The 53,842-nt window shown below is 65.1% G+C and carries 62 protein-coding genes, 1 tRNA gene and 2 pseudogenes (1 of these 65 cut by a window edge); 34 read left to right on the top strand and 31 right to left on the bottom strand.

Annotated features, from left to right (window positions below):
• Positions 1–206 (bottom strand): annotated as a pseudogene (locus C7K55_RS10260) (photosystem II D2 protein (photosystem q(a) protein)); the annotation flags it as partial.
• Positions 207–384: 178 nt separating this feature from the next.
• Between C7K55_RS10260 and C7K55_RS10265 the strand changes: the two are divergent.
• The 4 genes from C7K55_RS10265 to C7K55_RS10280 all read left to right on the top strand — a co-directional run bounded on the left by C7K55_RS10265 (position 385) and on the right by C7K55_RS10280 (position 2,463).
• Positions 385–648 (top strand): UPF0367 protein family, encoded by a 264-nt coding sequence (locus C7K55_RS10265; protein WP_106632639.1) that lies wholly within the window; start codon positions 385–387, stop codon positions 646–648.
• Between the two features lie 33 nt (positions 649–681).
• Positions 682–1,365, top strand: a complete 684-nt coding sequence (locus tag C7K55_RS10270; protein ID WP_106632640.1) for an ABC transporter ATP-binding protein — start codon at positions 682–684, stop codon at positions 1,363–1,365.
• Between the two features lie 29 nt (positions 1,366–1,394).
• A tRNA-Asn gene (locus C7K55_RS10275) sits at positions 1,395–1,466 on the top strand.
• Positions 1,467–1,737: 271 nt separating this feature from the next.
• Positions 1,738–2,463, top strand: coding sequence for a response regulator transcription factor (locus C7K55_RS10280; RefSeq protein ID WP_106632641.1), 726 nt, complete (start codon positions 1,738–1,740; stop codon positions 2,461–2,463).
• Here the strand turns inward: C7K55_RS10280 and C7K55_RS10285 are convergent, their stop codons facing one another.
• The 3 genes from C7K55_RS10285 to C7K55_RS10295 are packed head-to-tail and all read right to left on the bottom strand — an operon-like array spanning position 2,464 to position 6,435.
• Entirely contained in the window at positions 2,464–3,414 is a 951-nt protein-coding gene (locus tag C7K55_RS10285) for a DNA polymerase III subunit delta' (protein ID WP_106632642.1), read from the bottom strand. It abuts the gene before it with no gap.
• Positions 3,411–4,091, bottom strand: coding sequence for a dTMP kinase (tmk, locus tag C7K55_RS10290; RefSeq protein WP_106632643.1), 681 nt, complete (start codon positions 4,089–4,091; stop codon positions 3,411–3,413). Before tmk ends, C7K55_RS10285 begins: the two co-directional genes overlap by 4 nt.
• Entirely contained in the window at positions 4,081–6,435 is a 2,355-nt protein-coding gene (locus C7K55_RS10295; RefSeq protein WP_106632644.1) for a heavy metal translocating P-type ATPase, read from the bottom strand. Before C7K55_RS10295 ends, tmk begins: the two co-directional genes overlap by 11 nt.
• 38 nt (positions 6,436–6,473) lie before the next feature.
• Here C7K55_RS10295 and C7K55_RS10300 point away from each other — a divergent pair, with 38 nt between their 5' ends.
• The gene (locus tag C7K55_RS10300; protein WP_106632645.1) at positions 6,474–6,995 is read left to right on the top strand and encodes a photosystem I assembly protein Ycf3; all 522 of its coding nucleotides are present in this window, start codon (positions 6,474–6,476) and stop codon (positions 6,993–6,995) included.
• Between the two features lie 6 nt (positions 6,996–7,001).
• On the opposite strand, the gene radA is transcribed toward C7K55_RS10300, so the two are convergent.
• Positions 7,002–8,471 (bottom strand): DNA repair protein RadA, encoded by a 1,470-nt coding sequence (radA, locus tag C7K55_RS10305; protein ID WP_106632646.1) that lies wholly within the window; start codon positions 8,469–8,471, stop codon positions 7,002–7,004.
• Between the two features lie 112 nt (positions 8,472–8,583).
• Here radA and rpaB point away from each other — a divergent pair, with 112 nt between their 5' ends.
• The 5 genes from rpaB (at position 8,584) to C7K55_RS10330 (ending at position 13,380) form a co-directional block, all read left to right on the top strand.
• Complete coding sequence (rpaB, locus tag C7K55_RS10310; protein WP_106632647.1) at positions 8,584–9,354, top strand: response regulator transcription factor RpaB; 771 nt, start codon at positions 8,584–8,586, stop codon at positions 9,352–9,354.
• A complete protein-coding gene (gene plsX / locus C7K55_RS10315) occupies positions 9,335–10,666 on the top strand; it encodes a phosphate acyltransferase PlsX (protein ID WP_193486284.1) in 1,332 nt (443 codons plus the stop codon). Before rpaB ends, plsX begins: the two co-directional genes overlap by 20 nt.
• 79 nt (positions 10,667–10,745) lie before the next feature.
• Positions 10,746–11,738 carry a beta-ketoacyl-ACP synthase III gene (locus tag C7K55_RS10320; RefSeq protein ID WP_106632649.1) on the top strand — a complete coding sequence of 331 codons (993 nt, stop codon included), beginning with the start codon at positions 10,746–10,748 and terminating at the stop codon, positions 11,736–11,738.
• Positions 11,739–11,776: 38 nt separating this feature from the next.
• Positions 11,777–12,670, top strand: coding sequence for an ACP S-malonyltransferase (gene fabD, locus C7K55_RS10325; RefSeq protein ID WP_106632650.1), 894 nt, complete (start codon positions 11,777–11,779; stop codon positions 12,668–12,670).
• Entirely contained in the window at positions 12,667–13,380 is a 714-nt protein-coding gene (locus C7K55_RS10330) for a lysophospholipid acyltransferase family protein (RefSeq protein WP_106632651.1), read from the top strand. The genes fabD and C7K55_RS10330 overlap by 4 nt, the downstream gene beginning before the upstream one ends.
• Here C7K55_RS10330 and C7K55_RS10335 read toward each other — a convergent pair.
• The 3 genes from C7K55_RS10335 to C7K55_RS10345 are packed head-to-tail and all read right to left on the bottom strand — an operon-like array spanning position 13,322 to position 14,863.
• Positions 13,322–13,987 carry a YdcF family protein gene (locus tag C7K55_RS10335; RefSeq protein ID WP_106632652.1) on the bottom strand — a complete coding sequence of 222 codons (666 nt, stop codon included), beginning with the start codon at positions 13,985–13,987 and terminating at the stop codon, positions 13,322–13,324. The genes C7K55_RS10330 and C7K55_RS10335 overlap by 59 nt on opposite strands.
• Positions 13,987–14,601 (bottom strand): tRNA (adenosine(37)-N6)-threonylcarbamoyltransferase complex dimerization subunit type 1 TsaB, encoded by a 615-nt coding sequence (tsaB, locus tag C7K55_RS10340; protein ID WP_106632718.1) that lies wholly within the window; start codon positions 14,599–14,601, stop codon positions 13,987–13,989. Before tsaB ends, C7K55_RS10335 begins: the two co-directional genes overlap by 1 nt.
• 10 nt (positions 14,602–14,611) lie before the next feature.
• Positions 14,612–14,863: a Ycf34 family protein gene (locus C7K55_RS10345; protein ID WP_106632653.1), complete on the bottom strand. Its 252-nt coding sequence runs from the start codon at positions 14,861–14,863 to the stop codon at positions 14,612–14,614.
• Between the two features lie 28 nt (positions 14,864–14,891).
• On the opposite strand from C7K55_RS10345, the gene C7K55_RS10350 reads away from it, so the two are divergent.
• From C7K55_RS10350 to C7K55_RS10360, 3 genes are all read left to right on the top strand, one after another.
• Complete coding sequence (locus C7K55_RS10350; RefSeq protein WP_241518308.1) at positions 14,892–16,193, top strand: tRNA nucleotidyltransferase/poly(A) polymerase-related protein; 1,302 nt, start codon at positions 14,892–14,894, stop codon at positions 16,191–16,193.
• Between the two features lie 68 nt (positions 16,194–16,261).
• Positions 16,262–16,690: an RNA recognition motif domain-containing protein gene (locus C7K55_RS10355; RefSeq protein WP_106632655.1), complete on the top strand. Its 429-nt coding sequence runs from the start codon at positions 16,262–16,264 to the stop codon at positions 16,688–16,690.
• Between the two features lie 104 nt (positions 16,691–16,794).
• A complete protein-coding gene (locus tag C7K55_RS10360) occupies positions 16,795–17,676 on the top strand; it encodes an alpha/beta fold hydrolase (protein ID WP_106632656.1) in 882 nt (293 codons plus the stop codon).
• Here the strand turns inward: C7K55_RS10360 and C7K55_RS10365 are convergent.
• Complete coding sequence (locus C7K55_RS10365) at positions 17,664–18,572, bottom strand: phytoene synthase (RefSeq protein ID WP_106632719.1); 909 nt, start codon at positions 18,570–18,572, stop codon at positions 17,664–17,666. The two genes, C7K55_RS10360 and C7K55_RS10365, sit on opposite strands and share 13 nt — an antisense overlap.
• 5 nt (positions 18,573–18,577) lie before the next feature.
• Complete coding sequence (pds, locus tag C7K55_RS10370) at positions 18,578–19,951, bottom strand: 15-cis-phytoene desaturase (RefSeq protein WP_106632657.1); 1,374 nt, start codon at positions 19,949–19,951, stop codon at positions 18,578–18,580.
• A 107-nt stretch (positions 19,952–20,058) separates the two neighbouring features.
• On the opposite strand from pds, the gene C7K55_RS10375 reads away from it, so the two are divergent.
• Together C7K55_RS10375 and C7K55_RS10380 are read left to right on the top strand one after the other, a co-directional pair.
• Positions 20,059–20,451: an NAD(P)H-quinone oxidoreductase subunit M gene (locus tag C7K55_RS10375; RefSeq protein ID WP_106632658.1), complete on the top strand. Its 393-nt coding sequence runs from the start codon at positions 20,059–20,061 to the stop codon at positions 20,449–20,451.
• Entirely contained in the window at positions 20,448–21,134 is a 687-nt protein-coding gene (locus tag C7K55_RS10380) for a DUF3172 domain-containing protein (protein WP_241518310.1), read from the top strand. The genes C7K55_RS10375 and C7K55_RS10380 overlap by 4 nt, the downstream gene beginning before the upstream one ends.
• Here the strand turns inward: C7K55_RS10380 and C7K55_RS10385 are convergent.
• Positions 21,125–22,105: a LysR family transcriptional regulator gene (locus C7K55_RS10385; protein ID WP_106632659.1), complete on the bottom strand. Its 981-nt coding sequence runs from the start codon at positions 22,103–22,105 to the stop codon at positions 21,125–21,127. The genes C7K55_RS10380 and C7K55_RS10385 overlap by 10 nt on opposite strands.
• 140 nt (positions 22,106–22,245) lie before the next feature.
• Here C7K55_RS10385 and C7K55_RS10390 point away from each other — a divergent pair, with 140 nt between their 5' ends.
• The 6 genes from C7K55_RS10390 (at position 22,246) to C7K55_RS10415 (ending at position 29,608) form a co-directional block, all read left to right on the top strand.
• Positions 22,246–22,947, top strand: coding sequence for an NnrU family protein (locus C7K55_RS10390; protein ID WP_106632721.1), 702 nt, complete (start codon positions 22,246–22,248; stop codon positions 22,945–22,947).
• Positions 22,948–23,048: 101 nt separating this feature from the next.
• Entirely contained in the window at positions 23,049–25,067 is a 2,019-nt protein-coding gene (locus tag C7K55_RS10395) for an NAD(P)H-quinone oxidoreductase subunit 5 (RefSeq protein ID WP_106632660.1), read from the top strand.
• Positions 25,068–25,369: 302 nt separating this feature from the next.
• Positions 25,370–26,950, top strand: coding sequence for an NAD(P)H-quinone oxidoreductase subunit 4 (locus C7K55_RS10400; protein ID WP_106632661.1), 1,581 nt, complete (start codon positions 25,370–25,372; stop codon positions 26,948–26,950).
• Positions 26,951–27,029: 79 nt separating this feature from the next.
• Complete coding sequence (locus tag C7K55_RS10405; protein WP_106632662.1) at positions 27,030–27,419, top strand: lipopolysaccharide assembly protein LapA domain-containing protein; 390 nt, start codon at positions 27,030–27,032, stop codon at positions 27,417–27,419.
• A 93-nt stretch (positions 27,420–27,512) separates the two neighbouring features.
• A complete protein-coding gene (locus tag C7K55_RS10410; RefSeq protein WP_106632663.1) occupies positions 27,513–28,403 on the top strand; it encodes a segregation/condensation protein A in 891 nt (296 codons plus the stop codon).
• 23 nt (positions 28,404–28,426) lie between these two features.
• The gene (locus C7K55_RS10415) at positions 28,427–29,608 is read left to right on the top strand and encodes a nucleotidyltransferase family protein (RefSeq protein ID WP_106632664.1); all 1,182 of its coding nucleotides are present in this window, start codon (positions 28,427–28,429) and stop codon (positions 29,606–29,608) included.
• Here the strand turns inward: C7K55_RS10415 and C7K55_RS10420 are convergent.
• Positions 29,605–30,519 carry a methylenetetrahydrofolate reductase gene (locus tag C7K55_RS10420; protein WP_106632722.1) on the bottom strand — a complete coding sequence of 305 codons (915 nt, stop codon included), beginning with the start codon at positions 30,517–30,519 and terminating at the stop codon, positions 29,605–29,607. The two genes, C7K55_RS10415 and C7K55_RS10420, sit on opposite strands and share 4 nt — an antisense overlap.
• A gap of 50 nt (positions 30,520–30,569) precedes the next feature.
• On the opposite strand from C7K55_RS10420, the gene pedR reads away from it, so the two are divergent.
• A complete protein-coding gene (pedR, locus tag C7K55_RS10425) occupies positions 30,570–30,851 on the top strand; it encodes a photosynthetic electron transport-dependent transcriptional regulator PedR (RefSeq protein ID WP_106632665.1) in 282 nt (93 codons plus the stop codon).
• On the opposite strand, the gene C7K55_RS10430 is transcribed toward pedR, so the two are convergent.
• The 9 genes and pseudogenes from C7K55_RS10430 to C7K55_RS10470 all read right to left on the bottom strand — a co-directional run bounded on the left by C7K55_RS10430 (position 30,848) and on the right by C7K55_RS10470 (position 38,554).
• A complete protein-coding gene (locus tag C7K55_RS10430) occupies positions 30,848–31,414 on the bottom strand; it encodes a CYTH domain-containing protein (RefSeq protein WP_106632666.1) in 567 nt (188 codons plus the stop codon). The two genes, pedR and C7K55_RS10430, sit on opposite strands and share 4 nt — an antisense overlap.
• A 32-nt stretch (positions 31,415–31,446) precedes the next feature.
• The gene (locus C7K55_RS10435) at positions 31,447–32,382 is read right to left on the bottom strand and encodes an NAD(+) kinase (protein WP_106632667.1); all 936 of its coding nucleotides are present in this window, start codon (positions 32,380–32,382) and stop codon (positions 31,447–31,449) included.
• 14 nt (positions 32,383–32,396) lie between these two features.
• A complete protein-coding gene (nuoK, locus tag C7K55_RS10440) occupies positions 32,397–32,726 on the bottom strand; it encodes an NADH-quinone oxidoreductase subunit NuoK (RefSeq protein WP_106632668.1) in 330 nt (109 codons plus the stop codon).
• 54 nt (positions 32,727–32,780) lie between these two features.
• Positions 32,781–33,383, bottom strand: coding sequence for an NADH-quinone oxidoreductase subunit J (locus tag C7K55_RS10445; protein ID WP_106632669.1), 603 nt, complete (start codon positions 33,381–33,383; stop codon positions 32,781–32,783).
• On the bottom strand, positions 33,380–33,976 hold the full coding sequence (gene ndhI / locus C7K55_RS10450) for an NAD(P)H-quinone oxidoreductase subunit I (protein ID WP_106632670.1): 597 nt from the start codon (positions 33,974–33,976) through the stop codon (positions 33,380–33,382). The genes C7K55_RS10445 and ndhI overlap by 4 nt, the downstream gene beginning before the upstream one ends.
• 80 nt (positions 33,977–34,056) lie before the next feature.
• A complete protein-coding gene (gene nuoH / locus C7K55_RS10455) occupies positions 34,057–35,187 on the bottom strand; it encodes an NADH-quinone oxidoreductase subunit NuoH (protein ID WP_106632671.1) in 1,131 nt (376 codons plus the stop codon).
• 24 nt (positions 35,188–35,211) lie between these two features.
• Complete coding sequence (locus C7K55_RS10460; RefSeq protein WP_241518311.1) at positions 35,212–36,366, bottom strand: citrate synthase; 1,155 nt, start codon at positions 36,364–36,366, stop codon at positions 35,212–35,214.
• Positions 36,367–36,650: 284 nt separating this feature from the next.
• Positions 36,651–36,923: pseudogene (locus tag C7K55_RS14240) on the bottom strand (SixA phosphatase family protein); the annotation flags it as partial.
• Positions 36,923–38,554 (bottom strand): DUF3352 domain-containing protein, encoded by a 1,632-nt coding sequence (locus C7K55_RS10470; RefSeq protein ID WP_241518312.1) that lies wholly within the window; start codon positions 38,552–38,554, stop codon positions 36,923–36,925. The pseudogene C7K55_RS14240 and the gene C7K55_RS10470, both read right to left, overlap by 1 nt.
• A gap of 30 nt (positions 38,555–38,584) precedes the next feature.
• Between C7K55_RS10470 and C7K55_RS10475 the strand changes: the two genes are divergently transcribed.
• The 3 genes from C7K55_RS10475 (at position 38,585) to C7K55_RS10485 (ending at position 40,517) form a co-directional block, all read left to right on the top strand.
• Positions 38,585–38,941, top strand: coding sequence for a rhodanese-like domain-containing protein (locus C7K55_RS10475; protein WP_106632675.1), 357 nt, complete (start codon positions 38,585–38,587; stop codon positions 38,939–38,941).
• Between the two features lie 126 nt (positions 38,942–39,067).
• A complete protein-coding gene (locus C7K55_RS10480; protein ID WP_106632723.1) occupies positions 39,068–39,976 on the top strand; it encodes an HrcA family transcriptional regulator in 909 nt (302 codons plus the stop codon).
• Between the two features lie 307 nt (positions 39,977–40,283).
• Positions 40,284–40,517, top strand: coding sequence for a hypothetical protein (locus C7K55_RS10485; protein ID WP_106632676.1), 234 nt, complete (start codon positions 40,284–40,286; stop codon positions 40,515–40,517).
• A gap of 18 nt (positions 40,518–40,535) precedes the next feature.
• On the opposite strand, the gene trpB is transcribed toward C7K55_RS10485, so the two are convergent.
• Positions 40,536–41,807, bottom strand: coding sequence for a tryptophan synthase subunit beta (gene trpB, locus C7K55_RS10490; protein WP_106632724.1), 1,272 nt, complete (start codon positions 41,805–41,807; stop codon positions 40,536–40,538).
• Positions 41,808–41,952: 145 nt separating this feature from the next.
• Between trpB and C7K55_RS13890 the strand changes: the two genes are divergently transcribed.
• From C7K55_RS13890 to C7K55_RS10505, 3 genes are all read left to right on the top strand, one after another.
• On the top strand, positions 41,953–42,117 hold the full coding sequence (locus C7K55_RS13890; protein ID WP_206603503.1) for a FitA-like ribbon-helix-helix domain-containing protein: 165 nt from the start codon (positions 41,953–41,955) through the stop codon (positions 42,115–42,117).
• A 95-nt stretch (positions 42,118–42,212) separates the two neighbouring features.
• On the top strand, positions 42,213–42,602 hold the full coding sequence (locus C7K55_RS10500) for a type II toxin-antitoxin system VapC family toxin (protein ID WP_106632677.1): 390 nt from the start codon (positions 42,213–42,215) through the stop codon (positions 42,600–42,602).
• 76 nt (positions 42,603–42,678) lie between these two features.
• Positions 42,679–43,023: a translation initiation factor gene (locus C7K55_RS10505; RefSeq protein WP_106632678.1), complete on the top strand. Its 345-nt coding sequence runs from the start codon at positions 42,679–42,681 to the stop codon at positions 43,021–43,023.
• A 19-nt stretch (positions 43,024–43,042) separates the two neighbouring features.
• Here the strand turns inward: C7K55_RS10505 and C7K55_RS10510 are convergent, their stop codons facing one another.
• Positions 43,043–43,414, bottom strand: coding sequence for a type II toxin-antitoxin system VapC family toxin (locus C7K55_RS10510; protein ID WP_106632679.1), 372 nt, complete (start codon positions 43,412–43,414; stop codon positions 43,043–43,045).
• Positions 43,411–43,653, bottom strand: coding sequence for a type II toxin-antitoxin system VapB family antitoxin (locus C7K55_RS10515; protein WP_161956159.1), 243 nt, complete (start codon positions 43,651–43,653; stop codon positions 43,411–43,413). Before C7K55_RS10515 ends, C7K55_RS10510 begins: the two co-directional genes overlap by 4 nt.
• 132 nt (positions 43,654–43,785) lie before the next feature.
• On the opposite strand from C7K55_RS10515, the gene cysC reads away from it, so the two are divergent.
• A complete protein-coding gene (cysC, locus tag C7K55_RS10520; RefSeq protein WP_106632681.1) occupies positions 43,786–44,442 on the top strand; it encodes an adenylyl-sulfate kinase in 657 nt (218 codons plus the stop codon).
• Here cysC and C7K55_RS10525 read toward each other — a convergent pair.
• Positions 44,399–45,511, bottom strand: a complete 1,113-nt coding sequence (locus C7K55_RS10525; protein WP_106632682.1) for an AI-2E family transporter — start codon at positions 45,509–45,511, stop codon at positions 44,399–44,401. The two genes, cysC and C7K55_RS10525, sit on opposite strands and share 44 nt — an antisense overlap.
• On the bottom strand, positions 45,511–46,092 hold the full coding sequence (purE, locus tag C7K55_RS10530; protein WP_106632683.1) for a 5-(carboxyamino)imidazole ribonucleotide mutase: 582 nt from the start codon (positions 46,090–46,092) through the stop codon (positions 45,511–45,513). The genes C7K55_RS10525 and purE overlap by 1 nt, the downstream gene beginning before the upstream one ends.
• Positions 46,093–46,118: 26 nt before the next feature.
• Here purE and C7K55_RS10535 point away from each other — a divergent pair, with 26 nt between their 5' ends.
• The 3 genes from C7K55_RS10535 to bchM all read left to right on the top strand — a co-directional run bounded on the left by C7K55_RS10535 (position 46,119) and on the right by bchM (position 49,132).
• Positions 46,119–47,276: an N-acetylglucosamine-6-phosphate deacetylase gene (locus C7K55_RS10535; RefSeq protein ID WP_106632725.1), complete on the top strand. Its 1,158-nt coding sequence runs from the start codon at positions 46,119–46,121 to the stop codon at positions 47,274–47,276.
• 42 nt (positions 47,277–47,318) lie between these two features.
• Positions 47,319–48,290 carry a hypothetical protein gene (locus C7K55_RS10540; RefSeq protein ID WP_106632684.1) on the top strand — a complete coding sequence of 324 codons (972 nt, stop codon included), beginning with the start codon at positions 47,319–47,321 and terminating at the stop codon, positions 48,288–48,290.
• 137 nt (positions 48,291–48,427) lie between these two features.
• Complete coding sequence (gene bchM, locus C7K55_RS10545; protein WP_106632685.1) at positions 48,428–49,132, top strand: magnesium protoporphyrin IX methyltransferase; 705 nt, start codon at positions 48,428–48,430, stop codon at positions 49,130–49,132.
• Positions 49,133–49,138: 6 nt separating this feature from the next.
• On the opposite strand, the gene C7K55_RS10550 is transcribed toward bchM, so the two are convergent.
• Genes C7K55_RS10550 through C7K55_RS10565 form a run of 4 tightly spaced genes read right to left on the bottom strand, consistent with a single transcriptional unit; the run spans position 49,139 to position 52,051 of the window.
• Complete coding sequence (locus C7K55_RS10550; protein WP_106632686.1) at positions 49,139–49,783, bottom strand: alpha-ketoglutarate-dependent dioxygenase AlkB family protein; 645 nt, start codon at positions 49,781–49,783, stop codon at positions 49,139–49,141.
• Complete coding sequence (locus tag C7K55_RS10555) at positions 49,776–50,747, bottom strand: RluA family pseudouridine synthase (protein ID WP_241518313.1); 972 nt, start codon at positions 50,745–50,747, stop codon at positions 49,776–49,778. Before C7K55_RS10555 ends, C7K55_RS10550 begins: the two co-directional genes overlap by 8 nt.
• A 25-nt stretch (positions 50,748–50,772) precedes the next feature.
• Positions 50,773–51,501 (bottom strand): response regulator transcription factor, encoded by a 729-nt coding sequence (locus tag C7K55_RS10560; RefSeq protein ID WP_106632687.1) that lies wholly within the window; start codon positions 51,499–51,501, stop codon positions 50,773–50,775.
• A gap of 49 nt (positions 51,502–51,550) precedes the next feature.
• A complete protein-coding gene (locus tag C7K55_RS10565) occupies positions 51,551–52,051 on the bottom strand; it encodes a hypothetical protein (RefSeq protein ID WP_106632688.1) in 501 nt (166 codons plus the stop codon).
• A 19-nt stretch (positions 52,052–52,070) separates the two neighbouring features.
• Here C7K55_RS10565 and C7K55_RS10570 point away from each other — a divergent pair, with 19 nt between their 5' ends.
• Complete coding sequence (locus tag C7K55_RS10570; RefSeq protein WP_106632727.1) at positions 52,071–53,216, top strand: cysteine desulfurase family protein; 1,146 nt, start codon at positions 52,071–52,073, stop codon at positions 53,214–53,216.
• A gap of 23 nt (positions 53,217–53,239) precedes the next feature.
• Here the strand turns inward: C7K55_RS10570 and C7K55_RS10575 are convergent, their stop codons facing one another.
• Positions 53,240–53,752: a DUF456 family protein gene (locus tag C7K55_RS10575; protein ID WP_193486281.1), complete on the bottom strand. Its 513-nt coding sequence runs from the start codon at positions 53,750–53,752 to the stop codon at positions 53,240–53,242.
• Positions 53,753–53,817: 65 nt separating this feature from the next.
• On the opposite strand from C7K55_RS10575, the gene C7K55_RS10580 reads away from it, so the two are divergent.
• On the top strand, positions 53,818–53,842 hold the 5' portion of the coding sequence (locus C7K55_RS10580; protein ID WP_106632729.1) for a hypothetical protein. The gene runs 743 nt beyond the window's last position; 25 of the gene's 768 nt are visible here — the first part of the coding sequence; it begins with the start codon at positions 53,818–53,820; the stop codon falls past the right edge of the window.

The following is a 53,842-nucleotide window of genomic DNA, read 5'->3' on the forward strand; positions in this document are numbered from 1 at the left end:
CCCTCCAGGTAGGAGCTGGCAATTCCGTGGGTGTACCAGGAAGTGACAAAGGTGGTGCCGGTGAGCCAGCCACCCAGGGCCAGATAGGCCGTGGGGAACAGGAGCAGACCAGACCACCCCACAAATACGAAGCGGTCGCGCTTGAGCCAGTCATCGAGGATGTCGAACCATCCCCGCTGCGGCGCGCGGCCTAAGGCAATCGTCATGAGAACGGCTTCATGAAGCGTTACACAGGAATACTACGGGTCATAACCGTCAGGTGCGCAAACCCACCGCAACGCTGAGCAGATTTACCTAGGGGCCGCCAGTTGCGTTTTGCCCAAGTCGCTTCTTGCACCATGGGGGACGGGATTCGCCACAGTGGGGCCAGCCCAACCCCCATCCATGTACGTAGTCGAGCTCTCCCTCAAGCTCAGCCCCATGCCTGTTGCCGTTCAGCGCAAGGAGTTGAACGATGCCCAGGCCCTCTACAACCAGGTGCGGCAGGTCCTCGAAGGCGATGGCCCCCGACTGCTGGAACTCACTTGCGAGAAGGAGGAGGAAAAGCGGATCACCTTGCTTTGCAGTGAAGTGGTGGCGGTGCAGCTGTACGAGAAATCAGCCATGGGTAGCGGCGGCAAGCGCCCCGGTTTCAGCTTCGACAGCTGAGCTGCCACGGCATCGCGCTGGAGCCACCCGGTCATGACGACTCCTCTCACCGTTGAGCGCCTGAGCTTCGCCTGGCCCAATGGCCGCCCGGCCCTGCGTCACTGCAACCTGCAGATCCCGAGGCCAGGGCTATGGATGCTGGTGGGCACAAATGGCAGCGGCAAAAGCACATTGCTGCGGTTGATCGCCGGCCTGCTGGAGCCCCGCAGCGGCCGTATTAGCGCTGCCGGCAAGGCTGCACTCGTCTTTCAAAACCCAGACCACCAGCTGCTGCTGCCCAGCTGCGCCAGCGACCTGCAACTAGGCCTGCCAGCAGATTTAGGCGACGATAAACGGCGCTCGCGAGTGGCCGAATCCCTTGCCCAAGTGGGGTTAGGCGGTTTTGAAGAGCGGCCGATCCACACCCTCAGCGGCGGCCAGAAGCAGCGCTTGGCCATAGCCGGCGCCCTTGCCAGCGACGCCGATCTAGTGCTGCTGGATGAACCAACCGCCCTGCTAGACCCCGACAGCCAAAACGGGGTTTTGCAGTTGCTCTGGCAGCTCACCCACCGGCCCGCAGCCCCACTCACTGCCCTTTGGATAACCCACCGGCTTGAGGAGCTGCAGCACTGCGATGGCGCCGCCTTGATGGAACACGGCTCCGTGGGGAGCTGGCAGAACGGACAGCAGCTAGCCCAGCGCTTGGCCCCCTTGCAGGGCGGCAGGGCCGAAGGGTAAGGTCTTCGGACCGGTTTGATCCGGCTTATTCCTCGGTAGCTCAGCGGTAGAGCGATCGACTGTTAATCGATTGGTCGCAGGTTCGAATCCCGCCCGGGGAGCTTATTCACCAAACCGCAGCCCTTGGGTTGCGGTTTTTTATTGCCCGCGCCGCAACAAAAAACCAGGAAGAAATCCTGAAGATTCTGGCCAAACTGACAGCAGCAGGGCTTGCCCCCACTGGCCTGAGTCAGGCGAACGGGCGCGATCAGCCCAAAAGAATCGTTTCAGCAAGTCTTCAATCAGCGGCCGGAGCTCACCCATCCGGGCAAAAACGGAGAAAATGCGCTGAAGTTCGCTGCGGCGGTAGCGATTGCTCCTCTACCTGATTCCATGAAGCCCTGCATCCTGCTGATCGAAGACGACAGCGACATGCGCGAGCTGGTGGCAGGCCACCTGGAGCATGGCGGCTTCGACGTTCAGCGGGCCGAAGACGGCATCAAGGGCCAGGCTCTAGCCCTGCAATACAGCCCTGATCTGATCCTGCTGGATCTGATGTTGCCCAAGGTGGACGGCCTCACCCTTTGCCAGCGGCTACGGCGCGATGAGCGGACTGCCAAGATCCCGATCCTGATGCTCACGGCCCTCGGCAGCATCAAAGACAAGGTGAGCGGTTTCAATTCCGGCGCCGACGACTATCTCCCTAAGCCCTTCGATCTCGAGGAGCTGATGGTGCGGGTTAAGGCGCTGCTGCGCCGCAGCGACCATGCCCCCCTCTCCACCAAGCACAACGAAATCCTCAGCTACGGCTGCATCACCCTGGTGCCGGAGCGCTTTGAAGCCATCTGGTTTGACAAGCCGGTGCGCCTCACCCACTTGGAATTCGAACTGCTGCACTGCCTGCTGCAGCGCCATGGCCAAACCGTGGCACCTTCCCTGATCCTCAAGGAGGTGTGGGGCTACGAACCTGACGACGACATCGAGACCATCAGGGTGCACGTGCGCCACCTACGCACCAAGCTCGAGCCCGATCCCCGTAAACCCCGCTTCATCAAAACGGTGTACGGCGCCGGCTACTGCCTGGAGCTACCCAGCGAACGCCAAGCCCAGGCCAGCTGATCAGATCCCCGCCAACTCCAGCAGGGCCACTTCCCAGGCCAGCCGCGGCTGCACGTAGGCGCGCAGCTGGCTACGCAGGCGTTCCAGACGCTGGAGCTGGGCTGCCGGGGCCTGCCGCCTCCATAAAGCCAGCTGCCACCAGCCAAGCAGCCATAGCTGTTGTTCAGCATCAAGGGCCTCGGCCAGATCCCTTGCCAGGGCCAGGGCCTGGAGGGGCTCCGCAGCTGCTGCCAAATCCAGCAACCTTGCCGCCAGCCCCTCAGGCAGGGCTGCCCAGGCCTGGCGGCAACGCAGCAGGCCCCCCGGCGAACCTGCAGCCAACTCCAGTAATTCAGGTGGATCGGCCGTTGGGGCGGGCTCACCGCAGCGCTCCAGCACCACCGCCAGCTGCTCGGAGCTGAGCCGGGTGAAGGGGATCTGCTGGCAGCGGGAGCGAATCGTGGTGAGCAGCTGCTCTGGCTTCGCCGCGATCAGGATCAACAGGCCCTCGCCGGGCTCCTCAAGGGTTTTGAGCAAGGCATTGGCTGCCCCCTCAGCCATCGCCTCGGCGTCCTCCAGCACCACCACACAGCCCCTGGCTTCCACGGCCCTGCGGGATAAAAAGCGCGAAACGTCGCGAATCTGCTCAAGCCGCAGCTGGGGCGCAGCCCGGCGCGCCAACCCCAGCTCCTCGGCCTTGGAAGCCGGCACCAACTGGCCTTTGTCCTGATAGGTGGGCTCGACCCAGAGCAGATCCGGGTGGTTTCCCTCCTGCAGACGCCGGCGGATACCGGCATCGCCCTGAAGCCCTGCCAGCACACCCTCCAAAAAGCGCAACGCCGCCAACCGCCGCCCGACGCCATCTGGGCCGGCAAACAGATAGGCCGGCGCCAGCCGCCCCTTAACCAAGGAGGCCTCGAGCAGGGCTACGGCCCTGGTCTGACCAAGCAGGTCCTCAAACAGGGCCGTCATGGGGGAGAACCAGCCGCAAGCTCGGCCAGCAAGCCGCAGCAGGTTGCCGCCACCTGCTGCGGTGCCCCGGTGGCATCAACCCGCCGCCAGCCCCGCCCTGCGGCCAGGGCCGCAAAACCCTCGATAACCCGCTGCAGAAAAGCCTCGCCGCTGGCCTCGATGCGATCGGCAGGGCGCTCACCGCGGCGGCGCAGGGATTCGGCCAGGGGCAACTCCAGCCAAAGAGTGAGATCGGGGGCCAGACCTCCCGTAGCAAGCTCCTCCAACTGGGCGATACGGGCCAGGTCGAGGCCGCGGCCATAGCCCTGATAGGCCGCCGTAGAGCCGCTGTAGCGATCGCTCAGCACCCAATGGCCGGCCGCCAGAGCCGGCCGAATGCATTGCTCCACATGCTGGGCCCGATCGGCGGCGTAGAGCAGCAGCTCGGCCATTGGCTCCGGCGCCGCCTCACCAGGGGGGTGCAGAAGCAGCTGACGCAGGGCGGCCCCCAGGGCAGTGCCACCCGGCTCCCGGGTCACCAGCAGCTCCACCCCGGGTGCCAGCAAGCCACTGGTGGGCAACCAGCGACGTAGAGCCTCGATCTGGGTGCTCTTGCCACAGCCATCGATGCCCTCAAGCACCACGAACCGGCCTTGGGGAGCCACTGCCGGCTCTGACACCTGGAAATCAGCTGTCATGGGTCCTTCCATCTTGCAACAACAGGGCATTTGCCACCACCGTGATCGAGCTAAGAGCCATCAGCAGGGCAGCCAGCGGCGGGGTGAGCATTAGCCCAAAGCCGGGCAGCAACACGCCGGCCGCCAGGGGCAGCACGATCAGGTTGTAACCAAAGGCCCAAGCAAGGTTTTGGCGCACCTTGGCCATGGTGCGGCGGGCCAGCAGCAGGGCCCGCACGATGCCGTCGAGCTGCTCGCCCATCACCACCAAATCGGCGCTGTCCTGGGCGATCTGGGTGCCCGTGCCGACGGCAATGCCAAGGTCTGCCGCAGCCAGGGCAGGGGCGTCGTTGATGCCATCACCCACCATCGCCAGGGCCCCGTAGGCCGGATGCTTCAGGATGCGCTCCAGCTTCTGCTCTGGCCGCAGTTCCCAGGCCAGCTCGGCCTCAGCCAGGCCCAGCCTGCGGCCCAGCTGCTGCACCGGCTCACGCCGATCACCGCTGAGCAGGCCAAGATCCAGATCCATGCCCCGCAGGGCTGCCAGCACCGCCGCCGCATCCGGGCGGGGCTGATCATTGATTGCTACTAATCCGAGCAGGCCCAGCTGGTCGTCGGCCACGGCCAGCACGCTGGCCCCGTGACACTCGAGTAGAGCCTGGCGGGCAAGCAATGGGGCTGAGGGCGCGGGCTCCACCCAGGCCAGCCTTCCAACCCGCAACCGCCTGCCCTCCACCAAGCCCGCCACGCCTTCACCGGCTGTGGTGTGGGAATCACCCAGCTCAAACAGCGCCAGATCACGGCGTTGGGCTTCCTGCAGCAAGGCCTGGCCCAAGGGATGGCGACTGCCCGCTTCAAGACTGGCAGCCAGTTGCACCAGCCGATCGGCATCAAGATCAGCGAGGGGCTCCACCGCCGCCACCAAGGCACGCCCCAGGGTGAGGGTGCCGGTTTTATCGAACAGCACAGCCTGGAGCCGGGCAGCGGTTTCAATCGCATCACCACCTCGAAACAGCAAACCCTCCCGGGCAGCCCTACCGGTGCCCACCGTGATGGCGGTGGGGGTAGCTAGGCCCAGGGCGCAGGGGCAGGCCACCACCAATACCGCAATTGCTAATTGCAGGGCCAATGCAAAGGGGGTTTCGGCGCTGGTGCCGAGCACCCCATGGCCGGAGTGGCCCCCGGCATGACCGGCGGCATGGGGGGAGTTGAGCACCTGGGGCCAGATCTCGGTGCCTAGCAACCACCAAAAAAGCAGCGTCGCCACCGCTAAAGCCAGCACCACCAGGGTGAAACGCCCGGCGATCCGGTCCACGAGGGCCTGAATTGGCGCCTTACGCGCCTGGGCCCGCTCCACCAAATGGATGATCCGGGCAATGGCGCTGTCGGCCCCACGGCGACTCACCTCCAGCACCAGGGGCGCTTCCAAATTGAGGCTGCCGGCGGCGAGCTCGCTGCCGGCAGCGGCCTGCAGCGGAAGCGGTTCGCCGGTAAGACCTGAAACATCCACCGCCGAGCAGCCCTCCAGCACCACGCCATCAACTGGCACCCGGTCTCCGGGCAGCAACCGAACGCGGTCACCGGGGCGCAGGCCGCCAACCCGCACCGGACGTGGCGGCCCATCGCCAAGCAGCAGCAGGGAGGTGTCAGGTTGGAGCTCAGCGAGCTGCTCGAGGGCACGGCCGGTGCGAAAGCGGGCCCGTTCCTCCAAAAAGCGGCCCAGCAGCACAAAGCCAAGCAGCATCACCGGCTCATTGAAAAAGCAAGGCCAGCCGGTTTGGGGCCAAAGGAAGGCCACCAAGCTGGCCCCATAGGCACTGAATACCCCCAGCCCCACCAGGGTGTCCATGCTGGGCAAGCCGGCCAGAGCTCCCTGGATTCCCCGCACCAAAATTGGCCGCCCGGGCCCTGCCAAAGCTGCAGTGGCCACCAAGGCGTGAATCCAGAGGGCACCTAGCCCCGCCCCTGGCAGATGGCCGAGCACGGACACCAGCAGCAGCAGCAGGGCCACCACCAGCTGGCGCCACTGCTGCCACCAGCTGCGCGCCCGCAGGCGCTCCCGAAGACTCGAAAACTCGATTTCAGTGGAGCGCAGTCGCGCCTGAAAACCCAGCTCTGCCAAGGCCTCAACCAGGATCCCTTGATCCGCTTCCGCAGAGGCGAGATCGACCCAGGCAGTGCGGGTTAAGAGGTTGACGCTGGCCTGGCGCACCCCGGGCTGATCCAGCAGGCGCTGCTCCACGGCCCGCACGCAACCGCCGCACTTCATCCCCTCGATCTCCAGCAGGAGGGGCTCCAGCAGAGGCGGCTCCTGGAGCGAGTGCAAGGCCAAGCAGGTAAAGGAGTCGGCCCAGGCTAGGGACATCCGCCAGGATGGGCCCACGAAGTCCGCAGACCCAGCCCGTGCCCCGCAGTCAGCGCAACGACAACTTCATCGATAAGAGCTTCACGGTGATGGCCGACTTGATCCTCAAGGTGCTGCCCACCAACCGTCGCGCCAAGGAGGCCTTCGCCTACTACCGCGACGGCATGAGCGCCCAGGCCGACGGCGAATACGCAGAAGCCCTTGAGAACTACGAGGAGGCGCTAACCCTCGAGGACGACCCCAACGACAAGGCTTTCATCCTCTACAACATGGCGTTGGTGTTTGCCTCAAACGGTGACCACGCCAAAGCGCTTGATTTCTACGGCCAGGCCCTGGATCTCAACAGCAAGATGCCCCAGGCCCTTAACAACATGGCGGTGATTCACCACCACTTGGGCTCGATCGCCGAAGAGAGCGGCGATGCCGATGAAGCTGACCGCTGTTTCGATCAGGCAGCCGACTTTTGGGGCAAGGCGATCCGGCTGGCACCAAACAACTACATCGAAGCCCAGAACTGGCTCAAAACCAGTGGCCGCGGCAGCGTCGACGTGTATTTCTGAACCGGATTAACCCCGGTCGTCGGCCGGATTCACCCCCAGGGCGGCTACCAGCGCCTCAGCCACGCCACCGGCCTCCAGTAGCTGCAGACCAAACCCAGCGGCCGCCTTGGCCAGGCCCGTGCCCCTCGGCACCACCGCCCTGGTGAAGCCCAGCCGCGCCGCCTCCTGCAGCCGCAGCTCCAGCTGCCCCACGGGCCGCAGCTGGCCGCCCAGGCCCAGCTCCCCCACCAGCACCGTGCCGGGCGGCAGGGTGAGATCGCGGTAGCTAGCCACCACCGCCGCGGCCACGCCGAGATCCGCCGCAGGCTCCTCCACCTCCAGCCCACCCGCCACCGCCAGGTAGCAGTCAAAGCGCGACAGGGGCAGGCCCAGGTGCTTTTCGAGCACGGCCAAGATCTGGTGCAAGCGATTAACGGCGATGCCGGTGGCGCTGCGCCGCGGGCTGGCGTAACTGGTGGTGCTCACCAAAGCCTGCATTTCCACTACCAGGGGTCTAGTGCCCTCGCAGGCCACGATCGTGGCGGTGCCGGCGCTGGGTTCATCGCCGCCGAGAAATAGCTCGCTGGGGTTGGTCACCTCGGCCAGGCCCCGATCACGCATCTCGAAAACGCCCAGCTCATGGGTGGCGCCGAAGCGGTTTTTCACCGCCCGCAGCAGCCGGTGGCTGGCAAAGCGGTCGCCCTCAAAGGTCAGCACCGCATCAACCAGATGCTCGAGCACCTTCGGGCCCGCCAGGGCGCCCTCCTTGGTCACGTGGCCCACCAGCAGCAGGGCGGTGTCCTGGCGCTTGGCGATGCGGGCCAGGGCGGCGGCACATTCCCGCACCTGGGACACCGAACCAGGGGCGCTGCCCAGTTCGGCGTCATGGAGGGCCTGAATGGAGTCAATGATCGCCACCGCTGGCCGCAACGCCTCCAGCTCCTGCAGCACCAGCTCCAGATCGGTTTCGGCGAGCAGCTGAAAATCAGCCCCAGCTTTGGATTCGCCAGCTTCGAGTTCGCCAGCTTCTGGTTGAGCAGGAGACGCCTCGGCCAGGCGACGCCAGCGCAGCTTCACCTGCTGGGCCGACTCCTCCGCACTCACGTAGAGCACCGACGCCCGACCCGCCATAGCGCGGGCGCTCTGCAGCAGCAGGGTGCTCTTACCAATTCCCGGGTCGCCGCCCACCAGCACCAGGGAGCCGGGCACCAGGCCGCCGCCCAGCACCCGATCGAATTCGCCGTAGCCGCTGCTAAGCCGCTGCAAGGCCCGCTCGCCCACCGCTTGGATCGGCTCGGAGCGTCGCGGCTGGCCGGCGACAACGGCTTCAGCGGCAGGAGCCTCGGCCACCGGCCGCCGGCGCCGACTGTCGGCCGCCGGAGCAGCTTTTTGCTCCACCAATGTGTTCCAGCTACCGCAGCTGGCGCACTTGCCAAAAAACTGGCGGGCCTGGGCTCCGCAGCTAGTGCAAACAAAAAAAGTGCTGGGCTTGGCCACGAACTAAGGGCTGAGGAGAGGGGGCTGTATGAAGAAAGGTGGCATTGAATAAATTTCGCCCCCTCCCGCCTTTTCAGTGGGGGCTATCTGATGTAGCAGCCCGGCTGCAGTGATGACGGCATCCGCCCCAACCACCACCCTCGGGAACAATCACGGCAAGGAAATAATCCTTGTCGTCGACGACGAAGCCAGCATCCGGCGGATCCTGGAGACCCGGCTATCGATGATCGGTTATCAGGTGATCACGGCCTGCGACGGCATCGAGGCCCTGGAATTGTTCAAGACCACTCAGCCGGATCTGGTGGTGCTCGACGTGATGATGCCGAAGCTTGACGGCTATGGCGTCTGCCAGGAGCTGCGCAAGGAATCGGATGTGCCGATCGTCATGCTCACCGCCCTAGGCGATGTGGCAGATCGCATCACCGGCCTCGAGCTCGGCGCCGACGACTACGTGGTGAAACCCTTCAGCCCCAAGGAGCTGGAAGCCCGCATCCGCTGCGTGCTGCGCCGGGTGGAGAAGGACTCCATCGCCGGTTCTCCCAATTCCGGGGTGATCACGGTGGGCGAACTGCGCATCGACACCAACAAGCGTCAGGTGTATCGAGGTGATGAGCGCATCCGCCTCACCGGTATGGAGTTCAGCCTGCTGGAGCTGCTGGTGAGCCGCAGCGGCGAGCCCTTCAGCCGGGGTGAAATTCTCAAGGATGTGTGGGGCTACACCCCGGAGCGTCACGTGGATACCCGGGTGGTGGATGTCCACATTTCACGTCTGCGCTCCAAACTGGAGGATGATCCAGCCAACCCCGAGTTGATCCTCACAGCTCGCGGCACCGGTTATTTGTTCCAACGCATCGTTGACGCCGTTGCCTCCGAAGGGACCTGAAAAGCGCGCCAAGCCCAGCCGGGCCATCCGCCGGCTGGTGATCTGGTATCGCCGCAACGCTGCGGTAACCAGCCTGGTGGATAGCGCCACTTCTGCCGCCAGCTCCGCCGCCAACACTGCTGGCAATGTGGCTGGCACCGCCACCAGCGTGGCCGGCAGCATGGCCAACACGGTGCTGCAGCCGCTGGTGTTCGACCCCCTACGCCGCCTGCAACGGGGCCTGGGCGGACCGGGCGAAGACACTCCGATCAACGACTCCGACCGCCTCTGGGTAGCGGTGGATGGCATGGGTGGGGACCACGCCCCTGGGCCAATTCTTGAGGGCTGCCTGCGGGCCGTGGAATTGTTGCCCCTGCGGGTGCGTTTCGTGGCCGAAACGGCCCTGCTACAGGCCGCCGTGACCGCCATGGGCCTCCAGGACGAACTCAACGAAGCCGTGGCTCGCGGCCTGATCGAGCTTGTGGCCAGCGGCCCCTCGGTGGGCATGAACGAAGAGGCCACGGTGGTGCGCAAGAAGCGCGACGCCAGCATCAACAAGGCCATGGATCTGGTGAAGCAGGGCGAGGCCACGGCGGTCTATTCCGCTGGCAACTCCGGCGCCGTGATGGCTGCAGCGATATTCCGGCTGGGCAGACTCAAGAGCATCGATCGCCCAGCCATCGGCGCCCTATTCCCCACCAAAGACACAGAACAGCAGGTACTGGTGCTCGATGTGGGCGCCAACATGGATTGCAAGCCCGCCTACCTGCACCAGTGGGCGCTGCTTGGGCACATCTACAGCCGCGATGTGTTGCAGGTGGCCCAGCCCCGCATCGGCCTGGTGAATATCGGCGAAGAGGAGTGCAAGGGCAACGAGCTCTGCCTGCGCACCTACCCCCTGCTGGCAGCAGAGGAGCGCTTCACCTTCGCCGGCAACTGCGAAGGGCGCGACATCCTCTCGGGCCAGTTCGACGTGGTGGTGTGCGACGGCTTCACCGGCAACGTGCTGTTGAAGTTCCTGGAATCCGTGGGCAGCGTGCTGCTGGATGTGATCAAAGAGGAACTGCCCAGGGGCCGCCGCGGCAAGGTGGGCTCGGCCTTCCTGATCAACAACCTGCGCCGCATTAAAAAACGCCTCGACCATGCCGAACATGGCGGAGCCCTACTGCTTGGGGTTAATGGGGTATGCGTAATCGGCCACGGCAGCAGCAAGGCTCTCTCGGTGCTCAGCGCCCTGCGCCTGGCCCACTCCGCCGCCAGCCACGGTGTGATGGCCAACCTCCACGCCCTCAGCGAAGCGGGCAGCCCCGAAGCGCCAGTCGCCTGTGATTGACTGAGCCAACTGTGAGCCTTTCCCGGTGTCGCTCGGCGGAGTCAACACACCAGAGCTAAACGCAACGGGCCTGCTGGGCATGGCCTTAGTTGGATGCGGCAGCGCAGTGCCAGCCGCCAGCATCACCAATCAGCAACTCAGCGAGAGGGTTGACACCAATGACGAGTGGATCCGCACCCGCACTGGCATTGGCGCCCGCCGGATCGCAGGCCCCAGCGAATCCCTCACCTGCCTAGCCAGCCGCGCCGCCCAGGCCGCCCTCGACCATGCCGGCTGGAGCCCAGACGATGTCGACCTGATCCTGCTGGCCACCTCAAGCCCCGACGATTTATTCGGCACGGCGCCGCGGGTGCAGGGGGCCTTAGGCGCCAGACGCGCGGTGGCCTTCGATCTCACCGCCGCCTGCAGCGGCTTTCTGTTTGCCCTGATCACCGCCAGCCAATATTTGGGCAGCGGCGCCATGAAGCGGGCTCTGGTGATCGGCGCCGACCAGCTCAGTCGCTGGGTCGACTGGGACGACCGCAGCACCTGCGTGCTGTTTGGCGATGGTGCCGGTGCCGTGGCAGTGGAGGCTTGCGGAGCGCAAGACAACGGCCTACTTGGTTTCCGCATGCGCTCCGACGGCAGCCGCAACGGCTGCCTAACTCTTGCCCAGCTGGATAAACACGCACCTCTGCTCGGGGAGCTCACGGCCCAGCGGGGCGGCTTTGCCCCGATCCAGATGAACGGCCAAGAGGTCTACAAATTTGCGGTGCGAGAGGTGCCGGCAATCCTCAGCGAGTTGCTGGAAGCCACCGGCACCGCCCCCGAGCAACTCGACTGGCTGCTGCTGCACCAGGCCAACCAGCGCATCCTCGACGCCGTTGCCGACCGCTTCGCCATAGACCACAGCCAGGTGCTGAGCAACCTGGCCCTCTACGGCAACACCTCGGCCGCCACGATTCCATTAATGCTCGATGAAGCCGTCAAGGACGGCCGGGTGCAGCCTGGCCATCTGCTGGCCAGCAGCGGCTTTGGCGCCGGCCTTAGCTGGGGTGCAGCTCTCCTGCGCTGGCAGGGCCCCACCGACTGAGACCTAATCTCCTGCCGACTTAGTTTGAGGGTGAAGGCATGGGCATTGCCTGGGTATTTCCTGGCCAGGGCTCGCAGAAAGTGGGCATGGCAGAGCCGGTGCTGCAGCTGCCTGGCGCCCGGGAGCGTTTCGAGCAAGCCTCAGCCCTGCTGGGCCGGGACCTGCTGGCGATCTGCTCAGGCACGGGGGGTGGCGGCGACCTAAGCGATCTCAACGACACCCGCAACACCCAACCGGCCCTATTTGTGATTGAAAGCCTGCTGGCAGAAGCCCTGCAGGCCCAAGGACGGGTGCCCCATCTAGTAGCTGGCCACAGCCTGGGCGAGCTGGTCGCCTTGCATGTGGCGGGGGTGTTCGACTTCGCCACCGGTCTGCAGCTGATGAAAAGCCGCAGCACCTTGATGGCCGCTGCCGGCGGCGGCGCCATGACGGCGGTGATGGGCTTCGAGCGGAGCGAACTGGATGACCTGGTGGCAGCCACCGAAGGGGTGGTTGTTGCCAACGACAACAGCGACGCCCAGGTGGTGCTCTCCGGAAGCGCCGAGGCGGTGGCAGCCGTCAGCAGCAGCTTGAAGTGCAAACGGGCGATTCCCTTGGCCGTTAGCGGTGCCTTCCACTCCCCCTTCATGGCGGCAGCAGCCACCGCCTTTGCCACCGAGCTGGAATCGGTGGCCTTCGCCGATGCGGCGATCCCCGTGCTCAGCAATACCGATCCCAGCCCCGAAACCAACGCCGCCGCGCTCAAGGCCCGCCTTGTGCGTCAGATGACCACCGGCGTGCGCTGGCGCGAAACCATGGCGCAATTCGGGGCTCTGGGCATCGATGTCGTTGTGGAGATTGGACCTGGAGCCGTGCTCAGCGGCCTAATCAAACGCAGCTGCCCGGGCAGCCAAACCGCCCAGATCAGCAGCGCCGCCGACCTGGCGCTATGAGCCAATCAAGCCAGCCGCCGGCCCTGATCCGCACACCGCCGCCGAGCCTCACCTACCGGCTGATCAGCTATCTGCTGGTGTTTCCGATTTACCGCTTGTTGTTTCGCGGCCGCACGGCTGGCAATGGCAACGTGCCAAGGCAAGGGGCTTTGGTGGTGGTGGCGAACCACGGCTCCCACCTTGACCCCCCCCTACTGGGCCACGCCCTTGGCCGGCCAGTGGCCTTCATGGCCAAGGCAGAGCTGTTCAGGGTGCCGATACTCGGCGCCATCATCCGGGCCTGCGGCGCCTACCCGGTGTCCCGAGGTGCCAGCGACCGCGAGGCCATCCGCACCGCCACCAACCGCCTGCTCGAGGGTTGGGCCACCGGCGTATTCATCGACGGCACCCGCCAGAGCAATGGCCGGGTGAATGATCCCCAGGCTGGCGCCGCCCTGCTGGCGGCCCGAGCCGGCGTGCCCCTGCTGCCGGTGGCGATCATCAACAGCCACCGGGCCCTGGGGCCTGGGCAATCGGGGGCACGGCTGCTGCCCATTCACATCCGGATTGGCACGCCAATTGCACCACCCGCCTCACGGCGGAGAGCCGACCTCGACGTCGCCACGGCCGCCTGTCAGGCCCAGATCAATGCTCTGCTCGACCAGGGTTTGATCAGTGGCCGCCAGCTGGGCCCAACTGGCCAGGCAGGCGAGCTGCCGCCCAGTCCTTGAGGTCTCGGCCACTCAGCACCCACAAGGCAGCCCGGAGTCCATCGCCCCACACCTTGCGCCGCCCCTCCGGCTGACAGCTATCGCCACAGGAAACCGGCACCGGAGTGAGGTGGATGCCGCGGCTGCCGGCCACGATCCTTCCCACCAGCAGAGCCCGGTCCATGTGGTCACTGCTGGTGACAAGCAGGGCGTGGCGGATACGGGCTTGGCGCAGATCGTCCACCAGGGAGGTGAAATTGGAAAGGGTGTCGCGAGCTCGGTAGTCGAGCTGCACCTGGTGGGATGGCAAGCCCTGGCGTTGCTCAAACAACCAGTGGGCATATTCAGGATTACTGCCGCCACTGACCACCACCGGCAACCCCCGGCGGGCCGCCAAAGCCGCCGCCTCCCGCTCCCGCGCCAGATCGCCGCCCAGCACCAGGATCATCTGGGCTGGCGGGGGCGCCGGCCACCACCAACCGCGCGACAGCCAAAGAAAACCACCAGCCAGCAGCAGCGCCACCAGCCCCCAGGGGCTGGGGCGAGGCCGGCGAGAGCGCCGCTTGCTGGAGCGCCCCTGAACACGGCGAAGGGGAGGGCGCTGCAGCGGATCGGGTTGGGACACCATCAGAGCCCCGCAACCGGCGAAGTGGGGTAGGAGGGCAACACGGGCTGCCAGGGAGCTGCCAGGCCCTGATCTGCCGCCTGCACGCTTAGCTCAAGCAATTGCTCAACGTCGTTGGGCAGCAGGGCCGCGGCGGACAGCTGGGGACCCGGAGGCAAGGGCGTATCTGGGGCAAACAGCCGGGGCGCCTGCAACTCAATGATGGCGCGGTCTGGGCCAGCCGGGGCATAAAGCCCAGCCACCACGCCGCGGCGCGGCAGCTCCTGCACCAACCAGGTTGGCTCGCCAATCCCCTGCCGCCGGGCCACCAGCAAAAAGCTGCCCACGCCGTCGAGGGGCAACTGCAACTGCTGGGCCAAGGTGCGGGCCAGCACCACCGTGAGCCGGGTGCCGGTGAACCCGCCTGGACCAGTGGCCACCGCCAGGCGGCTGAGCTGGGGCCACTGCTCAGCTGGCAATAGTTGTTCAATGCAGCTGAACAGCTGATTGGAGAGCTCGCGGCCGAGAGGAAAGGCGCGCACCACAGTGCGGCCCGCCAGGCCGCTTGGCGCGTCAAGCCAGCGAACTCCTACACCGAGCACCTCACTGGAGCTGTGCAAGGCCAAAACAGCAGCCATCAGCTTGTCCTCATCGCGGCAGGACTGCGCCTGGGCAGAGACGCTGCCAGCGGCCCGCATCCCGCTGAAAACTGCCGCAGGCGCGCACGTCCCACTCCACTCCCACCCCACCTGCGGGAAGATCCTGCACCTGCACGTGAATGCGTGGCTCGGTCGGGCTGAGATCGGGCTCCAGGCAGAGGTGGGGTGCACCGTGCTGACGCTCCACCGCGTGGTAGGCCTGACAGCGGTCGACCCAGTGGCAATCCACGCAGATGCACATGCTGCCCAGGCTGAGCCAGGAGCCCATTGTGACGGCTCACCGCCCCACTGGCGAGGTGGCAGAAGAGCTGTGGCAGCGCCTGCTGGCCGAGCCCTGGCCCCTGCCCCGAGAAGCCCTGCCACCTGGCACGGCCCTGGTGGGCGGCGCCGTGCGCGATGGTCTGCTGGGGAGCCTGGAGCGCCAGCCGGACCTGGACGTAGTGGTGCCTGGAGATGCCCTAGCCCTGACCCGCCAGCTGGCCAGGGAGCATGGGGGCACCTGCGTGGTGCTGGATGCGGAGCGCAGCATCGCCCGGCTGGTGCTGGGGGGATGGAGCCTCGACCTGGCCCGCCAGGAAGGTTCAAGCCTGGAAGCGGACCTGGGGCGCCGGGACTACACAATCAATGCCATCGCCCTGCCCCTGCCCGCCGCCGGCGCCGCCGCGGCAGCCCTGGTGGACCCCACCGGCGGTCTCAGCCACCTGGGCAGCCGCCAGCTGGTGGCGGTGAGCGAAGCAAATCTGCTCGCCGACCCCCTGCGCCTGCTGCGAGGCATCCGCCTGGCCTGCTGCCTGAACTTCGAACTAGACCCCACCAGCCGCCGCTGGATTGAATCCCATGCCAGCCAGCTCGCCCAGGTAGCCGGCGAACGGGTGCTGGCGGAGCTGGAGAAATTGGCCTGCGCTGCCTACGGAGAAACGGGCCTGGCCCTGGCCCTGGAATGCGGCCTACTAGGGAGTTGGGGCGCCGATGCCACTATCACCGGTACGACTGAGACGGGTGCCGCCGCCCTAAGCGCACTGGGCCTGAATCAAGCCCAGGATCGGGGCCTGGAAGCTGAAGAAATCTCTTGGGCCCTACCTCTTGCGCGCCTAACTGCCCTGCTGCCCCCCGAAGCCCTGGCCGGTCTGCGCAGCAGCCGCAGGCTGCAGCAACGCAGCCGGGCCCTGCGCCACTGGCGCCAGGAGCTGGGCTCAGTGGGTGGCTGGGATGGGCTGCCGGAGGCTGGACGCCTGGCCCTATGCAGCGAATTAGAGGCCGATCTGCCCGCCCTGCTGCTGCTGCTTCCCCAGTCGGCGGCGGGCCTACTGGAGCGCTGGCGCCTGCCAAGCGACCCCCTATTGCATCCAGCGCCGCCCCTAGATGGCCTCAGCCTGCAGCAGGAGCTGGCGATTCCCCCAGGGCGCCTGCTGGGGCGCCTGCTCGCACACCTAACCCTCGAGCGAGCATTCGGGCGCCTGGTTGCAGGGCCCGAGGCCCATGCTGAAGCCCGCGCAGAAGTGTTGGCGGCGGCACAAAGCTGGTGGCAGCAACACGCACGGGAGGGAGGCGAGGACCGGCGGCGTGATTAACTTTCTGATGTAAAGGCGCTTCGAGAGGCTTCTCCTCGCCTGCAGAAAGTTTTTCTTCCCCCTTCCCCATGAGCATTCGCCTCTACGTCGGCAACCTGCCGCAGACCTTTGATGCCAAGGAGCTCGAGGCTCTGTTCAGTGCCGTGGGTGAAGGAGTGCGTTTCAAGGCCGTCAACGACCGCGACACCGGCGCTTGCCGCGGCTTCGGCTTTGCAAATGTCGAAGATCAAAAGACTGCCGAAACGGTGATCGAGCAGCTGAACGGCAAGGATTTCGGCGGCAATGCCATGCGCATCGAAATCTCTGAGCGCAAGGACAGCCGCAGCCCTGCCCCCGGCGAGCGTCGCCCCGGCGGCGCGGCTCCTACCGCTGCCCGCAAGGCCGTCAACAAGGTTGTGCACGCCGACAACGTCGATAGCGAAGCTCCCGATCCCCGCTGGGCCGGCGAACTGGCCAAGCTCAAGGACCTGCTGGCTAATCAGAAGGCTGCGGTCTGAGCCAAGCACTTACTGATACGGATCCGATCCCCAGCGACTGGAACTGGCAGGGACATCGGATCCACCTGCTTGCAGCGGGCTCGCCCAGCAGCACAGACCGGGTTGTGCTTATCCATGGCTTTGGGGCGTCTGTGGGCCATTGGCGCCACAACCTGCTGGCCCTCGCTCCCCATGCCCGGGTGATCGCCCTCGACCTACTGGGCTTTGGCGCCAGCGATAAGCCTGTTTCGCGATTAGCTCAAGAGCCGCCAAGGCAGGGCGCTGTTCAGTACTGCTTCGACCTCTGGGGCCGCCAGGTAGCCGACGCGGTGAGGCAATTGCTTCTGGCCGATCCTGGCAGCAGCCCAGCCCAGCCCCGCGTGCACCTGGTGGGCAACTCGATCGGCGCGATGGTGGCCCTCACCGCCGCCAGGCTGCTACTGGCAGAGGGTTTCCCACCCTTTCAGGTGATCCTGATCGACTGCGCCCAGCGCACCCTCGACGACAAACGGGCGGCTCAGCTGCCGGGATTGGAACGGGCCAGTCGCCCCCTGGTGAAGCAGCTGGTGCGGCAGCGCTGGGTGATCGCACCCCTGTTTCGCCTACTGGCTCAGCCGGCCTTCATTCGCAGCGTGCTGGCGCGGGCCTACCCAAGTGGTGCCCACATCGACGAAGAGCTGGTAGCCCTGCTGCACCGGCCCAGCACCGATCCAGGTGCCACGGAAAGTTTTCGCGGCTTCGTCAACCTGTTTAACGACCACCTGGCCCCCGATCTGCTGGCCGACCTAAGCGCCGCCACACCAGCGCTGCCGGTGCGCATGATCTGGGGGGAAGCCGATCCCTGGGAGGATCCAGCCGAAGCACGCCGCTGGGCAGAGCAATACTCCTGTATTCAGGATCTACGCGTGCTGCCAGGGCTTGGACATTGCCCCCACGACGAAGCACCTGAGCTGGTGAATTCAATTCTGCTGGAGTGGATTCAAGGCGGCGCTACTCAGCGCACCTGAGCTACCAGATAGGAAAAAGGTAGATCGAATAGCTTGCCAGCCCTAGGCACAAAGGCTCGCTTGTTAAAAACGTCGTAGTGGTGCTCCTCTATTACATCAAGAATGCCCCTATAAAGCCGCAGCGATGCCCATACGGGCCATCGAGCGTCGGGAGCAAGCCAGCGCACGCCTGCCTCTGAGCGGGCAAACCACATTCGAGCTCTCTCCAGCTGAAATCGCATCAGTGCACGCCAATTATCGTTAACAGTGCCCGCAAGTAATTCGGCTTCGCTGTAACCAAATCGCTCCAGATCTTCCTGGGGAAGGTAGATACGCCCTCTAGAACGATCTTCGCCCACGTCGCGAAGAATGTTGGTGAGCTGGTTGGCGATGCCGAGGGCTACAGCTGCGTGGGAGGTATCCGGCCGATCACTCCAAGGGGCGCTTGTATAGGCAGGATCCAATCCCATCACCTCCTGAGTCATCAGGCCAACGGTGCCTGCCACCCGGTAGCAGTAGAGCTCTAGATCTTCGAAGGTGGGGTAACGGTGAAGGCGCAGATCCATCCTCTGCCCCTCGATCATGTCTAAGTAAGCCTGCAGGGGCTGGGGGTAACGCTCCATCGTGTCCCGCATGACCAGATCCAGGCCATCGCAAACCTCGCCAGCAAACAGGGCCCTAGTGCGCTCCTCCCAGGCATCTAGGCGATCTGCCAGCTCTGCCACAGGACGGGCTTGGGCCTCCGCACTATCCATCAGCTCATCTGTGCGGCGGCACCACACATAAATCGCCCAAATCGCCCGGCGCTTGGCCGGCGGCATCAACAAGGTGCCCAGATAAAAGGTCTTAGCCCACTCGGCCGTCTCCTGCCGGCAGGCCTCATAAGCCTTCTCCAAATTTGGGAGCGAGGAAACCACCACGACTAGACCGCCGTACCAATCGCCTGGGCACACTGCTTGCCGCTCAGCACCGCCCCCTCCATTGAGGCCAGGTAGCGCTGCATGGTGTAGCAGCCGGCCAGGAAGAAGTTGGGGATCGGCGAGGCTTGATCGGGCCGCAGTTGCTGGCAGCCAGGCACGGTTTTGTAAACCGATAGCGGTGTTTTGACCACGATCGACTTGCGCAAAGTGGCCTGGTCGTTGCCGGTGAAGTGCATCGGGAATAGGCGCTTGAGCTCCTCCATCGTGGCCGCCACGATGTCCTCGTCAGAGCGACCAATCCAGTCTTTGGCTGGGGCAAACACCAGCTCCAGCATCGAGCGCTCCGGATCCTCGTATTCCTTACAAGTATTGCTCATGTCTGCATAGACGCTCAGCAGCGGGCTACGGCTGAACAGCAGGTGGTCGATATCGGTGAGCTTGCGATCAAACCAGAGGTGAATATTGATCACCGGCACCCCATTGAGGCCATCGAGCTTCTTGAAATAGGGAATCTCCTTCCAAGCCTCAGGCAGCAGCAGCTTGAAGGGATCTACCGGCATGGCGCTCACGTAGGCGTCGGCCGTAAGCGTGCGGGGCTCCTGGCCCTTGATGCCACCAATCTGGAAAGCCTTCACCGTGCCATCGGCATTGAGCTCGATCTGGCGCAACGGGGAATTCAGGTGAACTTCCCCGCCACGGGCTTCGACGTAATCGACGATCGGCTGGCACAAGCGCTGCGGTGGGTTCCCATCAAGGAAGGCCATCTTGGAGCCATCACCCTCCTGCAGGAAGCGATTTAGGGCGGTGAGCACCACCGTGCTGGAAATTTCATCGGGATCGATGAAGTTCAGCGCCTTGGCCATGGCGATGAATACCTCGTCATTGACCCGCTCGGGAATGTTGTGCAGCCTCAGCCACTCGGTCCAGGAATACTTATCGCATTCTTCTACATATTGCTGGCCGCGCAAAATTGCCGGCACCAAGCCCATGCCGAAGGCAATCTTCTCGGGCCAGGTGAGCAGGTCGTTGTTGCTGAGAATGGCCGCCAAACCATTGAAGGGGGCGGGGATGTCGGGGAAGTCAAAGCGGCTGTAGGTGCCTGGCGTCTCCATTTGGTTGAAAATCATCGAGTGGCTTTTCCACTGCAGACGGTCTTCGATATCCAGCTCCTTAAACAGCTGGCGCATGTTGCGGTAGGCGCCGAAAAAGATGTGCAAACCGGTCTCATACCAGTCGCCGTCTTCGTCCTGCCAGGCCGCCACCTTGCCGCCCAGCACGTCGCGGGCTTCCACCACCACCGGCGTATGGCCGGCATCACAGAGGTACTTCGCGCACGACAGCCCGGCGAGCCCTGCTCCGGCAATGACGACGCGCATACCAACTTTCAAAAATCCAGATGCAACCTTAAAGGGGGCGCCTGACCCCTGCGGCTGGGGGGGGGGTTTCTAGAGTTGGGACATCGGGTGCCCGCAATCCCCTCCCCATGGCTGACCCTCGCCTCGCTGACTCACTCCCTGCCGAATCCCGCCCTGCAGAGACCTTGCTGAAGTCCACCACACGCCATGTGCGGCTGTTCACCGCCCGAGTGGAGGACGGCAACCTGCTGCCTGATCCCAGCCAGCTCACCATGGATGTGGATCCCGATAACGAGTTCCTCTGGGACGCCCCGGTGCTGGCCAAGGTGCAAGACCACTTCCGCGAGCTGGTGGCCGCCCAAGCCGGCGCCGACCTCACCGAATACAACTTGCGCCAGATCGGTTCGGAGCTGGAAGGGCTAATTCGCCAGCTACTCCAGGCCGGCGAGCTTCGCTACAACCCGGATGCCCGGGTGCTCAACTTCTCCATGGGCCTGCCCCGCAGCACGGAAAGCCTGTGAGCCGCTCCCGCTACAGCTCAGATCGCTACGCCGGTGAGCGCCCGGATGAGGGTCGTCCCCCCGGAGGGCGTTACGCAGAGGATGCCTATGAGCGAGGCGGTCGCCGCAATGAGCCCAGGCGGCCGGCCGGGGGCGGCAATAAAGGCGGCCCTGTTGGCAGTGGTCCTGGCGGAAGTGGTCCTGGTGGCACAGGCCCCTTTCATTTCAACGTGGGCACCCTGGCGATCCTTGCCGGCGTGCTGGTCGTAGGAATCGGCATCGGCACCGCCATCTCCAGCACCACCCAGGGCGACCAGGGCAACATCGCCAGCAGCCAGCAGCTCGACATGGCGGTGCCCGATCCGGAGTTCTGCCGCCAGTGGGGCGCCAGTGCCTTCGTGATGGACGTGGAGCTTTACACCACCATGAACCCCAGCTCCAGCTTCGTGACCCAGCCGGAGCTCAAGGCCGGCTGCGTTATTCGCCGGGAAAACTGGAGCGTGTTGCAGAAGGAAGGAGCCGTAACCAACGAACAGATGCGCCAGTGCAAGCAGCGCATGAACACCTTCGCCTACATCGGCTCAGTGAAAGACAAGCCAATCGTGCGCTGCGTCTACCAAACAGACACCAGCCAAAACAAATTCCTGACCAAGGGCGTGGCTGATGACACGGTGGGCGTCACCCCCGAAGCCGATCAGTTCTGAGTGAGAGCCTCCTGCTGCTGCTGCTGCAACGGCCGGCGCAGGGGGCTATCGGGGCTGGCAAACACGGGCAGAACCTCCTTGCGGAAGGCATCGGCAGCCCGGGAGCAATAGCGGGCTGGATGGGTGATCAGCTTCAGTTGGCGGCGCACGAGCAGATCGGCCACCTGGGGACGATGCAGGCTGCCAGCCGAGAGCTCCCGCTCAATTGAGACCACTGGCAGGAAGGCGGCCCCAAGACCCGACTGAACGGCGTTTTTGATCGCCTCAAAGGAATTGAGCTCCATCTCGATCTTGAGCCGGCCCACATCCAGCCCGGAGCGGGCCAACAGCTGGTCAACCATTTTGCGAGTGGTCGACTGGGCATCAAGGCAGACAAAGCCCAGCCGGTAGAGGTCGTCTTTCGTGAGCTCGGGCAGGCGGGCCAGCGGATGCTTCACCGGCAGCACCAGGGCCAGCTCATCGCTGGCATAGGGCACCACCTGCAGCAGCTCCCCCAATTCAGTGGGCAGCTCTCCGCCGATGATCGCAAGATCCACCTGGCCATTGGCCACGCTCCAGCCGGTGCGGCGGGTGCTGTGCACCTGCAACTGCACCGCCACTTCGGGGTACTTCTGCCGAAACAGACCGATCATTCGCGGCATTAAATAAGTGCCGGTGGTCTGGCTGGCGCCAACGATGAGCGAGCCGCCGCGCAGGTTGTGCAGGTCTTCTAGAGCCCGGCAGGCCTCCTGGCACTGGCTCAGGATTCGGTCGCAGTAGCTGAGCAGCAGGTGGCCGGCCTCGGTGAGCTGGGCCTTGCGCCCGCCCCGATCAAACAGGCTGACGCTGAGCTGCTTCTCCAGATTCTGAATTTGCAGGCTCACCGCCGGCTGAGTCACGTAAAGGCTGTCTGCGGCCTTCTTGAAGCTCCCCTCAGAGGCGATGGCCCGCAGGATGCGGAGCTGATCAAGAGTGAAAGGCAGGTCTGCCATTGGGTTGCCTGGATCGGCCGGAGCCTGCCAGCTGGCGAGTACAAAACTCTAGGGGGGAAGCCTGGCAGCGAGAATTAAGAGCTTCACAACTCCCCATCCGACCCGTGCCCCCCAGCTCTTTGCACCACAGCAGCTGGGTAATGCTCGCCCTGTTGCTGGCTTTCGCCGTAATTCACAGCGGGGGAGCCTCGCTGCGGGTGTGGGGCGCAGCAAAAATTGGCGAGCGGGCCTGGCGGCTGCTGTTTGCCGCGGTGAGCATCCCCTCAGCCGTGGTGGTGATTGGCTACTTCCTGGCCCATCGCTACGACGGGGTGCGCCTCTGGAATCTCCAGGACCAGCCTTGGATCGTGCCCGTGGTGTGGGGAGGCACCGCTATCAGCTTTTTGTTTCTTTATCCAGCCACCTACAACCTGCTGGAAATCCCGGCGGTGCTCAAGCCCCAGGTGCGGCTTTATGCCACCGGCATCATTCGCATCAGCCGCCATCCCCAGGCTGTGGGCCAGGTCCTCTGGTGCGCCACCCACCTGCTCTGGATCGGCAGCAGCTTCATGGTGGCCACCTGCGCAGGCCTGATCGCCCACCATCTCTTCGCCATCTGGAATGGCGACCGGCGCCTGGCCAAGCGCTTCGGTAGCGCCTTTGAGGAGCTGAGGGATAGCACCTCGATCCTTCCCTTTAGAGCGATATTGACCGGCCGCCAGCAGCTGGTTCCCAGCGAATTTCTACGGCCAGCCCAGCTGGGCATTGCCATTGCCGTAGGGGTGTTTTGGTGGGCCCATCGCTTCATCGGCCTCGGCGCAACGAGCTTCGCTCGCACAGGCTTGGCCCACCTGCTGGGCTGAGTGCTGCTCGCCGCCAAGCTCCCCGCCCATGGGCGAGCCCGCACAGGCCTGGATATGCACCTGTTTGGCTGCCTACACTTGCGCCAACCAGCTTGCAGCGCATGCCGTCAGCCGCCGAACTCGCCTGGTTGATTCCGGTGCTGCCCCTGGTCGGGGCTTCTATTACCGGTCTGGGGCTGATCAGCTTCAACCGCACCGTCAATCGGCTGCGCAAACCAGTGGCCTGGTTGCTGATCAGCTGCGTAGGAGCGGCTGCCGTGCTGAGCTACGCCGTATTGGCCCAGCAACTGGCGGGTGCACCGCCCACCGAAGTGCTGTTCAACTGGGCCAGCGCCGGCACCTTCAACCTGCAGATGGGCTTCCGGGTGGACGCCCTCGGCGCCGTGATGCTGTCGTTGGTGACCACCATCGCCGTGCTGGTGATGGTTTATTCCGATGGCTACATGGCCCACGACAAGGGCTATGTGCGCTTTTTCACCTACCTAGCCCTATTCAGCAGCTCGATGCTGGGCCTGGTGATCAGCCCCAACCTGCTGGAGATTTATGTGTTCTGGGAGCTGGTGGGCATGTGCTCCTACCTGCTTGTGGGCTTCTGGTACGACCGCGATGGCGCCGCCAATGCGGCCCAAAAAGCATTTGTGGTGAACCGGGTTGGCGACTTCGGTCTGCTGCTGGGAATCCTGGGTCTGTTCTGGGCCACTGGCAGCTTCGGCTTTGAGGAAATTGGCAGCCGGCTGCAGGAGGCCGTGGCCGGCGGCAGCGTTTCCAATGCTGCAGCGATCCTGCTGTGCCTGCTGGTGTTCATGGGACCGATGGCAAAATCGGCCCAATTCCCCCTGCACGTCTGGCTGCCGGATGCAATGGAGGGCCCGACCCCCATTTCCGCCCTGATCCACGCGGCAACCATGGTGGCCGCCGGTGTGTTCCTGGTAGCCCGGTTGCAACCCGTTTACGAACCCTTCCCGGCTGTGCAGGCCACGATCGCCGTGGTGGGAACCATCACCCTGGTGCTTGGGGCTTCGATTGCTCTCACCCAGATGGATCTCAAGAAAGGTCTGGCCTACAGCACCGTTTCCCAGCTCGGTTACATGATGCTGGCCATGGGCTGCGGCGCTCCGGTGGCTGGGATGTTCCACCTGGTGACCCACGCCTTCTTCAAGGCCATGCTGTTCCTTGGCTCTGGGTCGGTGATCCACGCCATGGAAGAGGTAGTGGGCCATGAGCCCGTGCTCGCCCAGGACATGCGCTTGATGGGTGGGCTGCGCAAACACATGCCGATCACCAGCAGCACCTTCCTGATTGGCTGCGTCGCCATCGCCGGCATTCCCCCTTTGGCTGGCTTCTGGAGCAAGGACGAGATCCTCGGCGTGGCCTTTGGTTCATTCCCCGTGCTCTGGGTGGCTGGCTTCATCACCGCCGGCATGACCGCCTTTTATATGTTCCGCCTCTACTTCCTCACCTTTGAGGGGGAGTTTCGCGGCAATGATCAGGCCATGCGGGCCCAGCTGCTGGCTGAAGCAGGGAAAACCACCGATGACCAGGGCGATGGCCACGGCGACGACCATGGCCACGCCAGCCATCCCCATGAATCCGGCTGGCAGATGGCCATGCCCCTGGCCGTCCTGGCCGTGCCCTCTGTGCTGGTAGGCCTGCTGGGCACCCCCTGGAACAGCCGCTTTGGCAACCTGCTCGACCCCAAGGAGGCGGCCGAGGTGGCGGAACACTTCAGCTGGAGTGAATTCCTGCCCCTAGCCGGAGCCTCCGTTGGCATCTCCATCGCCGGCATAACCGTGGCCGTGCTGGCCTACGCGCTGCACAAAATCGATCTGGGCAAAGCCGTAGCCGCTCGCTTCCCGGCACTTAATGCTTTCCTGGCCAATAAGTGGTATCTCGATGCGATCAACGACAAGTTGTTCGTGCAGGGCAGCCGCAAACTGGCCCGCCAGGTGCTGGAGGTTGATTCCAAGGTTGTTGATGGGGTCGTAAACCTCACCGGCCTGGTGACCCTGGGCAGCGGCGAGGGGCTCAAATACTTCGAAACCGGCCGGGCCCAGTTCTATGCCCTGATCGTGTTTGGCGGTGTCATCGCCCTGGTTGTTCTGTTCGGCTCGCTGGGCTGATCGGTTCGGCCGTTACGCCCGCTGCGCGGGCAACACGGCCTCGGCCGCTCAGCCAAGCGAGCCTCACACCGCGCGCGATTACCCTGCCGCACCAGCGAGCCTCAAGCCGCGCGACCGCCTTCCCTGCCTCGCGACAACGCCTGCGCCCGCCCTTGGCTGATCCCCAGGCGTAAGCGCGTAGCGCGTGCCTGGGGATCAGCCAAGGGCGGGCGTGAGGCACAACTCTGTGTGACATCCCCCATCAGCAGAGTGCCGGGCCCGACTGCATTTCTACACTCCGGGCAAACGGTGAGGCCTGGTTCGTGCCCTTCCCATGGTTGAGCGCGTCGATCCTTTTCCCGATCGCAGCGGCCCTGGTAATTCCTTTCATTCCCGATGCCGGCGACGGCAAGCGGATTCGCTGGTATGCCCTTGGCATCACCCTGATCACCTTCTTGATCACCGTGGGGGCCTACCTCAACGGCTATGACCCGGCGGTCGAAGGACTGCAGCTGGTGGAGCGGGTTCAGTGGCTACCCAGCCTGGGGCTGGCCTGGTCGGTGGGGGCAGACGGCATCTCGATGCCCCTGATCCTGCTTACCAGCTTCATCACCTCCCTGGCGGCTCTGGCGGCCTGGCCGGTGACCTTCAAGCCCAAGCTCTTTTATTTCCTGCTGCTGCTCATGGATGGCGGCCAGATCGCCGTGTTCGCCGTGCAGGACATGCTGCTGTTCTTCCTGGCCTGGGAGCTGGAGCTGTTGCCGGTGTATCTGCTGCTGGCTATCTGGGGCGGCAAAAAGCGTCAGTACGCAGCCACCAAATTCATCCTCTACACAGCCGGTAGCTCCCTGTTCATTTTGGTGGTGGGCCTGGCGATGGCCTTCTACGGCGGTGGCACCCCCAGCTTTGAGTACACGGACCTGATGGCCAAGGACTTCTCAACGAAGTTCCAGCTATTCGCCTACGCAGGCCTGCTGATCGCCTTTGGGGTGAAGCTGCCGATTGTGCCCCTGCACACCTGGCTGCCCGATGCCCACGGCGAGGCCACGGCTCCGGTGCACATGCTGCTGGCTGGCATCTTGCTGAAGATGGGGGGCTACGCCTTGCTGCGCTTCAACGTGCAGCTGCTCCCCGAGGGGCATGCCCAATTTGCGCCGCTGCTGGTGGTGCTGGGGGTGGTGAACATCATCTACGCCGCCCTCACCTCGTTTGCCCAGCGCAACCTCAAACGCAAGATCGCTTACAGCTCGATCAGCCACATGGGCTTCGTGCTGATCGGCATCGGCAGCTTCAGTGCCCTTGGCACCAGCGGCGCCATGTTGCAAATGATCAGCCACGGCCTGATCGGAGCCAGCCTGTTCTTCCTGGTGGGCGCCACCTACGACCGCACCCACACCCTCCAGCTCGACGACATGGGCGGAGTTGGCCAGAAAATGCGCAAGATGTTTGCGCTGTGGACTATCTGCTCCCTGGCCTCCCTTGCCCTACCAGGCATGAGCGGCTTTGTGTCCGAGCTGATGGTGTTCACGGGCTTCGTGACCAGCGAGGCCTATTCGCTCAGCTTCCGCATCGTGATGGCGGCTCTAGCGGCGGTGGGCGTGATCCTCACCCCGGTGTACCTGCTCTCGATGCTGCGGGAAATCTTCTTCGGCAAGGAAAACGCTGAGCTCGCCTCCCACACGCACCTGGTGGATGCGGAGCCCCGGGAGATCTACGTGATCAGCTGTCTGCTGGTGCCGATCGTGGGCATCGGCCTCTACCCCCGGGTGATGACCGACACCTACCGGGCTTCGATCGAGGCCCTTGTGCAACGGGAGACCACCGCCCTGGCCAAGGTGATTCAGCCGCCGCCGGGCGATCTGATTCGCCAACCGCTGCTTTCGGCGCCAGCCCTGCCGGCCTGATCCGCCGCCCTGGGTAACAAAACTGTGCAGATAGCCCGCGGTGGGTTCACCCCTGGGTTGGCCTAATTACGCTCCTGAGATGAAACAGCTGAACTTTCTGCTGATCTTCAGCTTTGGCCTAGCCATGGTGATGTTCACCCTGGAGAACACAGCCCCCACCACGGTCCACTTCCTGCCAGGACTGAGCGGCACCCTGCCCCTAGCCGCCCTGCTGCTCCTAGTTGGCGGCATCGGCGCCACCGCTGCCTGGGTGTTTGCGGTGTGGACCGGGGTGGTGCGCAAGGTGGAAACGGTGCAGAGCCAGGGCGAATTCGCCGCCCAACAGGTGCGCATCCAGGAGCTGGAAAACGACCTGCAGCGCTACCGAGCCACGGTGGATGCCCAGCTGGGGCTGCTGCCAGCGGCCGGGCAAAGCTCGGCTCCCACCAGTCCCGATGCCGACGAAGCCGTGACCGTGTCAGTTGGCTGACCCCAGCGGTGGTGCTTTGGCAGGGGTGCTGGTGCGAAATGGCCAGCACCGGTAGCGTGCGGCCAATGACTCAGCGGAGGCCTCGGGGCACCATTGGCTGAAGGAGGCGCAAGATTGGCCATACGCCTGCTCCAGGATGCGGCAGAGCGGGGCGATATCGACCCATGGGATGTGGACGTGATCGCCGTGGTGGATGGTTTTCTCGACCAGCTGCGCCAGCGCATTGAGGTGCCCCGCCTGGTGGTAGCAAACGCTCCAAGCCGGGGCGGCAGCTACGAACAGGACCTGGCTGAAGCCAGTGAGGCCTTTTTGGCAGCCTCGGTGTTGGTGAGCCTCAAAGCCGAGGTGCTGGAAGCGGCCACCTTTGCGCAGGAAGCTCCAGACCAGGACGACATCGGCTTTGATTTCGATGCCGATGGCCAAGGCTGGCTGGTGAACCCCGCCCTGGCCCTGCCTCAGCGACCGGAAAGGCACCTCTGGCGCCGGCCCGTAGCGCCGCCACCCCTGCAACGACCGGTGACCCTGGGGGAATTGATCCGCCAGCTCGAGGACATCGCCGAGCGACTCGAAGCGGACGAGGGTCGGATTCGGCCGCGCCACCGCCCTAAGCGCTACAGCGAAAGGGCCGCGATTGAGCAGGTGGCGGCCCTGGCGCACCGCGAGAAGTTGCCGGAAACCACCGCTGCTCTCAGCCATTTTTTACTTAGCTGGGATCCAGCCCACGCCTGGGCCGGCTTCAACGAGCTGGTGCAGGACTGGGCTGCCCACGTGGAAGCCAAGGCTGCGGACGCCGAGCTGGACCGGGACCGGGTGGGGGTTTTCTGGGCTCTGTTGTTTCTCTGCCACCAGGGCAAGGTGGAACTCGACCAGCAGGGCGGGCTGTTTGGCCCTCTGCACCTGCGGCGCCTGCTCCATCCTGGCGAGACCCGCCAACTGCCCCTGGTGCCAGCCCTCGGTGCGGCGGAGCAGGCGCTGGCGGCTTAAGCAGTAGGTCTAAGCTTGCGCCCATGAAGGCGATGATCCTGGCTGCTGGCAAGGGAACACGGGTGCGGCCCATTACGCACACGATCCCCAAGCCGATGATCCCCATCCTGCAAAAACCCGTGATGGAGTTTCTGCTGGAGCTGCTGCGGGAGCACGGGTTCACCGAAATCATGGTGAACGTCTCCCACCTAGCTGAGGAGATCGAGAACTACTTCCGCGATGGTCAGCGCTTCGGTGTTGAAATCGCCTACAGCTTTGAAGGCCGCATCGAAGACGGTGAGCTGATCGGCGACGCGATGGGATCGGCAGGAGGGCTGAAGAAGATCCAGAATTTCCAGCGCTTCTTCGACGACACCTTTGTGGTGCTTTGCGGTGATGCCCTGATCGACCTTGATCTGAGCGAAGCGGTGTGTCGCCATAAGGCCAAGGGCGCCATGGCCAGCATGATCACCAAGCGAGTTCCCAAGGATCAGGTGAGCAGTTATGGCGTGGTCGTCACAGACGACGACGGCAGGGTGCGTTCCTTCCAGGAAAAGCCGGCGGTTGATGAGGCCGCCAGCGACATGATCAACACCGGCATTTATATCTTCGAGCCAGAGGTGCTCGACTTTGTGCCAAGCAACCAGCCCTTCGATATCGGCTCAGACCTATTTCCCAAGCTGGTGCAGGCCGGCGCAGCTTTCTACGCCCTGCCGATGGAGTTTGAATGGGTTGATATCGGCAAGGTGCCGGATTACTGGCAGGCAATCCGCAGTGTTTTGCAGGGCCAGGTGCGTCAGGTTCAGATCCCTGGCAAGGAAGTGAGGCCAGGGGTATTTGCCGGCCTCAACGTGGCTGCTGACTGGGATCAGATCAATATCACGGGCCCAATTTATGTGGGCGGCATGACTCGCATTGAAAACGGCGCCACAATTATTGGCCCAGCGATGATTGGCCCCAATTGCCACATCTGCGAAGGGGCCACAATCGACAACTCGATCATCTTTGACTACTCCCGCATCGGGGCCGGAGTGCGTCTGGTTGAGAAGCTGGTGTTTGGCCGCTACTGCGTTGACCGCAACGGCGACCACTTCGACCTGCAGGAGGCCGCCCTCGACTGGCTGATCACCGATGTGCGCCGGCAGGATGTGTTGTCGCCATCGCCGCAGCAGAAGGCAATGGCCGAACTACTGGGCACCGATCTTGCCCTGAGCAACTCTAACTAGCCCAGCGCTAGGGGCTTCAGGCCGGCCTGCAGCAGGATCGCCGGAATTCGCTCCTCAGCCTTAATGGCCATCAGATGTACCCCCTGGGCAATCTGGAGATAGGCGCCCACCTGTTCCGCGGCGATAGCTATGCCCTCAGCCGCCGGATCTGGCGCCGCAGCCAGGCGGTCGATCACGGCCTGGGGAATGTTCGCGCCGGGCACCACCCGGTTGATGAAGGCGGCGTTGCGGGCCGATTTGAGTAGAAACACACCCGCCAGCACGGGCAGATCAAGCGGTGCGGCGAGGTCACCGACAAAGCGCTTGAGAGCTTCGGCGTCCATCACCATCTGGGTTTGAATGAAGCGGGCACCGGCCTGCTTCTTGCGCAGCAGCCGGCTCTTGAGACCACTCCAACTAGCCGACTGGGGATCGGCAGCTGCACCTGCAAATAGGTCGGTGGGTCCATCGGGCAGCTCACCTTGCACCGGATCCTGCCCGCCATTGAACTGCTGTACCAGCTGCAACAACCGCACCGCCTCCAGCTCATTCACCGGGCGGGCCCCGGGCTGGTCGCCGGCCCGCACGGGATCGCCGGTGAGGCAGAGCAGGTTGCGCACGCCCAAGGCATGGGCGCCTAGTAATTCGGCCTGCAGGGCAATGCGGTTGCGATCGCGGCAGGCCAGCTGCAGCACCGGCTCGATGCCGGCGTCAAGCAGCAGGCGGCATAGGGCCAGGCTGCTCATCCGCATCACGGCGCGGCTGCCATCAGTGACGTTTACCGCATGGACCCAGCCACGCAGGGACCCTGCGGCCGCCAATGAGCGCGAGGGATCCCCTCCCCTAGGTGGCATCACCTCTGCGGTGAGAGCTGGCTGCCCGCTAGCAAGTGCCCGTTGAAGCAACAAACCAATCGCGCCACTTGGGACCATCATGGAACAGCGCCCTGCCTACAGTGCTGGCAAGCGCTCGGCTTGGGCCCATGGATTCCAATCACGCCACGGGAGGCTCCCTCGGCCAGGTGCGCCATGAGCTGTCGGAGCGGGAAATTGAGATAATTGAATTGGTGGCCAAGGGCCTAACCAACCAGGAGATCGCCGAATCGCTGACGATCAGCAAGCGCACCGTGGACAACCACGTGAGCAACGTCTTCACCAAAACAGGCGCCAAGAACCGGGTAGCCCTGCTGAATTGGGCCATGGACCACGGCAAAATCTGCCGTGACGGCTTCAACTGCTGCTCGATTGAACCCGGCAAGTCTTAGCTAGCTGCAGGCTCGAACAGGGCCAAGCGCTCCGCTTCTGGCCAGAGAGCCAGGGGCCGGCGGGCCAGGGCCGCATTGCTTAGCTCATGGCGCCCGGTTAGCTCACGCCCGCACCAGGCGGGCGGCTGGAGGGCCAAGCCTTGCTCCAGCCCCTGCGGCTCCAGTTCCACCTCGGCTACTACCAGCGGTGCATTCGCACCCTCAAATACGTCGAGCACCCACTCCCCACCTGGCAGATCAAGTCCGTAGCGCACTTTGCAAAGGCGCTGGGGCGCCAACGCCAGCAGGGCAGCAGCATCCGCCTCTGGAATGGCGTATTCGAATTCCTGGCGCACCAATCCCTCCGGCAGCAGGCCCGGGGCTTCAAGAGGCTGCTCGCTGCGGGCCTTGAGAGTGAGCCAGGCACCGGCTACGGCCTCTTCACCGCTGGCACGGCGCACCCGCACGGTGAAGCCATCGGCGCTCGCCACCAAGTAGCCCTGTTGCAGCTGGGCTTGCCAGCAGATATGGCGGCGCCAGTCCAGCCCCTCCACCAGAAAGCGGCGTTCAATTTCCAGGGCCATGGGGCGATTTGGGGCGGGGGGAGCAGGGGGGTTTAGTTGTGGGACGGCTCGATGGCGGTGAGGCTGCCAGCCCAATGCAGCTTGTGGGTGAGGGTGCGGTAGTAGGAGGGGCTTTGCTCAAGAAGCACCTGCAGGGCCGGGTGGGGGCTGCGCTCCACCAGGGCCCGATCGCCTGGTTCCAGCACGGTGGCATGGGCGCCATCCTTCCAAAGCTTGACCCGGCGACTGGTTTCGCCCAGGGGCCACACCGAAAGCTGGGCCCTGGGCGGCACCACCACGGCCCGGCTCGAGAGGCTCATCGGGCAGATCGGATTAACCACGATCGCTTCGATGCCCGGGTGCAGGATCGGCCCACCGGCAGCCATGGCGTAGCCAGTAGAGCCGGTGGGAGTGGCGATGATCAGACCGTCGCCACGGTATTGATCCACTACCTCACCATCGATCTCCAGCTCCAGCACGCAGGTGGGGGACACCTCATCGAGGCAGGGCCGGAAATAGAAGTCGTTGAGAGCCAGATGGGCAATTTCTGAGCCATCAACGCCGTCGCCCCGGTCGATATGGGCCTGCAACATCATGCGCCGCTCCAGGGCATAGCGTTCTTGACGCAGCCGGTCCCAGAGGCTCTCCTCCTCGCTCTTGAGGGCGTCGGTGCTCAGGCGCAGCAGACGGCGATCGTGGGTGAGAAAGCCGAGGTGGCCGCCCACGTTGAAACTGAGGATCGGCACATCGAGGGGGGCCAGATGGCGGGCCGCACCGAGCACGGTGCCATCGCCCCCCAGCACCAGGGCTAGATCGGGCAGCTCGGCTTCCGTGGCCAGCAAACCGGGAAAGGGATTGCGAGCCAGGCCACTGGAGGCCACCACCACATGAACCCCCTGGGCCGCCAGATCTTCTGCGCAGCGCTTGGCCTGGCGGTGGGCCGCCTGGCTGCCAGACCTAGAAATCAGCCAGACCCGCTCAAGCCGCATCGCTAAAGGACCGGCTACCAGCGCAACAGGTTGAAGCGCTCCATATCAACCGTTTCGCGGTTGCGATAAAGGGAGAGCAGGATCGCCAGACCAACGGCCGCCTCAGCCGCGGCCACGGTGATCACGAAGATGGCAAACACCTGGCCGCGGATCAGCTGGCCATCGAGATAGTTGGAGAAAGCCATCAGGTTGATGTTGACGGCATTAAGCATCAGCTCAATGCTCATCAACACGCGCACCGCATTGCGGCTGTTGATCAATCCCCAGACACCTGTGCAAAACAATACCGCCGCCAGGGCCAGGTAGGCCTGCAGGGGGATGGTGGTGGGGATGGTGAACTCCATGGCGGTGGCAATGATGGCGGTGGCAGTGAGGCTGAGAGGGCGCTGAAACGCCCGCTAGCGAGGAGAGTTTTCCAGCAACAGGGGGGTGCGCTCCTTCTCGATCAGGCCCTGATCGACTGCCTCACCTGTGATCACATCGCTGCTGAGCACATCGCGGCGGGCCAAAACGATGGCGCCGATCATCGACATCAGCAGCAGCACCGAAGCCAGCTCAAAGGGCAGGAGGTAGTCACTGAAGAGGTGCTCGCCAATGCGAATCGTGGCCTCCTCGCCCACGGGTTCTGGGCCAGGTAGGGGCCAAGGGGTAGTGAAGGCCACCCGAATCAGCAGCAAAAACAAGCCACCGCAGACAGCGCCGGAAAGCAGACGCCGGAGACCAAGCCCGGGAATGGCCGCCAGATTTTCCTTTTTATTAACGAGCATGATCGCGAACAGGATCAGCACGTTGACGGCGCCCACATAGACGAGCACTTGGGCCGCTGCCACGAAACTGGCATTTAGCAGCAGGTAGAGACCCGCCACCGAAAGAAATACTCCGCCCAGCAGGAAGGCCGAATAAACAATGTTGGGCAGCAACACCACCCCGAGGGCTCCTAGCACCAAGGTGGCGGAGAGAGCCACGAAGCAGATCAGCTGGGTAATGGAGGAGATAGTCATGACGCGTCTCCGCTAGGCAGGGATTCGAGCACCTGCTCGGGCAGTTTGCCCACCCGCGGCGCCGTATCCGGCACATCATGAGGATCGAGTACTCCCTTGGGCAGGTAGACCAGCTCCCGCAGGGGAACTACGGCCGGATCGCTGGTGACACTTGTAGGCAGGCGACCAAGGGCGATGTTGTCGAAGTTGAGGCTGTGGCGATCAAAAGCTGCCAGCTCGTATTCCTCGGTCATCGAAAGGCAGTTGGTGGGGCAGTACTCCACGCAGTTGCCACAGAAAATGCACACCCCGAAGTCAATCGAGTAGTTGCGCAGCTCCTTTTTCTTGGTGGCTTTGTTCATCACCCAATCCACAACCGGCAAGTTGATCGGGCAGACCCGTACACACACCTCACAGGCGATGCACTTGTCGAATTCATAGTGGATGCGGCCCCGATAGCGCTCCGAGGGGATCAGCTTCTCGTAGGGGTACTGAACGGTGATCGGCCGGCGCCGCAGGTGATCAAAGGTCACCGCCAGACCCTGGGTCAGGTAGTTGGCCGCACCCACCGCATCGCGGGTGTAGTCACCGACTTTCTTGAGAAACCCGAACATGGAGTTGGCTCTGGGGGGAGGCGGTCTGAGTGGGTCAGCCCATGATGGCTGGTCTGGAGAAAAGCTGGGTTCAGGCGCGGTCAGCCGCCAAACACAGCCGGGAAGGCCAGCTTGAGCGCTGCCGTGATCAGCAGGTTGACCAGGGCAATCGGCAACAGAAACTTCCAGCCCAGATCGAGCAGCTGGTCGATGCGCACCCGCGGCGTGGTCCAGCGCAGCAGGATCGCCAGAAACACCAGCAGGTAGGCCTTGAGCACCGTCATGACGATGCCTACGGAGCCGGTGATCAGCTGCACCAAGGGTGCATCGATCGGCTGGTGCAGCCAGCTGGCCAGCCACTCAACGGGGATGGGGAACCCCCAGCCGCCTAGGTAAAGCACCGACACCAGCAGGGCCGAGAGCACCAGGTTGATGTAGCTGCCCAGATAGAAGAGGGCGAACTTCATGCCCGAATACTCGGTCTGGTAGCCAGCCACCAGCTCCTCTTCCGCCTCGGGGAGGTCGAAGGGCAGGCGCTCACATTCGGCCAAGGCGCAGATCCAGAAGATCACGAAGCCCACCGGCTGACGCCAGATGTTCCAGCTGAGGATGCCAGCGCCGGTCTGCTGGTTGACGATGTCAACGGTGCTGAGCGAGTTGCTCATCATCACCACCGCCAGCACAGCCAGGGCCAGGGGAATCTCGTAGCTGATCGACTGGGCCGCCGCCCGCAGACCGCCCAGCAGCGAATACTTGTTGTTTGAGGCGTAGCCGCTCATCAGCAGGCCGATCGGCTGAATGCTGCTCAGGGAGATCCAAAGGAAAATACCGATCCCCACATTGCTGATCAGCAGGTGCTGGCCGAAGGGCACCACCAACCAGCTGAGGATCACCGGAATCAGCACCAGCACTGGGCCGAGGGTGAACAGCAGGCCGTCAGCCCGGGCCGGAATGATGTCTTCCTTAAACACCAGCTTGAGGCCATCGGCCATCGGCTGGAGAACGCCGAGGGCGCCGGCATATTCAGGACCGATGCGCTGCTGCACCGCTGCTGAGATCTTGCGCTCCAGCCAGACGTTGACCAGCACGCCCACCACGGCCGCCACCAGCACCAGCACCATGGGCAGGGGTAGCCACAACAGGTGGGCGGCGGCAGGACTAAGGCCGAAGCCCTGCAGGGCCTGTTCAAAACTGGCCTCTAGATCCAGGCCCGGAGCCGTAGTGGTCAGCATGGCGGCAGCTCAGATGAGGGCAACTTAGCGGGCTCCCACGGGTTGCCAGTCACGGGAGGGCTGACCGGTATAGATCTGGGAGGGCCGGTAGATGCGATTAGCCCCCAGCTGCTCCTTCCAATGGGCCAGCCAGCCAGCCGTGCGGGCGATAGCAAAAATGGGCGTGAAGAGGTCTTCAGGGATGCCGAGCTTGCGGTACACCAGGCCTGAATAGAAGTCGACGTTGGGGAAAATTCCCTTAGGCCCCAGGCGCTCGGCCGCGACCTCCTCCAGCTTGCGGGCTAGGTCGTACATCGGATCGTGACCGAACTGGTCGAAGAGCTGCTCCGCCAGGGTTTGGAGAATCACAGCCCGGGGGTCCTTGACCTTGTATTCCCTGTGGCCAAAACCCATGATTTTTTGCTTGCCGGCAATCGCCCGATCCAGCCAGGGCGCCACCTGATCTGGGCTGCCGATCTGGCCGAGCATCTCCAGTACATCTTCATTGGCACCGCCGTGCAGGGGGCCCGCCAGGGTGCCAACCGCTGACGCCACCACGGCATAGGGGTCGGTGAGGGTGCTGGCAGTCACCCGGGCGCTGAAAGTACTGGCGTTGAGGCTGTGCTCAGCGTGCAGGATCAGACAAGCGTCAAAGATGCGGGCCGCCAGCGGATCGGGCTCCCGCTCCGTGAGCATGTAGAGAAAATTGGCGGCGTAGGCCAGGTCGTCGCGGGGCTGGATCGGATCTTGACCCTTCCTGATCAGCTGGAAGGCCGCCACCATCGTGGGGATCTTGGCGATCAGCCGCACCACCGCCGAAACGATGTATTCGGGGTTGTCGAGGGCTCGACGGGAATAAAAAAGGCCCAGGGAGGCGGCGCTGCTCTGCAGCGCATCCATCGGATGCCCCCCGGAGGGGAAGCACTTCATCATGTCCCTAATGCGGAAGCTGACCCGGCGGTGCATCTGGACCTCCTGCTCAAACTCCTGCAGCTGCTCAGTAGTGGGTAGCTCGCCCCAGATCAGCAGGTAGGCCGTCTCCAGGAAGGAGCTGCTGGATGCCAGCTGGTCTAGGGGGTAACCGCGATAGGTGAGCACCCCCCGCTGGCCATCGATGTCGCAGATCGACGACTGGGTAGCCGGCACCCCTTCCAAACCCGGCCGAAATGGGGCTGGGGTAGCCGCTCCTGTTACTACCAAGCTTCTCCACCGCACTCACTAAGGCGAACTTACGGCTGCCGCTTGCCATCCCGCCGTAGCCGCAGCAACCGTGGGCCAATTAGGGCCTCCAGGCTGGCCCCGGTTGGGCCCAGGCGCAGCAGCACGATGCCTGCCTTGCGCAGAGAAATTGTGCCCGCCGGCAACCCCAGCAGGCTCGAGGCCAGCTCGCCCAGGTCTGGCTCATGGCCCACCAGGCCAAGGCGCTGCCAAGTGCCATCCTGCAGCAGCGGCAGCGGATCACCACCCGGCGCCAGGCGATCCTCCAACTCCAGCGCCGGCGCTAGACCAGCCGCCACACCAATTTCAGCGGTCTGCAGCGCCCGCCGCAGGGGGCTGCTCAGCAGGCGATCACAGTGGAGCTGCAAGCTGCACAACTCCGCCGCCACGGCCGCAGTGCGCTGGCGGCCTTGAGCCGTAAGGGCCCGCTCCTGCTCAGGGCGATCAGGGTGGCGATCTTCGGCGATGCCATGGCGCCAGAGCAGCAGTTCACGCTCGACTGGTTCAATCTCAACCGGTTCGCGCTCAGCTCTAGCCATCAACCGAATTCAAGGCGGGCCTTGAGGTGCAGGTTGGCGTCAGGCTGAGCTTCCCAGCCCAGGCTCAGGCTCTGCACGGCCGGGGCCAGGGGCTGGCCGGCCAGGGCCGACAAAAGCTGCCAGGTGCTCCAGCGCTGCAGCAAGGGCTGGGCCCGTCCCGCCGCCATGGCCCACTGCAGGGGAGCCTGGGGTAAATCGAGGCCGGAGAGCTGCTCCAGCCGCAGCCGGGGCGGCTTGCGGGAGTCACGCTGCTCCTGCAGCACCGCGAGGGTCTGACCCCACCAGGCCAGGCGGCCCTGGCTGGAGCGGGCGCCCTCCAGGCTGGCCTGCAGCTGGTTGACATCGCCGCGGGCGAATCGGCCTCCAGCCTGGCCAGCCTCCAGCCTGGTCCACACCCGTAGATCGGGATCGCCTTCCACCGGCAGCGGCGCGGCGATCAATCCCTCGGCAGCGAGCACCCCAGCGAGGGCGTCCGGCTGCGGTTGGTCGGCGCCAGTGCCGAGCAGCCAGCCCTGAATTGCCTCACTGCGCAGCAACGGGCCATCGGCGGCGGCAGTCACCAGGGCCGGGAACGATCCCGGCTCGGCCTGCAGCACTGCCGCCAGCATGGGCTGCCAGTAGGCCGGCCAAGCGGCGGGGCTCTGCACCAGGGCCAAGCTCTCTGAGGGGCCCTGCAGGGCCGCTAATAGAGCGGCTCCCGTGGAATCAATTTCCCCAATGCCATCCGCAGATGGAGCCGGCACTGCGGCATCTGCAGCGAACTGCAGAAGGGCATCCAGCTCCAAGGAGCGGTTGTCGGGGCGCAGGCTGGCCACCAGCTCCTGCACTACCCCAGGCGCCGTGAACTCACCCGGCAACCCCAACCAAGAGCCCAGGGTTTCTGGCCGGGCTGTTAGCAGCAGCGCCCCCTGGTCAAGGCGTTGAACCGCCTGCTTAAAGCGGGGGCTGGCCGCCTGGTTGAGCTCATCAATCTGGGAGACGTCGAGGGCCTGCTCCAGCACCCCCCGGCCCGACGCGATCAACACCAGGTCGTCGTCGATCAGCGCCGTAGCGATTGGCACCGGGCTGGTGCCCACGAGGGCACCACGGCCACTGATCAAGCCCATGCCGCGATAGCTGCTGATCTGCAGGTCGGTGCCAGCAAGACTGCGGGTCTGCCAGAAGCGCTGCAGAAAGCGGCGGGCGCCGTCAGCGTCGCGACTGCGCAGGGCCAGCAACCAGCCATCGGGCGCCGCCCCGGGCTCTGAGGCCAGTAGGGCAAAGCCGAGTTCGCGGCCCAACCAGGGGGCCAGCTCGCCGGGATAATCGAGGCCGGCGGCGGCGAAAGCACCATCCCTAAGACCTGCGACCGCCTCAGCCGCCTGGCGCCGCTGGCGGGGGGGAGCCACCGCCCGGGCGTAGCCAACCGGCTGCTCGCCATCGCTGAGCAGATAGAGGCTCAGAGCGGCTTGGCGGGGCACAAAGCGGGCCGCCCGGGGCGACACCAGCTGCTGGTGCTGCAGCTGTAGGGGGGAATGCTGCAGCACCAGCCACCAGCCACCCGCCGCCAGGCTCAGCAACAGCAATGCCACAGCCAGCACGACCGCCAAAAACGGGCGGGCCTTCATGCGCCCCACGCAGGATGGGTCCATCTTGACCCCAAGCCACCCCGTCTGCCCGCCATGGCACCTATCGAGACGACACCGCAGACAATCCGGGCCCGCGACCTGCAAGAGCGGCTGGAGCGGGGCGAGGCGATCCAGCTGGTGGACGTGCGCGAAGACACCGAACTGGAATTGGCCCGCCTGCCCCATGCCGTGGTGCATCTGCCCCTGGGCCGATCTAACGAGTGGATTGGCCAGCTCAACCAGCTGCTCGACCGCGACCGCCCTGTGGCCGTGCTGTGCCACGCCGGCGTGCGCAGCTGGCATCTGGGCTGCTGGCTGATGCAGGAACACGGCTTTGGTGCCGTCTGGAACGTGCAAGGGGGCATCGACGCCTGGAGTGTGGAGGTCGATCCGGCCGTACCCCGCTACTGACACCCGCAGGGCTGCGTACGATCGCCTTACTCCTGCGGCGCCCGCTTGCAGTCCGCCTCACCCAGGCCCTTGCCCGCCCGGCAGCAGGAAGTACTGCAGCTCGCCGTGCGCCACTACGTCGACACGATGGAGCCGGTGGGCAGCCAGACCCTGGTGCGCCGTTTTGGCCTGCAGGCCAGCCCGGCGACGGTGCGCTCAGCCATGGGGGCGCTGGAGCAGCGTGGCCTGCTCACCCAGCCCCACCCCTCCGCTGGCCGAATCCCCAGCCAGCAGGGCTATCGCACCTACGTAGATCAGCTGCTGCCCGCACCAGGCGCGGCCGCCCTGCAGCTGGAGCGCGAACTCACCGGACTCAGCCTGCAGTGGGCAGCCCTCGACGATCTGCTCCTGCATCTGAGCCGGCGCCTGGCAGATCTCACGGGCCTGCTCAGCCTGATCACCAGGCCCCAACGCCAGCAGTCCCAGCTGCAGGCCCTCCGACTTGTGGCCAGTGGTGAACGCCTGCTGGTGTTCCTGGTGGAGGGGGGCTCCACAGCCAGCAGCCTCAACTTGCGGCTGCCCTGCCTTGCAGTAGCGGAACTGGCGTCCCTGGAGCGCTGGGTCGCGGTCCAACTGGAGGGCGGCAGCATCGACTGGGCCGCCCTGCCCTCCCATCTAACCAGCAGCGGCGCAGTGCTGCGCCAAGCGCTGGCTAGTCATGGGCAGTCGCGCCAGCTGGAGGGCGAGGGCGCTGTAGCCATGGGCCTCGCTGGCCTGCTTGCCCAGCCGGAATTCAGCCAGACCCTCAGCCTGCGCCCCTTAGTGGAGCTGGTGGAGGATGCGCCCCAACAGCTCCTACCCCAGCCGGGCATTTGGATCGGCGCCGAGCATCCCCACCGGGCCCTGCACCAGTGCGCCGTGGTGCAGGCCAACTACCGCAGCGGCGACGGCGGCGTGGGCCAGGTGGCCTTGGTGGGGCCGATGCGCATGGCCTATGCCACGGCCCGAGCCGCCGTGGGCTCGGTGGCCCAGGCGCTGGAAAGGCTTTTGCGCTAAATCGGGCCCTTAGCGCTCAATTGCAATGCCAAATATTTCCTCAGCTAAAGCCGGTAAACTGATTTCAAACATCAGACCATCCAGTTAATGGACCTCCAATCAGCAGGAGTGATCGATCCTGAGAATTCTCAATCTGGCTGCCCTTGCAGATGGCGGGGTATCTATTGAAGAAGAGAACCTCCTGGACTCTCTGAGCAAACAATACAAACTTCAGGCCAAAATTATTAATTGGGAAGATCAATTATCCGATCCCTCCTGCATAGAGGAGCTGGCAGCTTTGATAAATCCGGAGCGACGGGAACTGGCCATGAAAACCGCCGTGATGGTGGCTTCCGCATCAAGACATCAGCAGGAAGATGAATTCATCTGCGAGCAAGAGCGCTCGATCCTTTCACGACTTGCCAGCGGCCTCGAGCTGAGCCCCGATCAGCTGAAAACGATCGAGAGCGAGGCAGCCGAGGAGCTAAAAGAGCACCCCAACCTGTGGCAGGTGCTTTTTTCGCTTTTCGGCAATCGTTTCGACTTCCCAGTCCTGGGCTGATGCCAGAGCGGGCTGGGATCAGCCCCCCATTTTGTCGCCGAGCTTCTCGGCCACTGTGTTCACGTCCTTGTCGCCGCGGCCCGAGAGGTTGAGCACCACCTCGGTGCCGGGGGCCAAGGTGGGGCAGAGCTTCTCCAGCCAGGCGAAGGCGTGGGCCGTTTCCAGGGCCGGGATGATGCCCTCTAGGCGACAAAGAAGCTGCAGGGCGTCCAGTGCCTCGGTGTCTGTCACGGCGCCGTATTCAGCCCGGCCGATGGTTTTGAGGTAGCTGTGCTCCGGTCCCACACCGGGGTAATCGAGGCCGGCGCTGATCGAGTGGGCCTCCTGCACCTGGCCCTCCTCGTCCTGCAACAGCAGGCTCATGGCGCCGTGCAGCACCCCAACGCGGCCCTCGGTGATGGTGGCGGCATGGCGGCCTGTGGCCACGCCATCGCCGGCGGCCTCAACCCCCACCAGACGCACGTCCGTGTCCTGCACGAAGGGATGGAACAGGCCCATGGCATTGGAGCCACCACCCACGCAGGCAACCAGCACATCGGGATTGCGGCCAAAGGCCTCGTGGCACTGGCGCTTGGTTTCCTCACCGATCACGGCGTGGAAATCGCGCACCAGCATCGGGTAGGGGTGGGGGCCCGCCACCGAACCGAGGATGTAGTGGGTGCTCTCCACGTTGGTGACCCAGTCGCGGATCGCCTCGCTGGTGGCGTCCTTGAGGGTGGCAGTGCCGGCAGTCACAGGTTGCACCGTTGCCCCCAGCAGCCGCATGCGGAACACATTGAGGGCTTGGCGGCGCATGTCTTCCGCGCCCATGTAAACGACGCACTCCAGCCCGAAGCGGGCGCACACGGTGGCGGTGGCCACGCCGTGCTGGCCAGCGCCGGTTTCGGCAATGATCCGCTTTTTGCCCATGCGCAGGGCCAGCAGCGCCTGCCCGAGAGCGTTGTTGATCTTGTGGGCGCCGGTGTGGTTGAGGTCTTCTCGCTTCAGCCAGATGCGGGGGCCGCCCTCGGGCCGGCGGTAGTGCTCGGTGAGCCGCTCGGCCTCGTAGAGGGGATTGGGCCGCCCCACATAGGTGCGCAGCAGGTGGTTGAGCCGGTCGGTGAAGGCCGGATCCTTCCAGGCCTCAGCGGCAGCCTGCTCCAGCTCCGCCAGGGCGGGAATCAGGGTTTCCGGCACGTACTGGCCGCCGAACTGGCCGTAGCGGCCCAGGCTGTTGGGGCGGGCTGCGCGCTCCAGGGCCGCTGGATCGACGCCGCTGGCTGCGGAGATGGGAGGGACGGTGCTTGTCACCGGTGGGAGTATCAGTTCTTGTAAGCCTAAGAAGCCAGCGGCCGGCAGCAGCGCTTCCAGCACACGAGCATCGTTGGACGACGCACGGCGATCCAGAACCACGGCCTGCAAGGGTCCAGAACGAATCAATAATGGTTGTATCGCCTTGAGATCGCTGGCTGCCTTGGCCAAAACCATCACACCCAAAAACCTGCCCGACGCGCTTCATGCCCGGCTCGCCGCGGCGGCCAAGCGGCACCGGCGCAGCCTCAACAATGAAGCGATCGTTTGCCTAGAAGCCGGACTAGGCCATGACCACTTGGCCGAATAGCAGCAGCTAGGAGAGATTCGGACCCTGCGCGACAGCCTGGCTCAGCAGAGCTTTGATCCGGCTGAGATCGATGCCTTCAAGCGCGAAGGTCGGCCTTGATTGTTGTCGACACCAACGTCCTGGCCTATCTGCTGCTGCCAGGGCCCAAAACAAAGTTGGCAGAAGCTCTGTTGCTCGATCAACCCCGCTGGGCAGCACCGCCGCTCTGGCGCAGTGAGTGGCGGAATGTGCTCACCACTTACCTACGGCGTGACCTGCTCCAGCTCTCTCAGGCCGTGGCACTGATGCAACTGGTAGAGGCGCTGCTGGCCGGTCAGGACGAACCCGTGGCGTCCGAACAGGTTTTGCAGCTGGCTCACAGCAGCCGCTGCAGTGCCTACGACTGCGAGTTTGTGGCTGCTGCGCAGCAGCTGGGGGTGCCGCTGGTCACGGAAGACCGCGCTGTTCTTGTTGCATTCCCGGATGTGGCGAGACCCCTGGGTTAAGGGCCGAAGCGGGGGCATTGCAATCCGGGGGAAGGCTGCGCCGACCAGAATCCGAACCAGCGTTGCAGGATTGGGCATGGCCAAGAAGGGCAGCTGGCAGGAATTCAGCAGCAACGCCGCAAGCACGGCCAGACCCACCGCCGCTGGGGCCGGCCCGGCGGGCGCACCCACCCCAAAGGCCCAGCAGCGGGTGCGAGTGCAGCGCACCAAGGCAGGCAAGGGCGGAAAACTGGTGACGGCGATCACGGGCCTTGAGGCGCCGGAAGCCGAGCTGAAAACGCTGCTCAAACAGCTCAAGGCCGTTGCCGGCACCGGCGGCACCGTCAAAGACGGCGTGATTGAGCTGCAGGGCGACCAAGTGGCTCCGGCGCTCGCTGCCCTTGAAAAGGAGGGCTACCGGCCCAAGCAGGCGGGGGGCTGAAAGGCAAGCGCCACGAACCTCAGAAGCTGGCCTTGCTGAAATCGTCGCCTATGTAGCCAAGGGGCAATCGGTCACGCTCAGCCAGGGCCGCCGCAAAACAATCCCCGAAGTTCAGCTGGGCCGGATGGCCCTGGCCCTTGCCAAAACGCAGGAAGATGCCGAGAGCGCGCTCTGCCAAATCCGCATCCACCGGCACAAGATCGGGGTCAATCAGATCCAGCAAGGTCTGCATCGGTTCGAGCACACCACGGCAGTGAGCAACCAGCAGCAGCTCCTGCAGGGTGCCAGCGGACATGCGTAGGACCTCTACCTGCTCGAGCGCCTGCTGGTGTCGCTCCCACCCCGGCTCTCGCTGCAGGATCGCCAGCAGCAGCGAAGTATCCAGAATCACGACGGCAAGCCCTGCTCGTCGTACAGCGAATCGGGATGGAAAGGTTTGGCCGTCTCAATGGCCTGATCCTGCAGGACTGGTAACTCGGCACTGAGGCGCCTGCGCCGGCTCAACCACCGCTGCCGCTGCAGCTCCAGCTCCAAAGCATCCCGCACAATCTCCGTGACGCCCCTGCCCGTGAGCTGGCGCAGCTGCTCGAGCAGGGCGTCCACCCGAGGACTCTTGATGCTGACAGCCATTGCGGAAAGCATTTATAGATTTCAATTCTAGAATCAAAATCAGGCCATTGCCGCCAAACAACAAAGCACCTCTCAAGGGCCTGACGCGGGGCACAGGAGAGAATGTCCCCATCCGCCCCAAGCCCTGCGCCGATGTCCGCCGCTCCCACCAACCCGACCTACGGCGAAGTCACCACCCAGGGCGCCTCGACCAACATCGCCTGGCACCACACCTCGGTGGACCGGGCAGCCCGGGCCCTGCAGCGCGGCCACCGCAGCGCCATCCTTTGGTTCACCGGCCTCAGCGGCTCGGGCAAAAGCACGCTGGCAAACGCCGTGAACTCCGCCCTGTTTGAACAGGGCCTCAGCTGCTACGTGCTGGATGGCGACAACATCCGCCACGGCCTCTGCAAGGACCTGGGCTTCTCCGATGCCGCCCGCGAGGAAAACATCCGCCGCATTGGCGAAGTGAGCAAGCTTTTTCTAGATGCGGGGGTGGTGGTGCTCACGGCCTTCGTGTCGCCCTTCAAGGCCGACCGCGACAAGGCCCGCGCCCTGGTGGACCCCGGCGACTTCATCGAAATCCACTGCGCCGCCGACCTGGAGGTGTGCGAGGGGCGCGACACCAAGGGGCTCTACGCCAAGGCGCGGGCCGGCGAAATCAAGGAGTTCACGGGCATCTCCAGCCCCTATGAGGCCCCCGAGCAGCCCGAGCTAAGGGTGCCCACCGGCAGCCAAAACCTGGAGGAGTCGGTGGCCGTGGTGCTCAGCTATCTGGCAGCTCAGGGCGTGATCCCACAGGGGAGCTGAACACCGGCGCCTCACCGGAGCGCAGCTGCTCTCCCCAAGCATCAAGAAAGGTTTTGGCGCAGCTTGCCACCGGCACCGCCAGCACCAGGCCGAGCAGATCCCCCAGGCCCAGCAGGCTGCCCAGGCGCGCACCCAACGGCAGGCTGATCAACAGCCAGGCCGGCTGCAGCCCCACAATTCGGCCCATCAGCCGGGGCTGGATCACCTGGTCCACCACCTGACCAACGCTGATGGCTGCGGCCAGCACTTCGAGGCCCGTGCGGGGATCATCCAGGGCAAGCAGCACACTCACCGCCACGATCGTGAGGGCACTGGCGTAGGGCACCAGGGTGGTGAAGCCAATCGCCACCGCAAACAGCACTCCATAGGGAATGCCCAGCAGGGTGAACACCACGATCTGGGCAACGCTGAGAATCAGGGCCAGCAAAACCTGGCCGGCGAAGTAGCCGCGGAAGGTGCGGTTCAAGGTCGTGACCACCAGGCTGCGCGCCCGTAGGGGAAGCCACTGGGCCAGGCCGGAACTGATGCCCTCCCCTCCCAGCAGTAGAAACACCGCCAGCACCAGCACGATCACGGTGTTGACCGTGAGGCCCACGGTGGTTCCCAACAGACTGAGCAACTGCTGGCTGAATTGGCGGGCCAGCTGGCTGGTGCGGGTGAGCAGCTCGCTGCTGAGGTCGCCAAAATCGGTGGGCAGACCCCGCGCCAACGCCCAGGCCTGCAGCTGCTGCAACAGGGTTTCCCCCTGGGACAACCAGCCCGGCAGGGCCGTGATCAGCTCGCCCAGCTGCTCGATCAGCCGGGGCACCAGCCAGACGGCGGCCAGGCCGATCAGGCCCACACTCACCCCCACCACCAGGGCGTAGGCAAGCCAGCGCGGCAGACCACGGCCCATCAGCCAGCGGCTGGGCAGATCCAGCAGGAAGGCAATCAGGGCCGCCGCCACAAACAGGGCCGGGAAGGGCGCCAGGGGCAGCAGCAGCTGGCGCAGCACCCAGAGGTTGAGCACCAGCAAGGGCAGGGCCAGGCCGGCCTTGAGCCAGGGGGGCAGAACGAGCCGTTCCAGCATCAGCCCATCTGCTCCAGGTAGGCCCGGCTGCCCAGCTGCTGCAGGCGGGCGTCCTTGGCCGTTACTTGGCCGTGCAACCCATCGCGGTAGTCCGAGATCTCCTGGGCGAGGCGGGGATCAGCGGTGGCCAGGATCTGCGCCGCCAGCAGGCCAGCGTTGAGGCCATTACCGATCGCCACCGTGGCCACCGGGATACCAGCGGGCATCTGCACAATCGAATGGAGCGAATCCACACCCGATAGGGCCCGGCTTTGCACCGGCACGCCGATCACCGGCAGGGTGGTGAGCGCGGCCACCATGCCGGGCAGGTGGGCGGCGCCGCCGGCGCCGGCCACGATCACCTTGAAGCCCCGCCCGCGGGCCATCTGGGCAAATTCCACCATCTCCAGAGGAGTGCGATGGGCCGAGAGCACCCGCACCTCTACCGCCACTCCAAACCGCTCCAGCACCTGCACCGCCGGCTGCATCGTGGGCAGGTCTGAGTCGCTGCCCATCACCACCGCGACCCTGGGAACACCGGGGCCCGCGGGCGAATCGGAAGGGGGGATGGCAACCACGCAGGCGCAGGCGGAGAATGGCATTGTCCCGTCTGGCGGCCCTTCTGCCCATGCGCTGGCTCAGCAATGTGCGACTGCCCCAGGCCAAGCGCTGCAGCCATGGCGCCAACCAGCGCTGGCGCATCGGCCTTGACGACGACGATCTGATCAGCCTGGTGGAGCCTTTGCCCGCCGATAGCCGGGCCGCCGGTGACGACTGGCACGGCGACTGGCTCAGCCCGGCCGGGGTGGATCTGCAGATCAACGGCGGCCTGGGCCTGGCTTTTCCGGAGCTCACACCGGCCGATCTCCCCCAGCTGGAAGCGCTGCTGGAGCTGCTCTGGCGCGATGGGGTGGAAGCGATCTGCCCCACCCTGGTGACCTGCGCCGTCGCGCCCCTGCGCCAGTCGCTCGCCGTGCTTGCTGAAGCCCGGGAGCAACATCACGCCGGCCGGGCCCAGCTGCTGGGCGCCCATTTAGAGGGCCCTTTCCTGGAGCCCCGTCGACGCGGCGCCCACCCCCAGGAGCACCTCTGCCCCCCAAGCCTGGAAGCCCTCGCTGAACGTATTGGCGGGTTTGAAGCCGATATCGACCTGGTCACCCTGGCCCCGGAACTGCCTGGATCGGAAGCGGTGATCGCGGCCCTACGGGAGCAGGGGATTGTGGTCAGCCTGGGCCACAGCGCCGCCACGGAAACCGAAGCGAACGCGGCCTTTCAAGCAGGCGTGGGCATGCTCACCCACACCTTTAATGCCATGCCCGATCTGCATCGGCGGGAGCCAGGGGCGATTGCGGCTGCCGTGCTGCGAGGCGACGTGGCGATGGGGCTGATTGCCGATGGGGTGCATGTGGCCCCATCGATGGCGGTGCTGCTCCAAAAGCTCGCCCCCGAGCAGGTGGTGCTGGTAAGTGATGCCCTTGCTCCCTATGGCTTGAGCGATGGCGAACACCGCTGGGATGAACGCACCCTGCTGGTGACCAACGGCACCTGCCGGCTGGCGGACGGCACCCTGGCCGGAGTCACTCTGCCGCTGCTGGAGGGGGTGCGCCGCCTGGCGCAATGGGGCGTGCCACCCGAGCAGGCGATCGCCGCGGCCACGATCACGCCCAGAAGAGTGCTGGGAGATCAGCGCAGCACCGCCGAGCTGCTGCTGAACCTGCCGCTGAACGAGGGTCTGCGCTGGAGATCCGCAGGGGAAACCTTGCACTGGAATCGGATTGACGGCTGAGGCCCAGCAGGGCAAACTGAGCGCCAGAAGGGTAGCTCGAGGATGGCCTTTCACGATCTGGAAACCCTCTCCGCAGCGGCAGTTCAGGCAGTGGCCAACTCCTGTGAGGCCCTGGTCACAGCCGAGGGGCAAGAGCAGGCCACTGCCCGTGAGCAGGCTCTGCTGCAGAGCCTTTTTCCGGCGCTGCTAGGCCAGCCCTGGCCGGAGAATTGCTTGCCCTCGGTACCGCCAGGGTTGAGCGGACTGGTGCTCACCCACCGCCAACGCCAGCAGGTGATGCAGCTGCTCACGCTCCTGGCGTTTCTAGAGCCTCGCCTGGATGCGGCGAAGGTGAAGCTGCTGCAGAGCATCGCCGCGGAGCTCCAGGTGGAGCCTGGCGTAGTAGCCGATCTGGAGGAGGTGTGCCGCGGGCATGTGCTCAAGGCCTTCGCAGACATGTACCGACGGACCTTTCGGTCGCTTAACAACGACGGGGTCGTGCAGGGCTACGCACGTTTCATCCTGCCGATGCTGGGGGTGGGGATCGATCGCAAGCACGAGCTTCGCTACGCCGCCTTGGGCGCGGCCACGGCCGGCAGCCTGGGGGCGGGCCTCCACGCCTACTACCAGCACAACGGCTTTCCCTTCCCCGGCAGTCGCACGGGCCTTCCTTACGCCTATGTGGCCATCCACGACGTGCACCATGTGATCGGCGGCTATGCCACCGATCCCGACGGCGAACTGGAGGTGCTGGGCTTCACGATGGGCCTCTTCCCCGACCACGCCCTGCTGATCGGCCTGCCGGCGCTGTTGCAGTTCCAGATGGGCATCGCCGATCCCTTGGCGGGAAGCGTGGCGCCAAAACTGAAGGATCAGCTCGATGCTCCGGCCTTCGCCCAGGCGCTGCAGCGCGGTGCAGCCACAACCGGCCCGATCCGCGATTTCCACTGGGACTTCTGGCCGTGGATCGACCGCCCCCTGGCCGACGTGCGGCGCGATCTGAAGGTGCTGGAGGCCAGCAGCGAAACGCCATAAACCAGATCACAAACCAGGCTGCAGCTGCGGTGGGGTTGCGCTATTCCATGAAAACTGATGGCCCCGGGAGGGTCTGAGCCTGCCGCCACCGGCACTTCCTAGGATTCGGCCCATTCCGAGGCCTATTGCCGCGCTCGATGCCCACCGCCGCCAAAACAGCAGCCGAAAAAGCCGAGGTCAAGACCTACTTCGAAACCACCGGTTTCGACCGCTGGAAGCGCATCTACAGCGACTCCGAAGATGTCAACAAAGTGCAGCGGAACATCCGCATCGGCCACCAAAAAACGGTGGACAACGTGCTGGTCTGGCTGCAGGAGCAGGGAAACCTGCAGCAGCGCAGCTTCTGTGACGCCGGTTGCGGAGTGGGCAGCCTGACCCTGCCCCTGGCCCAGCTGGGAGCCGGCTCCATCTCCGCCTCCGACCTGTCGGCCGCGATGGTGCAGGAGGCTGAGCGCCGGGCCGCTGAGACGGGTGTCAAACCTGGTCAAATCAGCTTCCTGGCCTCCGATCTGGAGAGCCTCCGCGGCCGCTACGACACCGTGATCTGCCTGGACGTGTTCATCCACTACCCCCAGGCCCCGGCCGAGGAGATGGTGCGCCACCTGGCCTCGATGGCGGAGAGGCACCTGATCGTTAGCTTCGCTCCCTACACGCCGCTGCTGGCCCTGCTCAAGGGCATCGGCCAGCTGTTCCCAGGCCCCAGCAAGACCACCCGGGCCTACACCCTGCGCGAGGATGGCATCGTGGCCGCCGCGGCCAAAGCCGGCTTCAAGCCCATGCGCCGCAGCCTCAACAAGGCTCCCTTTTACTTCTCAAGGCTGATCGCCTTCGAGCGGGGCTGAGCAGCCCTAGGTAAGGGCCCGCACCACCCGAAACGTCAGGTTGAGGCGCTGCTGCTGCAGCCGCAGCCGGCGCGGCAGGGCGTGCTGCCACCACAACTGGGTGGGGGGCTCCATCAACAGCAAATCGCCGTTATGCAATGGAATGTTGAACGGGGTGCAATGGTCAAAACCAGCAGGCAACTGGCAGGCACCGGAGGCGACAGCGGCGCGATTGCGCGGGCTGGGCTGGGGCCGCAGGCGGAAGTCCCGGGGGGCGCCGAGGCTGAGGGAGGCGATTGGGGCTGTGGGCTCGAGCTCGGGTTCATCGTCCGCATGCCAGCCCATGGCGTCGCGGCCGTCGCGATAGCGGTTGAGCAGCAGGGAGTTGAAGCGCCAGCCGGTGAGCACCTGCAGGGCATCGCGCAGCTCGGCGGCAGCCGGCGACCAGGGCTCAATCGCGTTGGCCAGGCCGCTGTAGCTGTAGCCGCAGCCGGGATCGGCCATCCAGCAGGTGAGCCGCGGCAGCAGGTGGCGGCGGCCGTAAATCGTGATCGCCTCCTGCTTCCAGGGCACCTCGAGCTGCAGGCGCTCCAGCAGCTCAGCCGCGGCGCTGGGCGCCAGCCAGGCCGGCCAGTGGCGCAGGTGCAGGCCCGGAGCTTGAACTTCAGCCATCGGCAGCTCCGCGCAGGGCCTCGGGCAACGGCGCCTCCAGCGCAAGCAGGTCGCCATCGGGGCAGACCAACCGCAGCCGGTGGGCGTGCAGGTGGTATCCACCGTCCCCCGGCAGGGCCTGCTCGGCGGCCAACCCGCCCGGGGCGTAGAGCGGATCTCCCAGCAGGGGCGCCCCGGCGGCGGCGGTATGGATGCGGATCTGGTGGGGCCGCCCCGTAGCGATCGTGACCTCCACCAGCCAGGCCCGCTCGCCTCGCTCCAGCAGGCGCAATTCGCTGCGGGCCGGCAGGGCAACCGGATCCGACGGAGCAGCGGCCCATATGGTGCCAAGCCGGGTATGGGGACAGCGACCAATCGGCGTGGTGAGGCTGAGCCGTTGGTCGGGCTCCAGCGCCAGCAAGGGGGACTCGGGGACCGGGGGCTGGAGCAGGGCCCGGTAGGTCTTGGTGCAGTGGCGTTGCGCCGTGCTCTCCCGCAGCAGGGCGCTGAGCCAGGCTCGGCTGCCGGAGCTGCGGGCACATACCAGCAGGCCCGAGGTGAAGCGTCCCAGGCGGTGCACGGGCCGGGCCTCGGGCCAGCGGTCCTGGAGCTGGGCCAGCAAGGTGTGCTCCAGGAAGCCGCCGGCCGGCAGCACCGGCAGGCCGCTGGGCTTGTTGAAGACCAGCAGGTCGCCGTTGTCGAACAGGGGGCTGGGCAATACCGGCACGGCCGCCTCCTGCCAGGGGGGCCGATGCCAGATCAGCTGATCTCCGGCTGCGAGGGCCCCATCGGCCTGGAGCTGCTGGCCATTCCTGGAGATCTCCCCGGCGGCGAGGCGCTGCAGCCAATCGGTAGGCGTTGAATGGCGATAGCAACCGGCATAAAAAGCGCTGACGCTCCGGCCGGCGGCCCTGGGGGCGATGCGATCCCTGTAGGCGAAGCCGCCATTAAGGGCAGGCGCCAGCCAGCCTGTCTCAGTCGACAAGACTGTCTCAGTCGACAAGACTGTTTCAGTCAACAAGCCCGTGCTCGAGCGCGTAGCGCACCAGTTCGGTGCGGCTGGCGGTGCCGGTTTTGATGAATAGCCGACTGACGTACTTCTCGACGTTGCGGATCGAGGTTTCCAGCCGCCGGGCGATCTCTTTATTCATCATCCCCTCGGCCACCAGCTGCAACACGCTGGCCTCCCGCGGCGTGAACACATGCTCGGGCGCGCTGGCTGGCTTCTTGGCACTGCCCGTGGCGAGCAGGGAGCGAATCTCGGTGATCTGCTTGGACAGCTGGCCAATGTCGGCATCGGCGAAGCGGGCCGCCTCCGCCAGCAGCCGCTGCTGGCGCTTGACGACGTTGTTGACCCGGGCCACCAGCTCGTCGGGATCAAAGGGTTTGGGGATGTAGTCGTCGCAGCCGGCCTGGAAGCCGGTGACTCGATCAGCAGTCATGCCCTTGGCGGTGAGAAAGATCACCGGCGTGCCGCCCAGCCGCTCGTCGGCCCGCAACTTCTGGAGCAGGCCGTAGCCATCGAGGCGCGGCATCATCACGTCGCTGAGGATGACGTCGGGCAGCATCTCCTGGGCCACGGCCCAGCCCTCCTCACCGTCGTTGGCGGTGGTCACCGCAAAGCCCTCATCTTCCAGATAGGCCTTTACCGCCGTGCGCAGGCCGGGCTCGTCGTCGACTAGGAGCAAGCGCACGGGCGTCACTTCAGGTTCCTGGGCCGGGGTCAGATCTGGGTTCATGGCGGCCACTCTGCAGGTATCCAGTCGACATGAATCAGTCTGCAGGCGCTCAGCGGTAGCGTCCAGGCACGATCTGCTCGGATTCCCGCAGGCTGCCGCTGTAGCCGAGCTGGCGGGCCAGGGGCCCCAGGCCAGCTGGATCCTTGCCGGCTTGCTCAGGGAAGCAGGTGGCCCACCACACCAGGTGGTCGATGTGATTGGCGGTCGTGATCGCTCCGCCCGGGTTCAGCTCGCGGATGTAAAGGTTGGGTCCATCGCTAGTAACCCGCATCGGCGCCGCAGGGGTGCAGCGGATGGTTTCGCTGCGCACCTTGACGTCGTTGGGCTGCTCATCCCAGAGCTTGATGCGCCACAGGCCGGGGGTCTTGGCATCGGCTACAGCCCCATAAATACCAATCGCCTGCTTGCCGCCCAGGCCGGGGCGCTCCTGCAGCAGCAGCAGTCCTGGCGGCCGGGCATCCTCTGGCCGCACCCCACCGCCCTCCGCCCAGCTGGGTGGCGCCAGCGCTGCTGCAAGGGCCACCAGCAATAGGGTTCTGGTTGGCAACATGGAAGCCTGCAAGCACCCCATGCTCGCCTACCTCGACCACCACGCCACCACTCCCTGCGATCCGGCGGTGGTGGCAGCGATGGCGCCCTGGTGGAGCGAGCACTGCGCCAATCCAGCCAACCGCCTCTATCGCCCGGCCCTGGAAGCTGCCGCTGCCGTGGAGCGGGCCCGGGGCCAGCTGGCCCGAGTGCTGGGCAGCAGGGCCGAAACCGTGATCTTCACCAGCGGCGCCACCGAAGCCAACAACCTGGCCCTCAAGGGGGTGTGCGAAGCGGCCCTGGCAGCTGGCACCCCCCGGCGGCGACTGGTGAGCCTGGTGAGCGAACACCGGGCCGTGCTCGACCCTCTGGCCTATCTGGGCCGCCATGGGTTTCCGGTGAGCCTGGTGCCCATCCAGCCCGATGGCCTGGTGGATCTAGCCCAGCTGGAGGCGGCCCTCGGCGACGACGTGCTGCTGCTGAGCGTGATGGCCGCCAACAACGAAATCGGTGTGCTCCAGCCCCTGGCCGCCATCGCGGCCCGCTGCCGGCAGCGGGGAGTGCTGCTGCACGTGGATGCGGCCCAGGCCGCCGGCCACATCCCCCTTGCCATCGACGAGCTGGGCATCGACCTGCTCAGCCTCAGTGGCCACAAGTTTTATGGACCCAAGGGGGTAGGGGCCCTGCTGGTGCGCCCGGGGCTCAAGCTCGCTGCCCAGCTCCATGGTGGCGGCCAGCAGGACGGCCGCCGGGCCGGCACCCTGCCGGTGCCCCTGGTGGTGGGGCTGGGCGAAGCGCTGCTGGGGGCTGAGGCTGATCGGGAGGAGCGGGCCGGGCGGCTCGGAACCCTGCGGGACGAGCTCTGGGCAGGGCTGGAAGCCCTCGGCGGCATGGAGCTCAACGGCGTAGAGCTCAACGGTGGAGCGCCACGGCTGGCCCACAACCTGAACGTGACGGTGCAAGGAGTGGATGGCACGCGCCTGCACCGGCTGCTGCGCCAGCGGCTCGCCGTGAGCAGCGGCTCGGCCTGTAGCCAGGGCTCCCCCTCCCATGTGCTGGCGGCCCTGGGCCGCAGCCGTCAGCAGGCGGCCGCCTCGATCCGCTTCGGGCTGGGGCGTGGCAGCAGCGATGCCGAGATCACCCTGGCCATAGAAACAGTTGCGGCCGCGGTGCGGGAGCTGCGCTGAGAGCACAGGCCAGCTCAGCAAGCTCAGCGCGTCAACAAAATGAAGCCGAGTACCCCCACCACACCCAGCAGGGCTTGAGCCAACCTGCTCACCAACATCCCCACCAGCACCGCCAACCCCACCTGCAGCGCCCTGCCCAGGCCACCGCGAGCTGCCAGCCACTGGGCCAGGCTCGCCCCCAGAAAGGGGCCCAACAGCAGGCCCAGCAGGGGGCCACCAACGGGCAGGGCCGGCAGCAGACCGAGGAGGCCCACCAGCAAGCCCAGTCCGGCGCCCAAACCCGCCCAACGACTGGCCTGAAGCTTGGCTGGACCAAGCACCAACCCCAGGGCCTCGGCGCCCCAGCCGAGCACCAGCAGCACTATCGCCAGCAGCAGGGACGGCCAGCCGACACTCCAGCCCACCGCCCACATCCATAGCAGCGCCCCCAGGGGCAGCAAGGCCAGTCCCGGCAGCACGGGCAGCAACGCACCGGGGATCGCTAACGCCTGAATACCCAGGCAGAGCCACCAAAGCAGCGGAGCGGCATTGCTCAAAGCATCACAACTGGGATGCGCCTTGCTGTCTTCATAGCTACTGTCCGGCGCATCTGCCCTTGATCATGGCCCTCACCCCCTCCAGCGACA

This window comes from Cyanobium usitatum str. Tous, assembly GCF_003011885.1.
Lineage (GTDB): Bacteria > Cyanobacteriota > Cyanobacteriia > PCC-6307 > Cyanobiaceae > Cyanobium_A > Cyanobium_A usitatum.

Coding starts and splice junctions, on each gene's coding strand:
- C7K55_RS10265 (WP_106632639.1), top strand. CDS start 385: ATGTACGTAGTCGAGCTCTCCCTCAAGCTCAGCCCCATGCCTGTTGCC.
- C7K55_RS10270 (WP_106632640.1), top strand. CDS start 682: ATGACGACTCCTCTCACCGTTGAGCGCCTGAGCTTCGCCTGGCCCAAT.
- C7K55_RS10280 (WP_106632641.1), top strand. CDS start 1,738: ATGAAGCCCTGCATCCTGCTGATCGAAGACGACAGCGACATGCGCGAG.
- C7K55_RS10285 (WP_106632642.1), bottom strand. CDS start 3,414: ATGACGGCCCTGTTTGAGGACCTGCTTGGTCAGACCAGGGCCGTAGCC.
- tmk (WP_106632643.1), bottom strand. CDS start 4,091: ATGACAGCTGATTTCCAGGTGTCAGAGCCGGCAGTGGCTCCCCAAGGC.
- C7K55_RS10295 (WP_106632644.1), bottom strand. CDS start 6,435: ATGTCCCTAGCCTGGGCCGACTCCTTTACCTGCTTGGCCTTGCACTCG.
- rpaB (WP_106632647.1), top strand. CDS start 8,584: ATGACGGCATCCGCCCCAACCACCACCCTCGGGAACAATCACGGCAAG.
- C7K55_RS10320 (WP_106632649.1), top strand. CDS start 10,746: ATGGCCTTAGTTGGATGCGGCAGCGCAGTGCCAGCCGCCAGCATCACC.
- fabD (WP_106632650.1), top strand. CDS start 11,777: ATGGGCATTGCCTGGGTATTTCCTGGCCAGGGCTCGCAGAAAGTGGGC.
- C7K55_RS10330 (WP_106632651.1), top strand. CDS start 12,667: ATGAGCCAATCAAGCCAGCCGCCGGCCCTGATCCGCACACCGCCGCCG.
- C7K55_RS10335 (WP_106632652.1), bottom strand. CDS start 13,987: ATGGTGTCCCAACCCGATCCGCTGCAGCGCCCTCCCCTTCGCCGTGTT.
- tsaB (WP_106632718.1), bottom strand. CDS start 14,601: ATGGCTGCTGTTTTGGCCTTGCACAGCTCCAGTGAGGTGCTCGGTGTA.
- C7K55_RS10345 (WP_106632653.1), bottom strand. CDS start 14,863: ATGTGCATCTGCGTGGATTGCCACTGGGTCGACCGCTGTCAGGCCTAC.
- C7K55_RS10355 (WP_106632655.1), top strand. CDS start 16,262: ATGAGCATTCGCCTCTACGTCGGCAACCTGCCGCAGACCTTTGATGCC.
- pds (WP_106632657.1), bottom strand. CDS start 19,951: ATGCGCGTCGTCATTGCCGGAGCAGGGCTCGCCGGGCTGTCGTGCGCG.
- C7K55_RS10375 (WP_106632658.1), top strand. CDS start 20,059: ATGGCTGACCCTCGCCTCGCTGACTCACTCCCTGCCGAATCCCGCCCT.
- C7K55_RS10385 (WP_106632659.1), bottom strand. CDS start 22,105: ATGGCAGACCTGCCTTTCACTCTTGATCAGCTCCGCATCCTGCGGGCC.
- C7K55_RS10390 (WP_106632721.1), top strand. CDS start 22,246: ATGCTCGCCCTGTTGCTGGCTTTCGCCGTAATTCACAGCGGGGGAGCC.
- C7K55_RS10395 (WP_106632660.1), top strand. CDS start 23,049: ATGCCGTCAGCCGCCGAACTCGCCTGGTTGATTCCGGTGCTGCCCCTG.
- C7K55_RS10405 (WP_106632662.1), top strand. CDS start 27,030: ATGAAACAGCTGAACTTTCTGCTGATCTTCAGCTTTGGCCTAGCCATG.
- C7K55_RS10415 (WP_106632664.1), top strand. CDS start 28,427: ATGAAGGCGATGATCCTGGCTGCTGGCAAGGGAACACGGGTGCGGCCC.
- C7K55_RS10420 (WP_106632722.1), bottom strand. CDS start 30,519: ATGGTCCCAAGTGGCGCGATTGGTTTGTTGCTTCAACGGGCACTTGCT.
- pedR (WP_106632665.1), top strand. CDS start 30,570: ATGGATTCCAATCACGCCACGGGAGGCTCCCTCGGCCAGGTGCGCCAT.
- C7K55_RS10430 (WP_106632666.1), bottom strand. CDS start 31,414: ATGGCCCTGGAAATTGAACGCCGCTTTCTGGTGGAGGGGCTGGACTGG.
- C7K55_RS10435 (WP_106632667.1), bottom strand. CDS start 32,382: ATGCGGCTTGAGCGGGTCTGGCTGATTTCTAGGTCTGGCAGCCAGGCG.
- nuoK (WP_106632668.1), bottom strand. CDS start 32,726: ATGGAGTTCACCATCCCCACCACCATCCCCCTGCAGGCCTACCTGGCC.
- C7K55_RS10445 (WP_106632669.1), bottom strand. CDS start 33,383: ATGACTATCTCCTCCATTACCCAGCTGATCTGCTTCGTGGCTCTCTCC.
- ndhI (WP_106632670.1), bottom strand. CDS start 33,976: ATGTTCGGGTTTCTCAAGAAAGTCGGTGACTACACCCGCGATGCGGTG.
- nuoH (WP_106632671.1), bottom strand. CDS start 35,187: ATGCTGACCACTACGGCTCCGGGCCTGGATCTAGAGGCCAGTTTTGAA.
- C7K55_RS10470 (WP_241518312.1), bottom strand. CDS start 38,554: ATGGACCCATCCTGCGTGGGGCGCATGAAGGCCCGCCCGTTTTTGGCG.
- C7K55_RS10475 (WP_106632675.1), top strand. CDS start 38,585: ATGGCACCTATCGAGACGACACCGCAGACAATCCGGGCCCGCGACCTG.
- C7K55_RS10480 (WP_106632723.1), top strand. CDS start 39,068: ATGGAGCCGGTGGGCAGCCAGACCCTGGTGCGCCGTTTTGGCCTGCAG.
- C7K55_RS10485 (WP_106632676.1), top strand. CDS start 40,284: ATGAAAACCGCCGTGATGGTGGCTTCCGCATCAAGACATCAGCAGGAA.
- C7K55_RS10505 (WP_106632678.1), top strand. CDS start 42,679: ATGGCCAAGAAGGGCAGCTGGCAGGAATTCAGCAGCAACGCCGCAAGC.
- C7K55_RS10515 (WP_161956159.1), bottom strand. CDS start 43,653: ATGGCTGTCAGCATCAAGAGTCCTCGGGTGGACGCCCTGCTCGAGCAG.
- cysC (WP_106632681.1), top strand. CDS start 43,786: ATGTCCGCCGCTCCCACCAACCCGACCTACGGCGAAGTCACCACCCAG.
- C7K55_RS10525 (WP_106632682.1), bottom strand. CDS start 45,511: ATGCTGGAACGGCTCGTTCTGCCCCCCTGGCTCAAGGCCGGCCTGGCC.
- purE (WP_106632683.1), bottom strand. CDS start 46,092: ATGCCATTCTCCGCCTGCGCCTGCGTGGTTGCCATCCCCCCTTCCGAT.
- C7K55_RS10535 (WP_106632725.1), top strand. CDS start 46,119: ATGCGCTGGCTCAGCAATGTGCGACTGCCCCAGGCCAAGCGCTGCAGC.
- C7K55_RS10540 (WP_106632684.1), top strand. CDS start 47,319: ATGGCCTTTCACGATCTGGAAACCCTCTCCGCAGCGGCAGTTCAGGCA.
- bchM (WP_106632685.1), top strand. CDS start 48,428: ATGCCCACCGCCGCCAAAACAGCAGCCGAAAAAGCCGAGGTCAAGACC.
- C7K55_RS10550 (WP_106632686.1), bottom strand. CDS start 49,783: ATGGCTGAAGTTCAAGCTCCGGGCCTGCACCTGCGCCACTGGCCGGCC.
- C7K55_RS10560 (WP_106632687.1), bottom strand. CDS start 51,501: ATGAACCCAGATCTGACCCCGGCCCAGGAACCTGAAGTGACGCCCGTG.
- C7K55_RS10565 (WP_106632688.1), bottom strand. CDS start 52,051: ATGTTGCCAACCAGAACCCTATTGCTGGTGGCCCTTGCAGCAGCGCTG.
- C7K55_RS10570 (WP_106632727.1), top strand. CDS start 52,071: ATGCTCGCCTACCTCGACCACCACGCCACCACTCCCTGCGATCCGGCG.